The sequence below is a fragment of the Planomonospora sp. ID82291 genome (assembly GCF_015711645.1).
Classification (GTDB): Bacteria; Actinomycetota; Actinomycetes; order Streptosporangiales; family Streptosporangiaceae; genus Planomonospora.
In genome coordinates, this window is record NZ_JABTEX010000004.1 from 741,507 (window position 1) to 794,797 (window position 53,291).

Annotated in this window: 42 protein-coding genes and 2 pseudogenes (1 of these 44 only partly in view); 27 read left to right on the forward strand and 17 right to left on the reverse strand. The window is 73.1% G+C overall.

All coding sequences use genetic code 11. The annotated features are described in order from the left end of the window. Window positions 1-679: the 3' portion of a nitronate monooxygenase family protein gene (locus HS045_RS27755; RefSeq protein ID WP_196454409.1), read on the forward strand. 380 nt of this gene lie to the left of the window's left edge; only the last 679 of its 1,059 coding nucleotides appear in the window; the start codon falls outside the window, past its left edge; the stop codon is at window positions 677-679. 118 nt (window positions 680-797) lie between these two features. On the opposite strand, the gene HS045_RS27760 is transcribed toward HS045_RS27755, so the two are convergent. From HS045_RS27760 to HS045_RS27770, 3 genes are all read right to left on the reverse strand, one after another. Then, the gene (locus HS045_RS27760; protein WP_196454410.1) at window positions 798-1,853 is read right to left on the reverse strand and encodes an acyl-CoA dehydrogenase; all 1,056 of its coding nucleotides are present in this window, start codon (window positions 1,851-1,853) and stop codon (window positions 798-800) included. A gap of 100 nt (window positions 1,854-1,953) precedes the next feature. After that, entirely contained in the window at window positions 1,954-3,087 is a 1,134-nt protein-coding gene (locus HS045_RS27765) for an acyl-CoA dehydrogenase family protein (RefSeq protein ID WP_196454411.1), read from the reverse strand. Then, complete coding sequence (locus HS045_RS27770; protein WP_196454412.1) at window positions 3,077-3,982, reverse strand: enoyl-CoA hydratase; 906 nt, start codon at window positions 3,980-3,982, stop codon at window positions 3,077-3,079. The genes HS045_RS27765 and HS045_RS27770 overlap by 11 nt, the downstream gene beginning before the upstream one ends. Before the next feature lie 48 nt (window positions 3,983-4,030). Here HS045_RS27770 and HS045_RS27775 point away from each other — a divergent pair, with 48 nt between their 5' ends. From HS045_RS27775 to HS045_RS27790, 4 genes are all read left to right on the forward strand, one after another. Next, a complete protein-coding gene (locus tag HS045_RS27775) occupies window positions 4,031-4,849 on the forward strand; it encodes an SDR family oxidoreductase (protein ID WP_196454413.1) in 819 nt (272 codons plus the stop codon). Between the two features lie 14 nt (window positions 4,850-4,863). Beyond that, window positions 4,864-5,481, forward strand: coding sequence for a TetR/AcrR family transcriptional regulator (locus HS045_RS27780; protein WP_196454414.1), 618 nt, complete (start codon window positions 4,864-4,866; stop codon window positions 5,479-5,481). Between the two features lie 16 nt (window positions 5,482-5,497). Continuing rightward, window positions 5,498-6,703: an acetyl-CoA C-acetyltransferase gene (locus HS045_RS27785; protein ID WP_196454512.1), complete on the forward strand. Its 1,206-nt coding sequence runs from the start codon at window positions 5,498-5,500 to the stop codon at window positions 6,701-6,703. Window positions 6,704-6,927: 224 nt separating this feature from the next. Next, complete coding sequence (locus HS045_RS27790) at window positions 6,928-8,592, forward strand: penicillin-binding transpeptidase domain-containing protein (protein ID WP_196454415.1); 1,665 nt, start codon at window positions 6,928-6,930, stop codon at window positions 8,590-8,592. Between the two features lie 86 nt (window positions 8,593-8,678). Here the strand turns inward: HS045_RS27790 and HS045_RS27795 are convergent, their stop codons facing one another. The 4 genes from HS045_RS27795 to HS045_RS27810 all read right to left on the reverse strand — a co-directional run bounded on the left by HS045_RS27795 (window position 8,679) and on the right by HS045_RS27810 (window position 11,188). Beyond that, on the reverse strand, window positions 8,679-9,650 hold the full coding sequence (locus tag HS045_RS27795; protein WP_196454416.1) for an adenylate/guanylate cyclase domain-containing protein: 972 nt from the start codon (window positions 9,648-9,650) through the stop codon (window positions 8,679-8,681). Window positions 9,651-9,846: 196 nt separating this feature from the next. Continuing rightward, window positions 9,847-10,311, reverse strand: coding sequence for a VOC family protein (locus HS045_RS27800; protein WP_196454417.1), 465 nt, complete (start codon window positions 10,309-10,311; stop codon window positions 9,847-9,849). Next, window positions 10,308-10,835: an SRPBCC family protein gene (locus tag HS045_RS27805; protein WP_307827756.1), complete on the reverse strand. Its 528-nt coding sequence runs from the start codon at window positions 10,833-10,835 to the stop codon at window positions 10,308-10,310. Before HS045_RS27805 ends, HS045_RS27800 begins: the two co-directional genes overlap by 4 nt. After that, window positions 10,832-11,188 carry a helix-turn-helix transcriptional regulator gene (locus HS045_RS27810; RefSeq protein ID WP_196454418.1) on the reverse strand — a complete coding sequence of 119 codons (357 nt, stop codon included), beginning with the start codon at window positions 11,186-11,188 and terminating at the stop codon, window positions 10,832-10,834. The genes HS045_RS27805 and HS045_RS27810 overlap by 4 nt, the downstream gene beginning before the upstream one ends. 123 nt (window positions 11,189-11,311) lie before the next feature. Between HS045_RS27810 and HS045_RS27815 the strand changes: the two genes are divergently transcribed. Further along, complete coding sequence (locus HS045_RS27815) at window positions 11,312-11,926, forward strand: phosphoribosylanthranilate isomerase (protein ID WP_196454419.1); 615 nt, start codon at window positions 11,312-11,314, stop codon at window positions 11,924-11,926. Between the two features lie 162 nt (window positions 11,927-12,088). After that, window positions 12,089-13,066, forward strand: coding sequence for a CapA family protein (locus tag HS045_RS27820; protein ID WP_196454420.1), 978 nt, complete (start codon window positions 12,089-12,091; stop codon window positions 13,064-13,066). A gap of 460 nt (window positions 13,067-13,526) precedes the next feature. On the opposite strand, the gene HS045_RS27825 is transcribed toward HS045_RS27820, so the two are convergent. Continuing rightward, entirely contained in the window at window positions 13,527-14,765 is a 1,239-nt protein-coding gene (locus HS045_RS27825; protein ID WP_196454421.1) for a multidrug effflux MFS transporter, read from the reverse strand. 385 nt (window positions 14,766-15,150) lie between these two features. Further along, window positions 15,151-16,497, reverse strand: a complete 1,347-nt coding sequence (locus tag HS045_RS27830; RefSeq protein ID WP_196454422.1) for a carotenoid oxygenase family protein — start codon at window positions 16,495-16,497, stop codon at window positions 15,151-15,153. 304 nt (window positions 16,498-16,801) lie between these two features. Between HS045_RS27830 and HS045_RS27835 the strand changes: the two genes are divergently transcribed. The 3 genes from HS045_RS27835 to HS045_RS27845 all read left to right on the forward strand — a co-directional run bounded on the left by HS045_RS27835 (window position 16,802) and on the right by HS045_RS27845 (window position 19,977). Next, a complete protein-coding gene (locus HS045_RS27835; RefSeq protein ID WP_196454423.1) occupies window positions 16,802-18,151 on the forward strand; it encodes a lanthionine synthetase LanC family protein in 1,350 nt (449 codons plus the stop codon). A gap of 87 nt (window positions 18,152-18,238) precedes the next feature. After that, window positions 18,239-19,519, forward strand: coding sequence for a response regulator (locus HS045_RS27840; protein ID WP_196454424.1), 1,281 nt, complete (start codon window positions 18,239-18,241; stop codon window positions 19,517-19,519). Then, window positions 19,516-19,977, forward strand: a complete 462-nt coding sequence (locus HS045_RS27845; protein ID WP_196454425.1) for an Hpt domain-containing protein — start codon at window positions 19,516-19,518, stop codon at window positions 19,975-19,977. Before HS045_RS27840 ends, HS045_RS27845 begins: the two co-directional genes overlap by 4 nt. Window positions 19,978-20,091: 114 nt before the next feature. On the opposite strand, the gene HS045_RS27850 is transcribed toward HS045_RS27845, so the two are convergent. Further along, the gene (locus tag HS045_RS27850) at window positions 20,092-20,994 is read right to left on the reverse strand and encodes a TauD/TfdA family dioxygenase (RefSeq protein WP_196454426.1); all 903 of its coding nucleotides are present in this window, start codon (window positions 20,992-20,994) and stop codon (window positions 20,092-20,094) included. 390 nt (window positions 20,995-21,384) lie between these two features. On the opposite strand from HS045_RS27850, the gene HS045_RS27855 reads away from it, so the two are divergent. The 5 genes from HS045_RS27855 to HS045_RS27870 are packed head-to-tail and all read left to right on the forward strand — an operon-like array spanning window position 21,385 to window position 24,717. Beyond that, window positions 21,385-22,458 (forward strand): ABC transporter substrate-binding protein, encoded by a 1,074-nt coding sequence (locus HS045_RS27855; protein ID WP_196454427.1) that lies wholly within the window; start codon window positions 21,385-21,387, stop codon window positions 22,456-22,458. A 40-nt stretch (window positions 22,459-22,498) separates the two neighbouring features. Continuing rightward, window positions 22,499-23,290: an ABC transporter ATP-binding protein gene (locus HS045_RS27860; RefSeq protein ID WP_374191419.1), complete on the forward strand. Its 792-nt coding sequence runs from the start codon at window positions 22,499-22,501 to the stop codon at window positions 23,288-23,290. Then, window positions 23,280-23,408, forward strand: coding sequence for a hypothetical protein (locus HS045_RS35625; protein ID WP_255531937.1), 129 nt, complete (start codon window positions 23,280-23,282; stop codon window positions 23,406-23,408). Before HS045_RS27860 ends, HS045_RS35625 begins: the two co-directional genes overlap by 11 nt. Further along, the gene (locus HS045_RS27865) at window positions 23,398-24,279 is read left to right on the forward strand and encodes an ABC transporter permease (protein WP_196454428.1); all 882 of its coding nucleotides are present in this window, start codon (window positions 23,398-23,400) and stop codon (window positions 24,277-24,279) included. The genes HS045_RS35625 and HS045_RS27865 overlap by 11 nt, the downstream gene beginning before the upstream one ends. A gap of 6 nt (window positions 24,280-24,285) precedes the next feature. Next, window positions 24,286-24,717, forward strand: a complete 432-nt coding sequence (locus HS045_RS27870) for an Rrf2 family transcriptional regulator (protein WP_196454429.1) — start codon at window positions 24,286-24,288, stop codon at window positions 24,715-24,717. Window positions 24,718-24,789: 72 nt separating this feature from the next. On the opposite strand, the gene HS045_RS27875 is transcribed toward HS045_RS27870, so the two are convergent. Together HS045_RS27875 and HS045_RS27880 are read right to left on the reverse strand one after the other, a co-directional pair. After that, on the reverse strand, window positions 24,790-26,424 hold the full coding sequence (locus tag HS045_RS27875; RefSeq protein WP_196454430.1) for a phospholipase D family protein: 1,635 nt from the start codon (window positions 26,422-26,424) through the stop codon (window positions 24,790-24,792). Between the two features lie 190 nt (window positions 26,425-26,614). After that, window positions 26,615-27,313 carry a CBS domain-containing protein gene (locus HS045_RS27880; protein WP_196454431.1) on the reverse strand — a complete coding sequence of 233 codons (699 nt, stop codon included), beginning with the start codon at window positions 27,311-27,313 and terminating at the stop codon, window positions 26,615-26,617. Between the two features lie 246 nt (window positions 27,314-27,559). Between HS045_RS27880 and HS045_RS27885 the strand changes: the two genes are divergently transcribed. Continuing rightward, a complete protein-coding gene (locus HS045_RS27885; protein ID WP_196454432.1) occupies window positions 27,560-28,480 on the forward strand; it encodes a universal stress protein in 921 nt (306 codons plus the stop codon). 39 nt (window positions 28,481-28,519) lie between these two features. Next, the gene (locus HS045_RS27890) at window positions 28,520-29,380 is read left to right on the forward strand and encodes a universal stress protein (protein ID WP_196454433.1); all 861 of its coding nucleotides are present in this window, start codon (window positions 28,520-28,522) and stop codon (window positions 29,378-29,380) included. Between the two features lie 46 nt (window positions 29,381-29,426). Here HS045_RS27890 and HS045_RS27895 read toward each other — a convergent pair whose 3' ends face one another. Beyond that, window positions 29,427-30,419, reverse strand: coding sequence for a pirin family protein (locus HS045_RS27895; protein WP_196454434.1), 993 nt, complete (start codon window positions 30,417-30,419; stop codon window positions 29,427-29,429). A gap of 282 nt (window positions 30,420-30,701) precedes the next feature. On the opposite strand from HS045_RS27895, the gene HS045_RS27900 reads away from it, so the two are divergent. From HS045_RS27900 to HS045_RS27925, 6 genes and pseudogenes are all read left to right on the forward strand, one after another. Further along, complete coding sequence (locus tag HS045_RS27900; RefSeq protein WP_196454435.1) at window positions 30,702-31,724, forward strand: ROK family protein; 1,023 nt, start codon at window positions 30,702-30,704, stop codon at window positions 31,722-31,724. Continuing rightward, a complete protein-coding gene (gene manA, locus HS045_RS27905; RefSeq protein WP_196454436.1) occupies window positions 31,715-32,869 on the forward strand; it encodes a mannose-6-phosphate isomerase, class I in 1,155 nt (384 codons plus the stop codon). Before HS045_RS27900 ends, manA begins: the two co-directional genes overlap by 10 nt. A gap of 147 nt (window positions 32,870-33,016) precedes the next feature. Then, the gene (locus HS045_RS27910; RefSeq protein ID WP_196454437.1) at window positions 33,017-33,436 is read left to right on the forward strand and encodes a YciI family protein; all 420 of its coding nucleotides are present in this window, start codon (window positions 33,017-33,019) and stop codon (window positions 33,434-33,436) included. Then, window positions 33,433-34,737, forward strand: a complete 1,305-nt coding sequence (locus HS045_RS27915) for an RNA polymerase sigma factor (RefSeq protein WP_196454438.1) — start codon at window positions 33,433-33,435, stop codon at window positions 34,735-34,737. Before HS045_RS27910 ends, HS045_RS27915 begins: the two co-directional genes overlap by 4 nt. 150 nt (window positions 34,738-34,887) lie before the next feature. Then, entirely contained in the window at window positions 34,888-35,910 is a 1,023-nt protein-coding gene (locus tag HS045_RS27920; RefSeq protein ID WP_196454439.1) for an AraC family transcriptional regulator, read from the forward strand. 73 nt (window positions 35,911-35,983) lie between these two features. Further along, window positions 35,984-36,984: pseudogene (locus HS045_RS27925) on the forward strand (IS5 family transposase). Between the two features lie 47 nt (window positions 36,985-37,031). Here HS045_RS27925 and HS045_RS27930 read toward each other — a convergent pair. Further along, window positions 37,032-37,295, reverse strand: coding sequence for an ATP-binding protein (locus HS045_RS27930; RefSeq protein ID WP_196454440.1), 264 nt, complete (start codon window positions 37,293-37,295; stop codon window positions 37,032-37,034). Window positions 37,296-37,413: 118 nt separating this feature from the next. Between HS045_RS27930 and HS045_RS27935 the strand changes: the two genes are divergently transcribed. Further along, on the forward strand, window positions 37,414-39,066 hold the full coding sequence (locus tag HS045_RS27935) for an IS4 family transposase (protein WP_196454441.1): 1,653 nt from the start codon (window positions 37,414-37,416) through the stop codon (window positions 39,064-39,066). 388 nt (window positions 39,067-39,454) lie between these two features. Here the strand turns inward: HS045_RS27935 and HS045_RS27945 are convergent, their stop codons facing one another. The 3 genes and pseudogenes from HS045_RS27945 to HS045_RS35630 form a co-directional block, all read right to left on the reverse strand. Beyond that, window positions 39,455-39,946 (reverse strand): Imm26 family immunity protein, encoded by a 492-nt coding sequence (locus HS045_RS27945; RefSeq protein WP_196454442.1) that lies wholly within the window; start codon window positions 39,944-39,946, stop codon window positions 39,455-39,457. Next, window positions 39,943-43,476, reverse strand: coding sequence for an RHS repeat-associated core domain-containing protein (locus tag HS045_RS27950; protein WP_255531956.1), 3,534 nt, complete (start codon window positions 43,474-43,476; stop codon window positions 39,943-39,945). Before HS045_RS27950 ends, HS045_RS27945 begins: the two co-directional genes overlap by 4 nt. Before the next feature lie 126 nt (window positions 43,477-43,602). Next, a pseudogene (locus tag HS045_RS35630) lies at window positions 43,603-44,085 on the reverse strand (LamG-like jellyroll fold domain-containing protein); the annotation flags it as partial. A gap of 127 nt (window positions 44,086-44,212) precedes the next feature. On the opposite strand from HS045_RS35630, the gene HS045_RS27955 reads away from it, so the two are divergent. The 3 genes from HS045_RS27955 to HS045_RS27965 all read left to right on the forward strand — a co-directional run. After that, entirely contained in the window at window positions 44,213-45,130 is a 918-nt protein-coding gene (locus HS045_RS27955) for a helix-turn-helix transcriptional regulator (RefSeq protein ID WP_196454444.1), read from the forward strand. 10 nt (window positions 45,131-45,140) lie between these two features. Then, a complete protein-coding gene (locus HS045_RS27960; protein WP_196454445.1) occupies window positions 45,141-45,290 on the forward strand; it encodes a hypothetical protein in 150 nt (49 codons plus the stop codon). 531 nt (window positions 45,291-45,821) lie between these two features. Then, a partial coding sequence (locus HS045_RS27965) for a LamG-like jellyroll fold domain-containing protein (RefSeq protein WP_196454446.1) occupies window positions 45,822-53,291 on the forward strand: 7,470 nt, incomplete at its 3' end.

Consider the following 53,291-nt stretch of genomic DNA (forward strand, 5'->3'; position numbering starts at 1 on the left):
CGCGGAGAAGGTCGCCGCTTGGGGGGCCGACGCGGTGCTCGTCCAGGGCGGCGAGGGCGGCGGCCACACCGGGCCGGTCGCCACCACGCTGCTGCTGCCGCAGATCGTCGACGCCGTCGGCATCCCGGTGATCGCCGCCGGAGGCTTCTTCGACGGCCGGGGCCTGGCCGCCGCGCTGGCGTACGGCGCGGCGGGCGTGGCCATGGGCACCCGGTTCCTGCTCACCTCCGACAGCCCGGTCCCCGACGCCGTCAAACGGCTCTACCTGGCCGCGTCGGAGACCGTGGTCACCCGCCAGGTGGACGGCCTGCCGCACCGGGTGCTGCGCACGCCGCTGGTGGACGGGCTGGAGGACGCGGGCCGGCTGACCGGCCTGCTCCGCGCGGTGCGCAACGCCGCCCGCTTCCGGAAGGTCTCCGGCATGTCCTGGGCGGCGATGGTCCGCGACGGCCTGGCCATGAAACGCGGCAGGGAGCTGACCTGGTCCCAGGTGCTGATGGCGGCCAACACCCCCATGCTGCTCAGGGCGGCCATGGTCGACGGCCGCCCCGACCTCGGCGTGCTGGCCTCCGGCCAGGTGGTGGCGCTCATCGACGACCTGCCCTCCTGCGAGGAGCTGATCGACGCCGTCGTCACCCGGGCCGCCGACACCCTGCGCGGCCTGTCCCGCCTCGGCTGACCCGCAACGCCGTGCGTCGTCGCGCAACGCCGTGCCACGCCGCCCGTCCGGTGCCCGTCCGGTGCCCGTCCGGTGCCGGTCCGGTGCCGGTCCGGTGCCCGTCCGGCGGCGGTGACGGTCAGGATTCCGCCAGGCAGGACATCACGCGGGCGCGGTGGTCGGCGGGGGAGCCCCAGGCGGTGCGCAGGGCGCGGGCCCGGCGGATCCAGAGGCCGAGGTCGTACTCGTCGGTGTAGGCGATCGCGCCGTGCACCTGCAGGGCGGTGCGGGCCGCCGCGTAGGCGGCCTCCGAGGCCGCCGCCTTCGCGGCCGACACGTCGCGCGGGAGGTCCGGCGAGCCGTACGCCAGCGCCGCGCCGTGCACCAGCGGCCGGGCGTACTCCAGGGCCACCAGGACGTCGGCCAGGCGGTGCTTGACCGCCTGGAAGGAGCCGATCGGCCGCCCGAACTGGTGCCGGGCCGCGGCGTACGCCACGGTGGCCTCCAGCAGGCGGCGGCCCAGCCCGACGAGCTGGGCGGCGCAGGCGAGCGCGCCCACGTCGCCGGCGGCCCGCGCCGCCGCGCGCACCGCCGGACCGCGGGCCAGGACGGTTCCCACTCGGACCGGGAAGAGCCGCCGTCCCGGGTCCAGCGAGGACCGCGCCGCTCCGGGGACGGTCTCGCACAGCCGGTCGCCGTCCACCAGCCAGACCGCGTCGGCGAGGTCGGCGTCCAGCGCGTACGGCACGGCCGGGGGCAGGACCAGGGAGACGGCGGCCGTGCCCTCGGCGATGCGCGGCAGCCACTCCGCGGCGAGCCCGCCTGCTCCGGCCGCTCCGGCCGTCCCGGATTCATCGCCGGCCCGCCCGGCCCCGCCGGACCCGGAGAACCCACCGAGCCGGGTGAGCAGCTCGGCGGCGGCGGCGGTCTCGGCCAGCGGGCCCGGTACGGCGTGCCGCCCCAGCTCGTGGAAGGCGGTCACCAGCTCCACCGGGAGCGGCCCTGCCCCGCCCGCGGCCTCCGGCACCGCCGGTGCGAAGACCCCGGCTCCGGCGAGCGCGCGCCACAGGGACCGGACCGGTTCCGGCTCCCCGGCGGCCCGGGAGCGGATCACGCCCGGCGTCCCGGCCCCGTCCAGCAGCCTGTGCAGGGTCTCACCGAACAACCGCTGCTCGGCGTCGAGGATGAACTTCACCGTCGTCTCCCGGTCCTGTCGCGTCCGCCGCCCGCCCGGGCCGTCCTCCGGCCCCGGGTCGTTCCCCGGTCTCCGGCGCGCCGCCGCGCTCCGGCCGTCCTCACCGGTCCGCCCGGGGCAGGCCGAGCACGCGCTCGGCGATGACGTCGCGCTGGATCTCGTTGGTCCCGGCGTAGATCGGCCCGGCCAGGGAGAAGACGTAGCCCTCCAGCCACTCGCCCGCCAGTTCGCCGTCCGGGCCCAGCAGGTCGAGCGCGGTCTCGTGCAGGGCCAGGTCCAGCTCCGACCAGAAGACCTTGTTGAGGCTGGATCCGGCCCCCGCGCCGGCGCCGTCGGCGCGGGAGATCGTCTCGAAGCCCTTCAGCCGGTAGGCGCGGGCCCTGATCCAGGCGTCGGCCACCCGGTCGCGCAGCGCGGTGTCGGCGGGGTCGGCGCGCTCGCGCCAGAGCGCGACCAGCCGGTCGGCGGCGGCCGTGAACCGGCCGGGGCTGCGCAGGGTGAGCCCGCGCTCGTCGCCGGTGGTGGCCATCGCCACCCGCCAGCCCTCGCCCGGCGCGCCGATCACGTCGGCGTCGGGCACGAACACGTCGTCGAAGAAGAGCTCGGCGAAGGCGGGCTTGCCGTCCAGGCGGCCGATCGGGCGGCGGGTGAGTCCCTCGGCGTCCAGGGAGAACATCAGGTAGGTCAGGCCCCGGTGCCGCCCGGCCCGCGGATCGGAGCGGAACGGGCCGAACCCCCGGTCGGCGAAGGCCGCGCGCGAGCTCCACGTCTTCTGGCCGTTCAGCCGCCAGCCGCCGTCCACCCGGGTCGCGGTGGCGCGCAGCGAGGCCAGGTCGCTGCCCGCCTCCGGCTCGGACCAGGCCTGGGCCCAGACGACCGCGCCGGAGGCCATCGGCGGCAGGATCCGTTCCCGCTGCTCGGGGGTGCCGTGCGCGAAGAGCGTCGGGGCGAGCAGGTTGACGCCGTTCTGACCGACCCGGCCGGGCGCCCCGGCGGCGTGGTACTCCTCCTCGAAGACCAGCCACTCCAGCGGGCTCGCGTCCCGCCCGCCGTACCGGGCGGGCCAGGAGACGACCGACAGGCGCGCGTCGTACAGCTCGCGCTCCCAGGCGCGGTGGGCGGCGAAGCCCTCCGCGGTCTCCAGCGAGGGCAGGGGGACGGCGGGCACGTGGGCGCGGAGCCAGTCGCGCACCTCGGCGCGGAACGGCTCCGCGGACGAGAGGTCAAGATCCATCGGTGGCGGCCTCCGTGCTCCCCGAGCCGGATCCGCCGTCGTCCTCCGCGCCTCCGGGGGCGGCTCCGGCGGCGGCCTTCATGCTCCGGGGGTCCATGCCGGCCAGGGCGTCGGCCGAGGTCTCGGCGTTGTGCGCGTGGGCGAGGTGGTGCAGGCCGAAGACCGCGTCCATCCCGGCGTGCATGCCCTGGGCGTCCTCCGCCTGGTTGACGGCCTTCTTGGTGAGCGCGAGACCGAGCCGCGGCATCGCCGCGATCCGCTCGGCCAGGGCGAACGTCTGCGCCCGGAGCTCCTCGCGGGGCACGACCCGGTTGACCGCGCCCACCTCGTACGCGCGCCGGGCGCTCATCCGGTCGCCGGTGTAGAGGAGCTCCCTGGCGATCCGCGGCGGCATCATCCAGGGGTGGGCGAAGTACTCCACGCCGGGGACGCCCATGCGGACCACGGGGTCGGCGAAGAACGCGTCGTCGGAGGCGACGATCAGGTCGCAGACCCAGGCGAGCATGAGCCCGCCCGCGACGCACGCGCCCTGCACCATGGCGATCATCGGTTTGGGGAGCTCCCGCCAGCGGCGGCACATGCCGAGGTAGACCTCGGACTCGCGGGCGAAGCGGCTCTCGGCGCCCTGTTTGCCGACGTGGTCCCACCACAGGCCGGCCCGGCGCTCGAAGGAGACGTGCGCGTCGCGGCCGGGGGTGCCGATGTCGTGCCCGGCGGAGAAGTGGGGGCCCTCCCCGGCCAGCACGACCACCTTGACCCCGTCGTCGGCGGCGGCCCGGTAGAAGGCCTCGTCGAGGGCGTAGGTCATCGCGGAGTTCTGCGCGTTGCGGTACTCCGGGCGGTTCATGGTGACCACCGCCACGGGCCCGCGCCGCTCGTAGCGGACCACGGTCATCGGGGACCCTCGCATTCTTTCTAACAACTGTTTGGTAGAGTAAATCATGTGAAGCCCGACGAGGAGAGGGGCCCGCAGCCGCCGGGGTCCTCGGCGCCGCCGTACGTTCCGGGGCACGGCCTGCTGCGCGGCCGGGTCGCGGTGGTGACCGCCGCCGCCGGCACCGGCATCGGCGGCGCCTGCGCCCGCCGCCTGCTGGAGGAGGGCGCCCGGGTCGCGGTGAGCGACGCCCACGAGCGGCGGCTGGCCGCGGCCCTGGCCGCGCTGGAGGAGGAGTTCGGCGCCGGGGCGGTGACCGCCGTGCCGTGCGACGTGACCTCCGAGGAGCAGGTCCGCTCCCTGTTCGCGACCGCCGAGGAGCGCCTGGGGCCGGTGGACGTGCTGGTCAACAACGCCGGGCTCGGCGGCACGGCCCGGCTCGTCGAGATGACCGACGAGCAGTGGAGCCGCGTGCTCGACGTGACGCTGACCGGGACCATGCGCTGCACCCGCGCCGCCCTGGCGCTCATGCAGCCGCGGGGGCGCGGCGTGATCGTGAACAACGCCTCGGTGGTCGGCTGGCGGGCGCAGGAGGGCCAGTGCCACTACGCGGCGGCCAAGGCCGGGGTCATGGCGCTGACCCGGTGCGCGGCCGTCGAGGCGGCGCCGTACGGCGTGCGGGTCAACGCGGTGGCGCCCTCGCTGGCCATGCACGCGAACCTGGCCAAGGTGACCACCGAGGAGCTGCTGGCCGAGCTCACCGCCGCGGAGGCGCTCGGGCGCGCGGCGCAGCCCTGGGAGGTCGCCAACGTTATCGTCTTCCTCGCGAGCGACTACTCCTCCTACCTGACCGGAGAGGTCGTCTCCGTCTCCAGTCAGCACCCCTGAGAGGTCCGTCTCCCATGAGCCCACGACGCCGAGACTCCGAGAGCACCGCCACCGCCCGCGCCGGGCGGCGGGCCGAGCTGCTCGCCACGGCCGCGGAGGTGTTCGCGTCCCGGGGGTACTCCGCCACCACGGTCCGCGAGGTGGCGGACGCGGCGGGCATCCTCGGCGGCAGCCTCTACTACCACTTCGACTCCAAGGAGTCGATGGTCGACGAGATCCTCTCGACGTTCCTCACCGACCTGTGGGCGTCCTACGACCGCATCACCGCCGCGGGGCTGGGCGCGCGCGAGACCTTCCACGCGCTGATCGCCGAGTCGTTCCGGATGATCGACCTGTACCGCCCGGCGGTCATGATCTACCAGAACGAGTCCCGGCACCTGGCGGCGAACCCGCGCTTCGGCTACCTGCTCGACTCCATGCGGCGCTTCCGCGAGATGTGGCTCTCGGTGCTGGACCGGGGCGTCCTGGACGGGGAGTTCCGCGCCGACCTCGACACCGGCCTGATCTACCGCTTCATCCGTGACACCGTCTGGGTGGCCGCGAGCTGGTACCGGAGCGACGGCGCGCTGAGCGCGGACGAGATCGCCCGGCAGTACATCGTGATGGTCCTGGAAGGGATCCTGGAGACCTGAGGAGTGCACCGTGGCCATCCGACCGGCCCCCCGAACGAGTCCCCGAACGAGTCCCCCGGCGGCCCCCCGGACGGCGGAGGCGTACATCGTCGAAGCGGTCCGCACCCCCGTGGGGCGGCGCGGCGGCGGCCTGTCCGGCGTGCACCCCGCCGACCTGGGCGCGCACGTGCTGAGCGCGCTGGTGGAGCGCTCCGGGGTCGACCCGGCCGCGGTGGAGGACGTGGTCTTCGGGTGCGTGGACACGGTCGGCCCGCAGGCCGGGGACATCGCCCGCACCTGCTGGCTGGCGGCCGGGCTGCCCGAGGAGGTGCCCGGCGTCACCGTCGACCGGCAGTGCGGCTCCTCGCAGCAGGCGGTGCACTTCGCCGCGCAGGCCGTGCTCTCCGGCACCGCCGACCTGGTGGTCGCCGGGGGAGTGCAGAGCATGTCGCAGGTCCCCATCGGCCACGCGATGACCGCCGGGCAGGCGCTCGGCTTCGCCACGCCCTTCGCCGGGTCGGCGGGCTGGCGGGCCCGGTACGGCGAGCAGGAGGTCTCCCAGTTCCGCGGCGCCGAGATGATCGCCGCGCACTGGGACCTGTCCCGCGAGGAGATGGAGGCCTTCGCCTGCGAGTCGCACCGGCGGGCGGTCCGCGCGGTCGACACGGGGTGCTTCACCCGGGAGATCGCGCCGCTGGCGGGCGTCGAGCACGACGAGGGGCCGCGCCGCGACACCTCGCCGGAGAAGATGGCCGGGCTGCGCCCCCTGGTGGAGGGCGGCCGGCTGACCGCGGCGCTGGCCTCGCAGATCTCCGACGGCGCCGCGGCCCTGCTGATCGCCTCGGCGGAGGCGGTGCGCGTCCACGGGCTGCGCCCCCGCGCCCGCGTCCACCACCTCTCCGCGCGCGGCGAGGACCCGATCCGGATGCTCTCGGCGCCGATCCCCGCCACGGCGTACGCGCTGAAGAAGGCGGGCATGGCGATCGGCGACATCGACGTGGTGGAGATCAACGAGGCGTTCGCCCCGGTCGTGCTGGCCTGGCTCAAGGAGACGGGCGCCGACCCGGCGCGGGTCAACCCGAACGGCGGCGCGATCGCGCTCGGCCACCCGCTCGGCGCCACCGGCGCCCGGCTGATGACCACGCTCCTGCACGAACTGGAGCGCACCGGCGGCCGGTACGGCCTGCAGACCATGTGCGAGGGCGGCGGCCAGGCCAACGTCACCGTCATCGAGCGTCTGTGAGGACGCGCCGGACCGGCGGCCCGCAGTGACAGCACGGCTGCGCGGGCGGACGCGGCCGAGGCCGTCCCGGTGGGGCCGGCCCCGACGCCGGGAGCGCCGCCGGAGCCGGGCCGTGGCCGTACCGGGGGCATGGGAAAGGGGCCGATCCCCGGACGGCATGGTTTCTGGCCACCCGCCGCTCTACGATCTTCTTCCTGGGCGCATATCAATGGAGAACGGGAAGAATGGACGCGATGCGGGACCGGCGGTTCCTGGCACTGATCGCCGTGGCGATCGCGATCACCCTGTTCGGCCTGTACGCGCTGGTGGCCGGAGCGGACGGCGGGGACGGCGGGGACACAGCCGAGCGGGCCCGGCCCGGCCCGGCGCGCACCCGGGTCATGGAGCTGTCGCCCGTCCCGGACGCCGAGCCCGAGCCCGCTCCGTCCACCGTTCCCCCGGCCGTGCCGTCCGCGCTTCCCCCGACGCCTCCGACGCCCGCACCCGCGCCGCCGGACGGGCCCGGACCGGTCGCGGCGCGGTACTTCGACGCCTGGCGGGCCGGTGACCTGACCGCCATGGCGGGCCTGGTCGCCGGCCCGCCCGCCGACTTCGCCGAACGGCACCGCAGGTTCGGCGCCGAACTGCGCGTCACGTCGATCTCCCTGGTCCCCGGCCCGCCGTCCGTCGGCGGGGAGGCCGCCGAGGTCCCCTTCACCGGGGCGCGGGAGGTCGAGGGACTGGGCCGGTGGGAGTTCGCGTCGGTCCTGCGGCTGGCGCGGCGGGACGGCTCCTGGAGGGTGCTCTGGTCCCCGGAGACCCTGCACCCCGCGCTCGGCGGCGGCGGGACCCTGCGCCGCAGGGAGACCCCGGTGGCCCGGCCCGCCACGCTCACCCGCGAGGGGCTGCCGTTCCCCCGCGACAGCAGGGCCGGCGACCACTACACCGGACTGGACGGCACCGGGACCGACGTGGAACTGGTGGCGGAGCCCTCCGGCCGGGTGCTGCTGGCCGCCCGCGCCCCCGAGGTGCCGGGCACGCGGACCACGATCTCCCTGGCCGTGCAGGCCGCCGCCGCCCGCGCGCTGGACGGCGTCGGGCAGCCCGCCGCGATCGTGGCCGTGGACGTCCCGACCGGCCAGGTGCGCGCGGTGGCGGACACGCTGGGCGTCAAGGGGGCGTTCGAGGGGCTCTACCCGCCCGGTTCGACGTTCAAGACGGTGACCGCCGCCGCGCTGCTGCGCACCGGCCTGACCCCGGACTCCCCGGTCCCCTGCCCGGGGGCCTACACCATCCCCGGCGGCCGGGGCTTCGGCAACGACGGCGGCGCCGACCACGGCACCGTTCCCCTGTCCACCGCCTTCGCGCTGTCCTGCAACACCACCTTCGCCCAGCAGGCCCACGAGCGGCTCCGCGACGGCCGGCTCCGCGCCGAGGCCGCCGACCGGTTCGGCTTCCGCGAGAAGCCGGGCGCGAGCACCTGCCGCATCCGGGACGCCGTCACCGCCGACGACCTCGGGGCCGACGCCATCGGCCAGAATTCGGTGCTGGCCAGCCCGCTGTGCATGGCCGAGGTCGCCGCCGCGATCGCGAGCGGGACCTGGCGGCCCGCGATCACCGCCGAGCAGCCGCCCGCCGGCGCGCCCGCCCCGGTGCCGCTGGACGAGGGCGTGGCCGCCGGCCTGCGGGCGATGATGGGCGCCGTGGTCACCCGGGGCACGGCGGCCCAGGCGGGGCTGCCTCCGGACACCGCGGGCAAGACCGGCACCGCGGAGGTCACCGGAGAACGCTCCCACGCCTGGTTCATCGGCTACCGGGGCGACCTGGCCTTCGCGGTGCTCGTCCGGAACGGGGGGAGCGGCGCGGCCGTCGCCGCCCCCGTCGCCGCCCGCTTCCTCCGGGCGCTCTGAGGCCCGCTTCCTCCGGGCGCTTCGCGACCCGCTTCCTCCGGGCGCTCCGAGGGCCGGTCCGGATCCGGGCCACCGGCCGGACGCGATCAGCGGGCCGGGGGGCGAAGGCCGGGCCGGCCCCGGGAGACGATGTACGGGACCAGCTCGCCCATCCCCCGCACGGTCAGCGGGCTCACCGGACGGAGCTCGAAGGAGGCGTCGCCCTCCAGCTCCTCCGCCACCGTGGGTCCGGCGAGCACGGCGTCGGCGGGGGCGAGCGCGGTGAGCCTGCTGGCCAGGTTGACCGTGGTGCCGAACACGTCGCCCATGCGGCCGATCACCTGGCCGACGGCCAGCCCCACCCGCAGGGCGGGCATGCCCCTGGTCCGGGCGTGCGCCTCCACGAGCCGCAGGGCGATCTCGGCCGCCGCGGCGGCGGTGTCGGCGACGAACAGGACCGAGTCGCCGAGCGTCTTGACCACCCGGCCCTCCGAGGAGGTGACGACGTCGGCCGACCGGTTCTCGAAGCGCTCGACGAGACGGGCCAGCTCCGTCTCGGTGATCTGGCGGCTCAGCCGGGTGAACCCGACCAGGTCGGCGAAGCCCACGGCCAGCCGTACGGTGCTCGTCTCCTGGTCCACGACGCGGCCCGCGGCGGCGGCCAGCTGCCGCCGCCAGGCGTAGACCAGCAGCTGCTCCAGGTCCGGCACCACCCGGTCGGCGCGCGTCCGCCAGGCGGACGCGCGCTCGCCGAGCGGGACCCCGGCCTGGTCGAGGACCTCGGCGCCGAGCACGGCCTGCGACTCGGCCAGCCGGGCGGTGGCCCGGCCCAGCGACCGGGTCACCAGGAGCGCGTGCTCCTCGTCGTAGGTGCCGTCGCGGACCAGGCCGACCAGTGTCCGGAGCGCCTCCACGTCGGAGTCGGTGAACTCCACCGCGTCGTCCGGGACGTTGGCGAAACCGAAGGCGCGCCAGAACCGCCGCGCGCGGTACATCGGCACGCCGGCCATCGCGGCCACCTGATGGCTGGTGTAGCGGCGGTGCTGCCGGAGGAACGCGCCCGCCAGTTCGTCCGTCAACGGATGGATCCTCGACCGTGGTCAACCGTGCTCGTCCTGGCCCCGTGAGGGGAATCGCAACATACATCCTGCATGCTGCCAGATGCCAGGACCGGCGGTGTCGGCCGGCGGCACCGGGCCGGCACGGGGCGGGCACGGGGCGGGCACGGCCGTCCGCAGGCGGCGCCCCGTCCGCCGGGTCGCCGCCCCGGGGGGCTCAGACGCGCCAGGGCATGTACTGGAGCGTCCAGGTGTTGCCGTCCGGATCGGCGAAGTGGGCGTAGAGGACGCCGCCGAGGTCCTCGACCGGGCCCACGTCCGCGCCGCGCTCCAGGAGCGTCGCGCGGGCCTGCTCGATGTCGCTCACCACCAGGTGCAGGCCGCGCAACGTGCCGGCGGGCATGTCGAGGGACGGGACGCCCTCGGCCAGGGTGATCGAGCAGGCCGAGCCCGGTGGGGTGAGCTGGACGATCCGGACCCCGTCGGCGGGCCGCACGTCGACGTCCACCTGGAAGCCGAGGCGGTCGGCGTAGAAGGCCTTGGCCCGGTCGATGTCCGAGACGGGCACCGGGACGAGTTCGAGGAGGAACGCGCCGGGCAGGACGGGGGGCGCGGCGGGGTCGGCCGGGACGTCGGCCGCATCGGCCGGGATCTCGGTCCGGGTGGTCTGGGTGTCGGTCATCGCGGTTCGCCTTCCGGGGTCTTCGAGGCCGTCGAGGCCGTCGTGTCGAGCAGCTCGGCGAGGCGGTCGTACGCCTCTCCCGCGCCGCGTTCCATGGGGGTGCGGAGCACGCTGTCGCGGATCTCCCGCGAGGGGTAGCGCACCGTGGCGGTCATCGTGGTCCGGCCGTCCCGTTCGGCGAAGAGGGTCGTGACGAGGGCCTCGCCCGCCTCCCAGCCGTCGTGGACCTCGCTCTGGACCAACCGGCCGGGCGCGTCGATCTCGTGGAACACCCCGCCCTGGCCCAGCTCGGCGCCGCCCGGCCCGCGCGACACGAAGCGCCAGGCGCCGCCCGGACGCAGGTCGACCTCGCAGACGACGAGGTGCCAGCCGCGCGCGCCGTGCCATCGGCGGAGCAGCTCGGGCCGGGTGAACGCGTCGAAGACGAGCCGGCGGGGGGCGGCGAAGGCGCGGGTGAGGACGAGTTCGGTGCCGCCCGGCGCCCGCACCGTCAGCCCGCCGGCCGGGTCCTGGGGCGACGTCACGGGTTCTCCCGTCCGGAGGGGGGCGGCCCGCCGGGCCCGAGCTCGGCGAGCAGGTCGTCGAGCCTCCGGTAGCTCTCCTCCCAGTAGGAGCGGTAGTCCGCCAGCCAGTCCATGGCCTCCTTGAGCGGGCCGGCCTCCAGCCGGCGGGGCCTGCGCTGCGCGTCGCGCCCGCGGGAGACCAGCCCGGCGCGCTCCAGCACCCGCAGGTGCTTGGAGACGCCCGGCTGGCTCATCGCGAACGGGGCGGCCAGTTCGGCCACCGTGGCCTCGCCCTCCATCAACCGGGAGAGGATCGCCCGCCGGGTCGGGTCGGCCAGCGCGGCGAACGTCGCGTCGAGAACGTCGGCGGTCATCTTGATTACCTTTCGGCTATATAACCGAATGGTTTTTTACCGTGTCGGGGCCGGGCCTGTCAAGGACCGCGGATCGGCGGCTCCCGGCACGAGGGACGGCGGACAGGCCGTAGGGTGCACAGCGTGTACGTGAAGATCTGCGGGCTGCGCGAGCCCGGGCATGTGGCGGCCGCCGTCGAGGCGGGCGCGGACGCGATCGGTTTCGTCCTCACCCGGAGCCCCCGGCGGACCGCCCCGGAGCGGGCGCGCGAGCTGGCCGCGGCGGTCCCCCCGCACGTGCTGACCGTGGCGGTGTTCGCCGGGGAGGCTCCGGAGGAGGTGCGCGCGGCGGCGCTGGAGGCCGGGGTGCGCGCCGTCCAGCTGCACGGCGACCACCCGCACGGGGACTTCACCGCGCTGAAGGACCTCGGCCTCACGCTGGTCCGCGCGGGCGCGGCGGGCGCGGACCTGCGCTGCGGCGCCTTCGACGAGGACCTGCTGATCGTCGACGCGCCCAGGCCGGGCTCGGGCGAGCCGTGGGACTGGGCGGCGGTGCGCGGGCGCCCGCGGGGCCGCTGGATGCTGGCCGGGGGCCTCGACCCGTCGAACGTGGCCCGCGCGATCGCCGAGGCCCGGCCGTGGGGGGTCGACGTGTCGAGCGGGGTGGAGACCGCACCCGGCGTCAAGGACGCCGGGCTCATCCGGGAGTTCGTCGCCGCCGCCCGGCAGGCCGCGCCCGGCGGAGCGGAGACGGCGTAGCGGCCGCCCGCCCCGGGGGCGGCTCGGATCGCCGGGGCCCGTCCGGAGACCGGGGAACCGGCGCCTCCCCGCGCCCCCCGCACCGCCGGAGAGGCGCGGGGGAGGGGCATCGTCCCGGCGGGAGCGGGTAGGGGCGCAGGGAGCCCTCGACCGGGAGGGGCCATGACCTCCGCGACCGCCACCCTCGCTCTGGCGGGGGACACCATGCTCGGGCGCGGCGTCGGCGAACTGCTGGCCGGGTCCGCCGAGCCCGCCGACCACCTGTCCGGTGAGATCCGCGCGCACCTCGCCGGAGCCGACCTCGTCGTGCTCAACCTGGAGTGCTGCGTCTCCGCGCGGGGCGAGCCCTGGGGTGCGCCGGGCAAGCCGTTCCACTTCCGGGCCCCGCCGCGGGCCGCCGGGCTGCTCGCCGGGCTCGGGGTCGGCTGCGTCACGCTGGCCAACAACCACGCGCTGGACTACGGGCGCACCGCGCTGCTGGACACCCTCGGCCACCTGGGCCGGGCCGGGATCCGGACGGTGGGGGCCGGGACGACGGAGGAGGAGGCCAGGGCGGGCGCGGTCCTGGCGGCGGGCGGCCTGCGGATCGGCGTCCTCGGCGTCACCGACCACCCGGACGACTTCGCCGCGGGCCCGGACGCCCCCGGGGTCGCCTACGCCGACCTGCCGCGCGGCGTCCCGTCCTGGCTGACCGGCCGGATCGGCGCGCTGCGCGAGGAGGCCGACCTCGTGCTGGTCACCCCGCACTGGGGGCCCAACATGACCACGGCGCCCCTGCCGTACGTGCGCGCGGCGGCCGGGGCGCTGGTGGCCGCGGGGGCGGACCTGGTCGCGGGCCACTCGGCGCACCTGTTCCACGGTGTCGCCCCGCCCGTCCTGTACGACCTCGGCGACTTCGTCGACGACTACCGCGTCGACCCCGGCCTCCGCAACGACCTGGGCCTGCTCTTCCTGGTCGCCCTGGACCGGCGGGGGCCGGTACGGCTGCGCGCGGTGCCGCTCCGGCTGGAGTACGGCCGCACCGGCCCGGCGCGCGGCGGCGACCGGGAGTGGATCGGGGACCGGTTCGCCGCCGCCTGCGCGGCCCTGGGCTCCGAGGCCCGGGAGGAGGACGGCCTGCTCGTCGTGGACCTGCGCTGAGCGGCCCCGCGCCGGCCCGCCGTATCCTCGCGGCAGGTGACGTCGCGAACGCGCCCGTCCCCGCCCCGCGGGACGGTGCCCGCCACCCGGAGGACACGATCCCGGCGAAGCGCGCGCCCGCTGGCGGCTGCTGCACCGGCTGGGACCGGTGCTGGTGGCGGCGTTCGCCAAAGATCGAGCGGAGGGGAGCGGCGCCGGGCGCGGCGACCCGCGGTCCTATTCGAGCGGCACCTGGACGTCCTGCCGGGCGGGGGCGGGCGGCTGGTCGCCTTCCTCGGCTCGACCGTCGGCAACCTGCCCCCGGCGGAGCGCCGGTCGTTCTACGGGGGACCGCGCTCGGTCCTGGAACCGGACTTCGCGGCGGCGGCGGCGGTGACCGGCTCCCGCCGGAGGGTCCGGATGAGGTCCGGGTGCACGGCGCCGCCGCAGGGACCCGGTGCACGGCGCCGATCGCGCGGGATCAGTCCTTTCCGCGCAGGAACACGGCCGCCGACAGGCATCCGGCCAGGCTCAGGGCCGCGACGGCGACGGCGAGCGGTGTCAGGGTGCCGGTGCCGAAGGCGCCCACCGCCGGGCCGACGATCCCTCCCACGCTCCACTGGGCCAGGCCGAAGACGGACGAGGCGCTGCCCGCTCGGGAGGCGGGCTGGCTGGACATGGCGATGGTCAGCGCCATGGGGTAGACCATCCCGCTTCCCGAGGTCAGCAGGAACAGGGCGGCCGTCACGACGGGCAGCCCGAGGCCGGCGAGGGCCGCGACGAGCAGCAGCGCTCCGGCCGCGCCGGACAGGGCCAGCCCGGCCGCGAGCAGGCGGCGCATCGGGACGCGCCCGGCGAGCCGGCCGGCCAGCTGGCCGGAGGCGATCATCCCGGCGGAGTTCACGCCGAACAGCAGGCTGAAGCCCTGCGGGGAGAGCGCGTGGACGTCCTGCAGGACGAAGGAGGCGTTGGAGACGTAGCCGAACATCGCGCCACTGGCGAGAGCCGCGGTGAGGGTGGGGACGAGGAACGCCCGGTGCCGGAGGACCCGGACGAGCGGCCGCAGGACGGCGCGGGGGGCGGCCCCGCTCCGCAGCGCCGGCGGGTGGGTCTCGGGCAGGGCGAGCAGCGCGGTGAGCCAGAGCAGGCCGCCGGCCGCCGCCAGGACCCCGAACAGGCCCGGCCACGGCGTGATCCGCAGCAGCTCCGCCCCGAGCAGCGGGGCCAGCAGCGGGACCAGGCCGGTCACCAGCATCAGCATGCTGAAGAACCGGGCCGCCTCGATGCCCCCGTACAGGTCGCGGACCACGGCCTTGGTCAGGGCGACCCCGGTGGCGGCGGTCAGCCCCTGCAGGAGGCGGAGTACGACGAGGACCTCGACGGACGGGGCCGCCGCGCACAGCGCGGACACCGCGCAGAAGGCCGCGAACCCGACCAGCATCGGGCGCCTGCGGCCGTGGGCGTCGCTGAGCGGCCCGACGACCACCTGCCCGGCCCCGAGCCCCACCATGAACGCGGTGAGCGAGAGCTGGGCCGCCGACGCGCTCACGCCCAGGTCGGCGGCGAGCCGGGGGAGCGCGGGCAGGTAGAGGTCGATGGCGAGCGGGCCGACCGAGGTCAGCGCGCCGAGCAGGACGAACATCGCGGTGCGCCCGTGCGGGAGCACGGCGGCCGGTGCGGGCCCGAGCGCGGCGGACCCCGGGGCCTCCCCGCCCGTCATGGGAGCCGCGGGGGGAAGACGCTGGTGTGCAGGTTCATGTTCTCTTTCCGGATCGGTGGCCTCGGTGGCCGCGGGCCCCGAAGATCTCCCGTCACGTGCGGACGGCCCGGATCATATTCCATGTAAAACCAGTAGGTAAAATTGACTTACTGTCCGGCGGGACGTAGCGTCGGGGGTGCGATCCAGGGGGCGGCGCCCGGACCGGTCCGGCCGGTTCGCCGTCCGCTGAGCGGTGCGCCGACCGGCCGGGATCGCGTCCCCCGGCCGGTCGGCCCGCACCTCGGGGCCGACCGGTGCGGACGCGCATCCGGCCGCTGCTGTCCGTGAGGTCGGCGGGATCGCTCACCGGGACGGGGGCGAGCACCGGGTCCGGTTTCCCCGATGCTCAGACCGGGATCCAGTTGCCGTGGAAGCCCGCGGGGATGCGCACCGGGACGTGCACCTCGGCGAGCGGGGGCGCGGACAGGTCGGCGGCGTCCAGGACGGCCAGGTAGCTCGTACCGGCGCCGCGGTCGTGGGCGAACGTCATCAGGAAGCCCTCGTTCTCGCCGGTCCCGGCTCGGGGCACGAAGACGGCCTCGCCGCAGGTGTGGCCGGGAGGGAGGCGGTGCACCGCCCGTCCGCCGCCGGTGAGGTCGTAGGCGTAGATCTCCGACCGCTCAGGCTCGGCGTCCAGGGAGAAGCTCGTCGTGTAGCCGTAACGGTGGGGCAGCCCGAGCGCCGAGTCGGCGATGCGGGGGTATTCGCTGGGCGCGTCGTCGAGCGGTTCCTCGGCGACCGCGCCCGACCTCAGGTCCAGCGTCCAGCGGTACACGACCGGGAGCCCGCCCTCCAGGTCGTCGGTACCGCCGCGCCACAGCGTGGGGACGCGGGTGCCGGTGACGGTGATCGTGTCGCCCTGCGGGTCCTCGAAGGCGTTCATGGTGTGCCACACGTAGCACGGGGCGACGTCGAACCAGCGTACGGGCGCGTCGTCGCCGGCCGTACGCGCCAGCACGCCGAACCGGGCGCGGTGCGCGTCGTCCCAGCGCCACGGGGGCCCGCCCGCCGCGGCCTGGGCGCGGTCGAAGACGACCGGCAGGTCCATGAAGACCACGTGGTCGCGGGTGATCGCGAAGTCGTGCATCATCGTCGCGCGCGGCACGTCCACGACCCGCCTCTGCACCACCTCGCCGCCGGCCGAGGCGCGGTAGCAGGTCAGGTACGGCGGACGCAGCTGATAGCCGAAGAAGAGCAGCTCACCCGTGATCGGGCAGGTCTTCGGGTGCGCGGTCATCGGGGTTCGCAGGGCTCCGTCGAAGGTGTGCGCTCCGATCGTGGCGAGGTCCGGCGTCACCTCGTAGGGGAAGCCGCCCTCTTCCAGGGCGAACAGCCGGCCCGCGTGCGCGATCAGATGGGTGTTGGCCGTGGTCACCCGGTAGTCGATCCGGCCCGTCTCCTGGTCGAAGGCGAGGGCGAAGCGGGACTGGCCGGGGTGCTCGTACAGCGGCGTGCGCACGTACCGGTTGCGATACCAGCGCGCCCTGCCGCCCTCCAGCGCGATGGTGTGGATCATTCCGTCGCCCGCGAAGGAGTGCGGCGACCAGCCGGTACGCGGGTTGGGCCCGTTGCGGAAGAACTGCCCGTTCAGCTCTGCCGGGATCTCGCCGACGACCTTGGACGGCTGCAGGGTCACCTCCTCGGCGACCGGCGCGTTGTCGCCCGCCAGGTGCAGCGGCACGGTTTCGGACATGCTGGGGCTCCTATCGGCATGGGTGGGGACGCCGACAACCGTGCACGAAAAAATCCGCGGACGACAGTCTTGTTCTTCCCGCCCGCCTCAGCCGCCGGCCGGAGCTCCAGGTGAGAGCCGCTCGGAAAACCCTCGGTGGAGCCGCTGCGAGAACGTGGGGAGGCCCTCAGGCGAGAGGAGGCGGGGCGAGGGCGGGGCGCCGCGGACTCGCCGCGCGGGCCCCGGGCGGAGGGCGGCGAACGGCGCCCCGTGGGCCCTTCGCGATTACCGTATTTTCCTACCAAATGTGTGGGATAATCTGGTCATGAGCCTGGACCAGGCCCGCTCGTCGAGCGCGCGCGCCGAGACCCCGCTGACCGCCGCCATCATGGCCGGACGATGGATCCGCTCGGCGGCCGTCGACGACGAACGGGGGCGGCACTGGAAGGCCAATCCGGACCCGCGCGGCCGGTCGGCGCTGGCGGCCGAGCCCGCCTCGCTCTACGCGGGGGCGGCGGGCATCACGCTGTTCTTCCTGGAGCTCGCCGCCGCGACGGGCCACGAGGCCTATCTGGAGGACGCCCGGGCCGGCGCCCGCTACCTGGCCGCCACCTGGCGGGACCAGACGGACCTGTCCCTCTACCACGGCCTGACCGGTACGGCGTTCGCCCTCGCCGAGGCGGGGTGGGCGACGGGTGAGGGGGAGTTCGAGGAGGCGGCGCGGGCCGCGGCCGACCGGATCGCGCGGAGCGCGCGGCGGCTGGACGACGGCCTCGGCTGGTCGAGGGACCCGGCGCAGCGCGGTGACGGCGGGATCGTGCTCGGCCTGCTGCACGCCGCGGGAATCCTCGGCGTCCCCGCCTACGAGGAGGTCGCCGTGGAGGCCGGCCGGCGCATCGCCCGCCTGGTGGTGCCGGGCCACCGCTTCGGCGACTGCCCCGACCTGCCGACCGACGCCGTCACCCCCGGCTTCCTCTCCGGCACCGCCGGAACCGCCTTCCTGCTGGCCCGCCTGTACGGCGTGACGGGCGACGGGCGGTTCCTGGAGGCCGCCCGCCGAGGGGCGGACTTCGTCCGCACGGTCAGCGTGGTGACCGGCGGGTGCGCCGCCGTCCCGCATCACGTGCCGCAGGGCAGGAACCTGCACTACCTGGGCTTCTGCTCGGGGTCGGCGGGGGTGGCGCGGATGTTCTGCGAACTCCACCGGGTGACCGGCGACCGCGGCGACCTGGACTGGGCCGAGCGGCTGGCCCGGGGCGTCATGCGCAGCGGGATCCCGCGCCGCCGGACGGACGGCTACTGGAACACCGCCTGCCAGTGCTGCGGCACCGCCGGTCTGGTGGAGCTGTTCACCGGGCTGTGGGCGGTGACCGGCGACGAGCGGTACCTGGAGTTCGCCCGCACGCTCGCCGAGGACCTGATCGCCCGCGCCACCGGGCACGACGACCGGGGCTACCGGTGGTACCAGGCCTACCGGAGGCTCCGGCCGGGAGAGGTCACGGCGGACACCGGCTACATGGCGGGCGCCGCGGGCGTCGGCGCCGCGCTGCTCCACCTGGACGCCGCCGGGCTGGCCGGAGGGCCGCGCCGGGTGGTGCTGCTGCCGGACAACCCCTTCCCGGCGATCCCGGTGCCGGCCGCCGCGCTGCGCCGCGCCGCGGAGGAGAACGGCTGAGCGGTTCGAGCGGGGCTCCCGGCCGGTTGTGCTCAGCAGGGCTCCGGCGGTGCCGATCGGACGGGTGCGATGAGGAACAGGATCGATATGCCGAACGAGTCGAACGAGCTGTGGCGCCGGTCGTCGGTGTTCACCGCCGAAACACCCTCCGTCCTGCTGGTGGACGACGAGCCGGCCGTGCTGGAGACGCTCGTCCACCAGCTCGGCCACGACTACCGCGTGGTGACCGCGCCCGACGGCCGCGCCGCCCTGGCGGCCCTCGCCGAGCACGGTCCCTTCGCGGTCGTGGTCAGCGACATGCGCATGCCGCACATCGACGGCATCGAGCTGCTCGGGCAGGTGCGCCTGCGCTACCCGGACGTCACCCGCGTCCTGCACACGGCCCAGGGCGACCTGCCCTCCGCCGTCTCGGCGATCAACGACGGGCAGGTCTTCCGCTTCCTGTGCAAGCCGTGCCCCACCAGGGAGCTGCGCGGCACCGTCCGCGACGCGGTGGAGCGGCACCGCCTGGTCTCGGCCGAGCAGGAGATCCTCGACAAGACGCTCCGTACGAGCCTGCAGGCGCTCTTCGGCTGCCTGGAGCTGGCCAGCCCCCAGGCGTTCGCCCGCGCGGGACGCATCCGGGACCTGGTGGGCGCGCTCTGCGGGGAACTCGGGCTGGACGACGTCTGGGAGATCGAGGTGGCCGCCATGGCCTCCCAGCTCGGTGCGGTCACGGTGCCGCCGAGCGTGCTGGAGAAGCTGGACCGGGGACAGCCGCTGCCGGACGACGAGCAGAAGATGATCACCGCCATGCCGGACATCGCGGCGCGGCTGCTGGAGGACGTGCCGATGCTCGAGACCGTCGTGGAGATCGTCCGCGGGATCCGCCCGGTCCGCGGCCCCGGGCGGGGCGTCGGCCGGGGTGCCGGGGAGCGGCAGTCGGATCCGATCGTGGAGGCCGCCGTCGGCGTGCTGCGCGCGGCGATCGAGTTCGAGGGGTTCGCCGGCCGGGGCGTGGGGGCGGACAAGGCCGTCGCCGCGCTGGAGCGGCAGGGAGGCCACGACGACGCGGTGCTGGCCGCCCTGCGGCGGGTCCGGGGGATCGCGCAGGCCCGGGAGTCCGTGCGCGCCTTCCGCATCGGCGAACTGGAGGTCGGCATGCGGATCGCCGAGGACGTCGTCGCGGTCAACGGCCCGGTGCTCATCGGCCGCGGCGTCCGCGTCACGGAGCTGCTCCTGGAGCGCCTGACCAACTACAAGCACATCGTGCAGCTGGTGGAGCCCGTCTGGGTGGCCGTGCCCGACGCGCCGGAGGCGGACGCGTCCGGGGCGGGCCTGGCGGAGGCGGGCCTGGCGGGGGTGGATCTGTCGGGGGTGGCGGCGTGAACCCGCCCGCTCCGGTCCCCGGGACGGACCGGTCCGCCCCGGACGCGGCGCTCCCCGGAAGGGCCGCGGTCACCGCGGAGGCCGGGCTGGACGTCCGCGTCCGCATCGCCGACCTGATGGAGGACGACTCCGAGGAGGAGATCGAGTTCGTCGAGCGGATCGTCGTCTCGTTCCTGAAGCGGGCCCCGGCCGCGCTGGACCGTCTGGCCGGGGCGATCGCCGCGGCGGACGCCGAGGAGGCCGCCCGGCAGGCGCACGCGCTGAAGGGGTCGGCCGCCAACCTCGGGGTGAGCGCCGTGGCCGGCCTCTGCGCCGAGGCCGAACACCTCGCGGAGGCCGCCCGCCTGGGCGAACTGGGCGGCCACCCCGCCCGGCTGGAGCAGGCGCTCGCCGAGGCGGGCGCGCACCTCACCGGGGCGCTCGCCCGGCTGCGGGCCGGGCGACCGCTCCTGCCCTGAGACGCCGTCGCCCCCCGAGACGCCGTCGCCCCCGGGGCCTCCTCGCCCCCTGTCGCGGGGGCCGGCGTCCGGGTGCGCCCGGACGCCGGCCCCCGCGCGCTCCCGCCGGGACCGTCAGGCGGCGACCGGGGAGTAGGCGGCGGCGTCACCGGCGAGCACGGTGCTCGGCCGGCCGTCCACGCCCACCGGGACGTCCCCGGCGACGGTGACCCGGTGCAGGCGGCGGGGCCGGTCGCCGAAGTCGTGCACGACCCGGTGCTGGGTGGCGCGGTTGTCCCACACCGCCACGTCGCCGGGGGCCCACCGCCAGCGCACGGTGTTCTCGACCTGGGTCACCTGCTCCTGGACGAGCCGGATCAGCGAGGCCGAGGTCTCGGACGACAGGCCCACCAGGCGCTTGGCGAAGTCGCCCAGCAGGATCGAGCGCTCGCCCGTCTCCGGGTGCACGCGGACCACCGGGTGCTCGGTCTCGAAGACGGTGGAGGCGAACACCTCGGCGTACTCCCGGGCCCGCTCGGGGTCGTCGGCGAAGGCCACCCGGGCGTAGTCGAACTGGTTGGTGTGCACCGCGCGCAGCCGGTCGAGCAGCTCGCGCAGCTCGGCGGGGAGGTGCTCGTAGGCCGTGACCGTGTTGGCCCAGAGCGTGTCCCCGCCCGCCTCCGGCACCTGTACGGCGCGCAGCACCGAGGCGAGCGGGGGGCGGTCGACGAAGGTGACGTCGGTGTGCCAGCGGTCGACCTTCTGCCCGCCGCGGTAGTCGAGGTCGAGGATGTGGGCGCTGCCGCCGAGCGAGGGGACGGTCGGGTGCGCGGTGGTCGGCTCGCCGAGCAGGCTCGCGAAGGCCACCTGGCCCTGCTCGTCGAGGTGCTCCTGGCCGCGGAAGAAGACCGCCTTGTGGGTGAGCAGCGCCAGGCGGATCTCGGCCACGACGTCGGCGGGCAGGTCGCCGCCGAGCCGTACGCCGGTGATCTCGGCGCCTATGCGGCCCGCGACAGGGGTGACGGTGAGGGATGACATGGGTTGCTTCCTTCCGAAGGGTGATGGGCGGGGAGACGGAAGGGCGGACAGAGGGCGCTGGCCACGCGGCAGAAGTCCACGTGACCGCGGGTGGTCAGCAGAACCGTGGTCGTCACGGTCACACCGTAGGCTCGCCCTCCGGAGATTGTCAATCTAACCAGTAGGAAATTAGGGTAATGCGGTGTCCGCGACCCCGGGTGTCCGTCGCCCGGGACGGCCGACCGTGCCGGGTGCGGGGCGCATCGCCGGCCGACGCGCCGGCCGACGCGCCGGCCGACGCGCCGGGCGCGGCCGTTCGGGGACGGATCCGGGATCCGGCTTGACGTGGAAGGCCTGGGGCCCTATAAACACACTAAGTCTACTAAATAAGTGGGAAATAGGGAGAACTTCATGAACGCTCGCAGGGCCCGCGGAGTGGCGGCAGCTCTGGCCGCACTGGCGCTCACCACCGTGGCGGCGGCCTGCGGGAACGCCGAGCCCGCCGAAACGACCGCCGCCTCCGCTGGCGGCGGGGGCGGGCCGGCCGAGGTCAGGCTCGGCTATTTCCCGAACATCACGCACGCCACCGCCCTGGTCGGGGTGGAGAAGGGGCTGTACGCCAAGCACCTCGGCTCCGGCACGGCGCTCAAGACCAGCACCTTCAACGCCGGTCCCGCCGCGATCGAGGCGGTCTTCTCCGGTGCGGTCGACGCCACCTACGTCGGCCCCAACCCGGCCATCAACGCCTGGGCCAAGTCCAAGGGCAAGGCCATCAAGATCGTCGCCGGGGCGGCCTCGGGCGGCGTCTTCCTCGTGGTCAAGCCGGGCATCGAGAGCGTCGAGGACCTCAAGGGCAAGAAGATCGCCACTCCGCAGCTCGGCAACACCCAGGACGTGGCGCTGCGCCACTGGCTCGACTCCAAGGGCGTCGCGACCGACACCAAGGGCGGCGGCGAGGTCTCGATCGTGCCGCAGGAGAACTCCCAGACCATCCAGACCTTCGCCACCGGCGACATCGACGGCGCCTGGGTGCCCGAGCCGTTCGCCAGCCGCCTCATCACCGAGAGCGGCGGCAAGGTGCTGGTCGACGAGCGCGACCTGTGGCCGGGCAAGGAGTTCGTGATCACCCACCTGATCGTCCGCCAGGAGTTCGCCCAGCAGCACCCCGACACCGTCAGGAAGCTCGTCGAGGCGCACGTGGAGGCCAACGAGCTCATCGCCTCCGACCCGGCCGACGCGGCGAAGACCGCCAACGCCGCGCTGGAGAAGCTGGCCGGCAAGCCGCTCAAGCCCGAGGTGCTCGACGCCGCCTTCAAGAACATCACCTTCACCAACGACCCGATCGCCTCGTCCCTGGTGGGCAGCGCCGACCACGCCGTCAAGGTCGGGCTGCTCGACCCGGTGGACCTCACCGGCATCTACGACCTGAAGATCCTCAACGAGGTCCTCGCCGCCAAGGGCCGGCCGCAGATCTCCGCCAAGTGAGGCCCCCGGCGCGAGCCCGCCGGGGCAAGAGGAGGAACACGTGACCGCTCCGCTCACGGAGCAGGCCGCCGGTCGGGCGGAGGGCCGCGGGCCCGCCGTCCGGCTGGAGGCCGTCTCCAAGATGTACGGCCAGGGCCGGACCGGCCTGCTGGCCCTCGACGAGGTCTCCCTGGACGTCGCCGCCGGCGAGTTCGTCTGCCTGCTCGGCGCCTCCGGCTGCGGCAAGAGCACCCTGCTGTCCCTGGTCGCCGGGCTCGACCGGCCCACCGCCGGGCGGATCGAGGCCGACGGGAGCCGGGTGGCGATGATGTTCCAGGAGCCGGCGCTCTTCCCCTGGCTGACCGTCTCGGCCAACATCGAGATGGCGCTGCGGGCCAAGGGCGTGACCCGGCGGGAGCGCCGGGAGCGCGCCGCGGAGTTCCTGGAGACCGTGCACCTGGGCGGGTTCGGCGCCAAGCGCCCGCACGAGCTCTCCGGCGGCATGCGCCAGCGCGTCGCGCTGGCCCGCGCGCTCGCCCAGGACGCCGACGTGCTGCTGATGGACGAGCCGTTCGGCGCGCTCGACGCGATGACCCGCGACCTGCTCCACGACGAGCTGGAGCGCATCTGGCGCGAGCGCGGCCTGTCGGTCCTGTTCGTCACGCACAACGTCCGCGAGGCCGTACGGCTCGGCGACCGGGTGGTCCTGCTGAGCAGCCGCCCGGGCCGCGTCGTCGAGGACTTCCCGGTGACGCTGGAGCGGCCCCGCCGCACCGACTCCGCCGAGGTGGCCGAGCAGGCGGGCCGGATCACCGACCGGCTGCGCGAGGAGGTCATGCGCCATGGCCGCTGACCCCGTCCTCGCCGTCCTCGCCGTCCTCGCGGTCCTCGCCGTCCTCGCGGTCCTCGCCGTCCCGACTCCTCCCGCCGCCGGCGGGGCACCCTGGAAGGTGGCCCGACATGACCGTTGACGCCGACGTCCGGCGCGGCGACGCCCACGCCCGGCAGCTCGCCGGGCTCGACGCGCTGGAGCTGACCACCCGGCAGCGCCGGGGACCGGCCTCCCGGCTCTGGTCCGGGACCTGGCCGATCGCCTCCGCCGTCACCCTCGTCCTGGTGGCCTGGCAGCTGGTCGTGCTGGCCGGCTGGTGGCCCGAGTACGTCTTCGCCGGTCCCGCCACGACCCTCGGCGTGCTCGCCGAGCGCCTCGGCGAAGCGGAGTTCTACACGGCCGTGACCGTCACCATGCGGCGCGCGGTCACCGGGTTCGCGCTGGCGATCGCGGTCGGCCTCGTGGTCGGAGCGCTCGTCTCGCGCATCCGCCCGCTGCGCAGGGCCGTCGGCTCGCTGATCACCGGCCTGCAGACCATGCCGTCGATCGCCTGGTTCCCCCTGGCGATCCTGCTGTTCGGCCTGACCGAGAGCGCCATCATGTTCGTCGTCGTGCTCGGCGCCGCGCCGTCCATCGCCAACGGGCTCATCGCCGGCGTCGACTACACCCCGCCGATCCTGCTGCGCGCCGGGCACATGCTCGGCCTGCGGCGGCTCCGGCTCTACCGGCACGTGATCCTGCCCGCCTCCCTGCCGTCGTTCCTGGCCGGGCTGAAGCAGGGCTGGGCGTTCGCCTGGCGCTCCCTGATGGCCGGCGAGCTGCTGGTGATCATCGCCAACCAGCCGTCCCTCGGCGAGCAGCTGCACTTCGCCCGCGAACTGGCCGACTCGCCGGGCCTGCTCGCGACGATGATCGTGATCCTGGTGATCGGCATCGTGGTGGACATGCTGTTCGGGGCCGCCGACAACGCCCTGCGCCGCCGGTGGGGCCTGCACCAGACCGTCGGCTGAGCCGCCATGCGGACCTCAGCCCGAACGCAGTACGCCCTGCGCGCGGTGGCCGAGCTGGCCGCCGCGCCGCCCGGCCCCGTGCCCGCCGAGCGGATCGCCGAGGCCCAGAGCATCCCGCGCAGGTTCCTGGACAACATCCTGCTCCAGCTCAGGAGGGGCGGGCTGCTGCACAGCCGGCGCGGCTCCGACGGCGGCTACTGGCTGACCCGGCCGGCCGAGGAGATCACCCTGGCCGACGTCGTCACGATCGTGGAGGGCGTCCCGGAGGGTGGCGACCACGGCGGCTACCCGGGGGTGGCCGGGCCCTTGGCCGATGTGTGGAGCGTGCTGCGCGACCATGAGGAGCGGCTGCTCACCGAGATCACCCTGGCCGACATCACCAGGGGCACGGTGCCGGGCGTCCTCCCGCCGGCCGTCGGAAGATCCGTCGGGAGATAGGGACGGGGCCGGGCGCGGCGCCCGCGGGAGGAGGCCCGCTGGAGGCCCGGTGGAGGTCGCCCGGTGCAAGTCTCAGTAGGCGCCGGAGCGGCGCATGGCGCGCGGGCGGCCGTCGGGGTCGCACAGCACGCGGTACAGCGGCGTCACCAGGGCGGCGGTCCACGGCGGCAGGGGACCGGGCGCGTGCAGGCGCAACCGCCCCGGCGGGCGCGGCCCGCGGCGGCCTCCGGCGTGCCAGCGTTCGAGGGCGGCGGCCGCGGCGGCGTAGGCGTCGAAGAATGCGCGCGGGTCCAGCAGGTCGTCGTCGGCCCCGCCGGCGCCGTCCCCGCGGCCGGCCCCGTCCCCGCCGTCGCGGTCCAGGTGCTCCCGTGCGAGGGCCAGCCGCAGCTCCCGGGGGAGGCGGCGCGCCCCGTCGCCGTGCCCGCCGGGGTCGTGCGGCTCCCGCGGGTCCCGCGTCCCGTCCAGGATCGCGCAGGTCAGCTCGGAGTCGTAGGTCCAGGAGCGGCGGTTGAAGTTGTCCGAGCCGATGGTCATCCAGGTGTCGTCGAGGATGCAGACCTTGGCGTGCACGTAGACCGGCGTGCCCTGGTGGTTCTCGACCCCGTAGACCGCCACGCGGTCCCCGCCGGCCTCCTTGAGCACCGACAGGGCCTGCTGCCGTCCGAGGACCTGCGGGGTCCCGGAGAGCAGGCCGTCCTGGTCGGGGTGGAGCGGCAGGACGCCGATCATCAGCAGCTCCGGGTGGGCCCGGAGCGCCTCGGCGAAGGACTCGGCGATCTGCGGCGACCAGAGGTACTGGTCCTCGATGTAGATCAGGGACCGGGCGCGGCGCAGCGCCTTGAGGTACCCGCGGGCGACGCTGTGCTCCCCCTCCGGCGCGAAGGCGTAGCGGGACCGGCGCTGCGGGTAGGTGCGCAGCAGCTGCACGGCGTGCGGTCCGCACGCGGGCGGGTCCGGGGTCTGCGGCGGCAGCGGGTCGGCGTGCGTGTCGTCGTGGCGGAGCAGGTCGGCCAGGCGGTGCACGGGGTTGCGGGTCAGCGGCTTGGGGTCGGTCCACCGCTCCCGGAAGACCGCCTCCACGTCGCCCACGACCGGGCCCTGGAGCGCGACCTGCACGTCGTGCCAGGGCGGCCGGGGGCCGTACGCCTTCGCCATCGGGGCGGCCTGCGGGTCGCCGCCGTGCGCGGCGTCGTCGCGGCGGGTCCGGCACAGGTCGATCCCGCCGACGTAGGCGATGTCGCGCCGGGGGTCGTCGCGGTGCCGCAGCACCACGAGCTTCTGGTGGTGCGAGCCGCCGGGCGGGACCCGCATGTCGCGCAGGTACTCCCCGCCCGCCGCCTCGATCACCTCTCCCAGGTGGCGGTTCTCCTCCGAGCTGAAGCGGAGCCGGTCCCAGTGGGAGCGCCAGAGCAGGCCCTTGACGACGACGCCGCGCCGGGCGGCGTCCGCGAACACCCCGGCCACCTCGGTGCCGGGGCCGTCCAGCCGTTCGTCGGGGTCCCCGCGCCAGTCGGTGAAGAGCAGCAGGTCGCCCTCGCGCAGCTCCCGGACGCGGGCGAGCAGGTCGGCGAAGTACGCGGCGCCGTGCACGAGGGGCCGGACCGCGTTACCGGTGGACCAGGCGGCGCCGTCGCCGTGCCGGGAGTCGATCACGGTGGCCGGGTTGCCGCGCTCGGCGGCGCTGAGGAACCAGTCGTGGACGTGCACAGGCGCGAACTACCCCTTTCTTCCCGTTCAACGCATGACCGCCCCGCCGCAGGCCGGGAGCCGGAGCGGTAGCCGCCGCCGGAGCGGTGCCCGCCGCTGGAGCGGTGCCCGCCGCTGGAGCGGTGCCCGCCGCCGCGCAGGCCGGGCCCGCCGGCGGGCCCGGTGGCTTCGGGTGCGGGTGCGGGTGCGGTCAGAGGCTCTTCCACCGGGGCGTGTCGTCGGTGTCCCACTCCAGCCGGTCGACCACGTCGACCACCCCGTGCACCCGCTGGACCAGCCGGGTCACGAGATGGGCGTCGCTGCGGAGCCGCATGCGCCCGGTCAGGGTGACGATCCCGCGGTCGACGGTGGCGGTCGCGTCGTTCGGACCGGACCACAGGGGCCGCTGCAGGATGTCCCGGTTCACCTCCTCGGCGATCTCGGCGTCGTCCCGGACGAAGACCCTCAGCAGGTCCTGGCGGCTGACGATGCCCTCCAGCCGCCCCTCGGCGTCCACGACCGGCAGGCGCTTGACCCCGTGCTCGTCCATGAGCCGCATCGCGGAGACGATCGAGGCCTGCGAGCGGATCGTGACCGCCGGGGCGGTCATCAGCTCGGCCGCGGTGTCCCCGACGGCCTTGCGCCGGCTGTCCTCCCGGCCGCCGAGCCGGTGCCGGAGCCGGACGCGCAGCGGCGGCTGGTACCCCTCCCGGTAGTACTGCTCCTTGAACTCCTCCTTGCGGAGCAGGTCGGCCTCGGAGACGACGCCGAGGACGTGGCCCTCGCCGTCCACGACCGGGACCGCGCTCACCTCGTGGTTGATCAGCACCTCGGCCACGTCCTTGAACGGCGTGCAGCCGTTGACGGACGTCACATCGGTGGTCATCACATCCTGGACCTTGACGTGCATCCTTCCGCCTCCTCACGGATCCGTCCCGGTCACGGAGCCGTCCCGCGCGGCGGGAGGGCCGTACGACCGGTTCCCCTGGAACCTTCCCGATATCCCCCGCATCTTCATTCCACCGCGGGGGAGGTTCCGAAGCCAGAGGACCGAAGTCCTCGCCCACGAGGCCCATCGCCCACTGCGGCCCGTACCGCGACGGAGTCGAATGGGGGTGGACCCCCCGAGGAGGACGAGATGACATCGCATGCGGACATGACCCCGAACACGGACCCGGCGGCGCACGCGGACGCGGCGGCGCACACGGGCGCGGCGGCGCACGTGGTGGTCGGCACGGACGGCTCACCGGCCTCGACGGCCGCGGTCGCCTGGGCCGCCGAGGACGCCGCGCGGCGCGGATGCGCCCTGCGGATCGTCCACGTGTGCGAACCCTGGGCCCTGGACATCCCGCTGGACACGCCGCCCGGCTTCCGCGACTCGGTCGGCGAGCACTGCCGCGAGGTCGTCGAGGTGGCGCAGGACGTGGCCCGCGGCGTCGCGCCGGGGATCGAGGTGAGCACCGTGCTGGCGTCCGGCCGGGTGGCCGAGGCGCTGCGGCGCGAGGCCGCGGGCGCCGAGCAGATCGTGGTCGGCAGCCGGGGCCTCGGCGGGTTCGCCGGCCTGGTGCTGGGCTCGGTCTCGCTCGCGGTGGCCGGGCACGTGGCGGTGCCCGTCGTGGTGGCCAGGAACGTGCCGGAGGAGACCAAGGGCCGGATCGTGGTGGGGTTCGACGGCTCCGAGCACTCGGCCGCCGCCCTGGCGTACGCCTTCGCCGAGGCCGTACGGCGCGGCGCGGCCCTGCACGCGGTGCACAGCTGGCACATGCCCGTCCTGGGATCGGGCGCCACCGTCTACCCGCCGCTCGTCGAGGACCTGTCCATCGCCGAGCGGCAGGTCGCCGAGGAGACGCTCCTGCCCTGGCTGGAGAAGTACCCGCAGGTGGAGGTGGACCGGACGGTGGTCTGCGGCCACCCGGTCCTGACCCTCTGCGACGCCTCGCAGGACGCCGACCTCATCGTCGTCGGATCGCGGGGCCTGGGCACGTTCGGCTCGGCCGTCCTGGGCTCGATCAGCCACGGAGTGCTGCACCACGCCCACTGCCCCGTCGCGGTGGTGCGCGCCCAGGGGGGAGTGTGACGTCCTAGGGTGTGATGGATCAAGGAGAAGGAGGACGTCGTGATCCTGGTGGGAGTCGACGGCTCGAAGGCCGGTCTGGACGCGGTGGGCTGGGCGGTGCGGGAGGCCGGGCTGCGGGGGACCGGGCTGCGCGTCGTGCACGTCATGCCGGAGTGGGCGTTCGGGATGCCCGAGGACGTCCCCCACGCCGACGTGGGCCGGTGGATGCGCGACGGCGCCGCCGAGACGCTGACGCAGGCGGTGGAGCGGGCCCGCCAGGAGGGCCGGCCCGTCGAGGTGGAGTCCCGGCTGCTGCCCGGCGACCCGCGGCTCGGCCTGATCGAGGCCGCGCGGGAGGCCGAGCTCCTGGTGGTCGGCAGCCACGGCCTGGGCGGTTTCCGGGGGATGCTGCTCGGCTCCGTCGCGCTGGGCGTGGCCGGGCACACCCCCTGCCCGGTGGCCGTGGTGCGCGCGCTCCCGGCGGCTCCGGGCGGGCGCGTGCTGGTCGGCGTCGACGGTTCTCCCGGCGGCGGTGACGCCCTCGACCTCGCCTTCGCCGAGGCGTCCCTTCGGGGTGCGGAACTGCACGCGGTCCACGCCTGGAGCGGGCCCGTCATCGAGGGCTCGCCCCGGCTGCTCGCGTCCGCCGAGGAGGCGGAGGGGGACGAGCGCCGCGTCCTGGCCGAGGCCCTGGCCGGCCGGCGCGAACGCCACCCGGAGGTCGAGGTCGTCGCGCAGGCGGTGCACGGGCATCCGGTGGAGGTGCTGAAGGAGGCCTCGGCCGACGCGGATCTGCTGGTCGTGGGATCGCGCGGGCGCGGCGACCTGAGCGGGCTGCTGCTGGGCTCGGTGAGCCATTCGCTGCTGCACCACGCCGCCTGCCCGCTGGTCATCGTCCCGCCGCGGCGCGAGCGCGGCTGACGGCCGGCGGGGCCGGAGATCCCCCGGGGGACGACCCCGGGGGATCTCAGGCGTCCCCGGCCGGAGGCTGGAGGATCCGGCCGTGCCGGTCGCGGGCCTTGAGCCGCACGGTCGGCATCCCGGGCGCGGGCAGCGGCTCGGCCGCGCAGCCGGTCACCGCGCCGAAGCGGCGGCCGGACATCCAGTCGTCCCGGGCCTGCGCGATCTCCTCGTGGGAGCGGCCGACGAAGTTCCACCACATCACCAGCGGCTCGTCGAACGGCTCACCGCCGAGCACGAACAGCCGCGCCGGGCCCTCGGCGTCGACGGCGACCTCGGCGCGGCCCTGCCCGAGGTACAGCAGGGCTCCCGGAGCCAGGTCCACCCCGGCCACCCGGGCGGCGCCGGACATGACCAGGACGGCGGTCTCGAACGCGGGATCGAGCGGCAGGGCCCGGCGCCCGCCGGCGGCCAGCAGCACCTCGGCCCCCAGCAGCGGGCTGTGCACCCGCGCAGGGGAGCGTGCGGAGGCGAGCTCGCCGACCACGACGGTGACGGTCCCGTCCCCGCCCTCCCCGTCGGCCAGCACCGGCAGGGCGGGGTGGTGCTCGAAGCGCGGCTCGCCGTGCCGGGCGTGCTCGGGCAGCGCCACCCACAGCTGCAGCCCGTGCATGCCCGGCGGGTGATCGGGCGGCGACTGCTCCGAATGGGCGATGCCGTGCCCGGAGGTCATCAGGTTCAGCCGCCCCGGCGTGATCGTCTGGTCGCTGCCCAGGCTGTCGCGGTGCACGATCTCGCCCTCGACGAGCCAGGTGACGGTCTGCAGGCCGGTGTGCGGGTGCGGCGGCACCTGCATGCCGGGCCGGCCGGTGACGTCCTGGGGGCCGAAGTGGTCGGCGAAGCACCAGGCGCCGACCATCCGGCGCGGCCGTTGCGGCAGCAGGCGGCGCACCGTGGTGTAGCGGCCCAGCGGCACGTCGTGGCCGGGCAGCAGCACGCTGCCGGGCTCGGCCGTCTCGGCGACGGCGCAGCCGTACACGGTCCGGTCGGGTTCGCTCATGGGGTGACTGTATGCCGTCCTCCGGCCGGCCGGTCGGCCGTGTCGCGGTAGGGGCCGCCGACTTTCCTGAACCGGTTATTCTCCTGCCCGCCAGTCGGTTCGCTGACGAACCCCTTCTCTGCTGGGGCAGAGCGGATCATTCCCGGCGTCACCTCATTGACATCGTTGTCATATGGATCGTAGATTCTCTGTGCTTATCCGGTTAATCACCTCGCGCATGATCTCGGAGGACACAGTGAGCAAGCGCCTGCCCGCCGCGGGCCCGGCCTCCGGGGCCGGGCCGTGACCGTCCTGGCCGTGGACATCGGCGGCACCAAGTTCGCCGCCGCCGCGGTGTCCGCCGACGGCACGGTGGTGACGCGCGCCGAGGTCCCCCTCAAGGACCGGGCCCGCCCGGAGGAGGCGCTGCTGGAGGTGGTCGGCCGCGTCACCGACCGGGTGCCCGCCGCCCGGCTGGAGGGCGTCGGCGTCGGCTCGGCCGGCCCGCTCGACCCGCGGGCCGGCACCGTCAGCCCGGTCAACATCCCGGCCTGGCGGGACTTCCCGCTGCTGGAGGTCCTCGGCCGGCTGGTCCCCGGCCGCCCCGTACGGCTGGCGGGCGACGGCCAGTGCATGGCGCTGGGGGAGTGGTGGCGAGGGCTGCCGGAGGAGGAGCCGGCCCGGGCGGTGCTCGGCATGGTCGTCTCCACCGGCGTGGGCGGCGGCTTCGTCTTCGACGGCGTCCCCTACCTCGGCCCGACCGGCAACGCCGGGCACATCGGCCACATCACCGCCGACCCGGACGGCGGGCCGTGCCCGTGCGGGGCCGCCGGCTGCGTGGAGACCGTCGCCAGCGGACCGAGCATGGTGCGCTGGGCCCGGGCGAACGGCTGGACCGGCGACGACGCCCGGCTCCTGGCCGCCGACGCGTGCGCCGGGGGCGCCGTCGCCGGGCTGGCGTTCCGACGGGCCGCCGACGCGCTGGCCACCGCGATCCTGACCGCCGCGGCCCTGGTCGACCTCGACCGCGTCGTCATCGGGGGAGGCGTGGCCGCCGCCGGACCGGTCCTGCTGGACCCCCTCCGGCAGGCCGTCGCCCGCAACGCCGGACTCGGCTTCCTGCACCGCCTGCGGGTGGAGGCCACCTCCCTGGGCCGTGACGCCGGCCTGCTCGGCGCCGCCGCCCTGGTCCTGTCCCCGTCCCGCCCCGGGACCCGCCCGGCGCCCGGCGGGGCTCAGGCGCGCGGACCGGAGAACGGGGCTCAGGCCCGCGGGACGGAGAGCGGCGCTCCGGTCCGTGAACCGAGGAGCACCGCATGCACCTGATGACCAACCCCGTCAAGGACTACGCCTGGGGATCGCGCACCGACATCGCGGGCCTCACCGGACGGCCCGTGCCCGCCCCCGGCCCGGAGGCGGAGATGTGGCTCGGCGCGCATCCCGCCGGTCCGTCGCTGCTGTCCGGAGACGGGCGCTCGCTGGCCGACGCCATCGCCGCCGACCCCCTCGGGCACCTGGGCGAGGACACGCTCGCCCGGTTCGGGGCGCGCCTGCCGTACCTGATGAAGCTCATCGCGGTCGCCCGGCCCCTCTCGCTGCAGGTGCACCCCTCCGCGGAGCAGGCGGCCGACGGCCACGCCCGGGGCGTCTACGGCGACCCCTGGCCCAAGCCGGAGCTGGTGTGCGCGCTCACGCCGTTCACCGCGCTGGCCGGGTTCCGCCCTCCGGAGCAGGCCGCGATGCTCGTCGACCGGCTGGGCGTGCCCGCGCTGGCGGAGACCGCGGCGCTGCTGCGGCGGGGCGCCCCGCTCGACGCCCTGCGCGCCCTGCTGGAAGGCGACCGCGCCACCGGGCGGATCGTCTGGGCGGCCTCCTCGGTGCACCATCCCGACTACGCGCTGGTGGTCCGGCTGGCCCGGCAGTACCCCGGCGACCCCGCCTGCCTGGCCCCGCTGCTGCTGCGGCGGCACGAACTCGCCCCCGGGCAGGCGCTCTTCCTGGGCGCGGGCGTGCTCCACTGCTACCTCACGGGGTTCGGGGTCGAGATCATGGGCAGCTCCGACAACGTCATGCGGGCCGGGCTCACCCCCAAGCCGCTCGACGTCCCCGAACTGCTGCGCGTCACCGACCCGGCCGCCGCCCCCCTGCCGGTGGCGGCCCGCGACGGCCTGTACGCCACGCCGTCCCCGGAGTTCCGGCTCCGGCGGCTGACCGGGACGGGGGAGCACCGGCTGGCGGGCGGGACGCCCCGCATCCTGCTGTGCACCGAGGGCACGGCGGAGGCCGGTCCCCTCCGGCTGGCGGCGGGGGAGTCCGCCTTCGTCCCGGCCGCCGGGGGAAGCGTCACCGTGACCACCGCGGGCACCGTGTTCTGCGCGGAGCCGGGAGCGGGACCGGACGCGGGAGCGGGACCGGACGCGGGAGCGGGACCGGACGCGGGAGCGGGACCGCGAGCCGCCGGGCCGTCCTGAGGACGCGCGGGGCGGGTCAGGCCGGGGACGGCGGGAACGGATGAAGATAATCGGGCCGTTCCCGCTCGGCGTGTCGATCCGCGGCCGTCCCGTTCGACCCAGGAGTGAGGGGGTCGAGAGGCGGTCCCGCAGTCAAGGAGGTCGGAGATGGCGAAGTACATGCTGATCCTGCGAGGCACCGACGAGTCCGTCGCGGAGATGACGGAGATGCCCTTCGAGCAGATGCTGGAGACCATGGGCCGCTTCAACGACGAGCTGATCCGGGCCGGCGTGCTCGTCGCCGCCGAGGGCCTGGAGGATCCGGCCCAGGGCGTGGTGGTCGACTTCAGCGGCGAGACGCCGGTGGTCACCGACGGCCCCTACGGCGAGACGAAGGAACTGTTCGGTGGCTTCTACATCATCGACGTGGCCTCGAAGGAGGAGGCGGTCGAGTGGGCCCGGCGGATCCCGGCGATCACCGGCTCCAAGTGCGAGATCCGACGCGTGCCGGGCATCGACGAGTTCCCGCAGGACAACGAGTGGATCGCCAGGGAGCGGGCGTGGCGCGAGCGGACCGGTCAGCTGTGAGCTCCGCGGCCGGCGGCCCGCCGTGCACCGAGTCGGCGCGGCGGGCCGTCGAGGCCGTCTGGCGGATCGAGTCCGCCCGGATCGTCGGCGCGCTGGCCCGCTACACCGGCGACTTCGCGCTCGCCGAGGACGTCGCCCAGGAGGCGGTGGCGGAGGCGCTCGTGACCTGGTCGCGCGCGGGCGCGCCGGAGAGCCCGGTGGGCTGGCTGCTGGCGACCGCGCGCCGGCGCGCCGTCGACGCCTTCCGCCGCCGGTCGGCACTCGACGAGCGCTACGCCGCGCTGGCCGGCCGGCTCGCCGAGGGGGAGGCGAGCTCCGGCGCGGCGGCCCCGCCGGACCGGCCGGACGACCCGCCGTGGGACCCCGACCGGATCGACGACGACGTCCTGGCGCTGATGTTCACGGCCTGCCACCCGGTGCTCGCACCCGAGGCGCGGGTGGCCCTGACCCTGCGCGTGGTCGGCGGTCTGTCGAGCGAGGAGATCGCCCGGGGGTTCCTCGTGCCCGTGCCGACCGTCCAGGCGCGGATCACGCGGGCGAAGAAGACGATCGCCGCGGCGAAGGTGCCGTTCGAGCTGCCGCCGGCCGGGGAGCGGCGCGAGCGGCTCGGCGGCGTGTTGAGCGTGCTGTACGTGATCTTCACGGAGGGGTCGACGGCGACCAGCGGTGACCGCCTGCTGCGCTCCGATCTCGCCTACGAGGCGGTCCGGCTGGCCCGGACGCTGGTCGCGCTGCTGCCCGACGAACCGGAGACGCACGGCCTGCTCGCCCTGTTCGAGCTGACGGCCGCGCGCTTCCCCGCCCGCGTCGGGCCCGGCGGCGAGGCGGTGCTCCTGGAGGACCAGGACCGGCGGCTGTGGGACCGGTCGGCGATCCGCCGGGGCCTGGCCGCGCTCGGCCGCGCCTCGGCCGCCGGACGCGGCCTGGGGCCGTACGGGCTGCAGGCGGCGATCGCCGCCTGCCACGCGTCGGCGACCTCGGTGCCGGAGACCGACTGGGAGCGCATCGTGCTCCTGTACGAGGCGCTCGGCCGGGTGGCCCCCTCACCCGTCGTCGAGCTCAACCGGGCCGTCGCCGTCGCGATGGCGGACGGGCCGGACCGGGCGCTGTCCATGGTGGACGAGCTGGCCGTCTCCGGCCGCCTGGCCGGATCGCACCTGCTGCCGGGCGTGCGGGGCGAGCTGCTGGCCCGTCTCGGCCGGGTCGCCGAGGCGCGGGCGGAGCTGGAGCTCGCCGCCCGGCTGTGCCGCAACGTCCGCGAACGGTCGGTGCTGCTGCGCAGGGCGGCCGCGCTGACCTGAGCGGGGCCCCGGGCCCCGGGCCGGGGCGCGGGCCGGAAGTCTGCGTATTTGTACGTGGTCGGCGGGGCCTGCGCCTGCGACCCTCGTGCGCGGCGGCCGCACCCGATCGCGCGCCGCCGTACACGAGGGTGACCCGGGGCGGGAGCGTCGATGGGCGAGGCACAGGAGCGGGTCCCGCTCGCGGACAGGGCGGTGTTCGGCACCGCGGACCTCGACGAGGCCCGCGAGCAGGTGGCCCGGGTGTTCTGCCCGCACCGGCTGGAGCTGACCGGCCGGGCCTCGCCGCTGGCCGCCCGGCTCAACTCCGCGCAGCCGGGCTCCGTCCGGGTGAACTACCTCGACTACGGCGCGGACGTGCGCATCGAGCCCGGAGCGCTGGAGTCCTTCTTCCTGGTGCAGATCCCGCTCGCCGGGCGCAGCCTGATCCGGTGCGGCGGGCAGGAGATCGTCTCGACGCCCGGACTGGCCTCGCTGCCCTCGCCGACGGAGCATCTGGACATGCGCTGGGCGGCGGGCTGCCCGCAGCTGATCGTCAAGTTCGACCGGCCCGCCGTCGAGGAGGCGCTGGAGCGCATGCTCGGCCGGCGGCCCGACCGGCCCGTGGTCTTCGATCTGGGCGTGGACATGACGGCGGGCTGGGCGCGGGGCTGGCGGTCGATGGTCGACCTGCTCGTCGCGGCGGCGGAGTGCGACGACGGGCTCGCCGCGCAGCCGCTCGCGATCGCCCATCTGGAGGGCGCCCTGCTCACCTCGCTGCTCACCATGCAGCCGTCGAACCACCGGGACCTGCTGAACGAGCCGCGGCCCGCGGCCGTGCCCAAGGTGGTGCGCCGGGCCATGGAGTTCATCGAGGGCCACGCCCACGAGCCGCTGACGACCGGCGACGTCGCGCGCGCCGTGGCGGTCAGCGGCCGCTCGCTCCAGGAGGGGTTCCGCCGCCACCTCGGGCTGACCCCGATGACCTACCTCAGGGACGTGCGGCTGAGCCGCGTCCACGACGAGCTGGCGGCCGGCGACCCCGCCCGGTGCACCGTGACGGGGGTGGCCGCGCGCTGGGGCTTCCTGCACCAGGGGCGCTTCGCCGCCGCCTACCGCGCCCGGTACGGCCAGGCTCCGTCGCAGACGCTGCGCGGCGGCTTCGGCGGGGGCCGCGATGACGTCCTGACGCTTTAGGGCGCGTATCGGGTTGTGATCAATTGCGGGGATTCGTCCTCATATCGAGGTCTGATCCGGTATACCGCCGGACGTGACACGCGCGCAACCGACGGACGAGGAGTGGGAGTTCATCGGGCCGTACCTGCCGATCCGCAGGTATGGCCCGTACCCCGAGCGGCTGCGGCAGCGGTTCGAGGGCGTGATCTGGCGGTTTCGGACGGGTGGGCAGTGGCGGGAGATGCCGAAGGAGTTCGGCGCCTGGCCGACCGTCCACAACCGCTTCCGGCAGTGGAGGGACGCGGGCGTCTTCGAAGCGCTGCTGGAAGGCCTGATCGCGGAAGCCGCCGCACGCGGCGAGGTGGACCTGTCCCTGGTCAGTGTGGACTCCACCACCGCCCGGGCGCACCACGACGCCGCTGGGATGCACCTCGACCCAGATGTCATCGCCGCGCTGGAGAAGGCGGCCGAACAGGACAGGGCCCGGCAAAAGGGGGCGACCGGGAAGGACGACAAGAGCAGAACGTCGGAAACGATCCCGAAGCGGAAAAGCGGCGACGTATCCGGCGGCGGCGGAAGCTCCGGCTGAAAGCCGCCCTGCTCGGACGGTCCAGGGGCGGGCAGACCAGCAAGGTCCATCTGGCCGCCGGCCGCAGATGCCGCCCGCTGGCGTTCGTCGTGACCGCGGGGCAGGCCGCCGACAGCCCGCAGTTCATCCCGGTGCTGAAGAAAGTACGCGTCCGGGTGCCCGTCGGCCGTCCCCGCACCCGGCCCGGCGCGGTCGCTGGAGACAAGGCCTACTCCTCCCGCGGAAATCGCACTTACCTGCGGAAACGCCGCATCAAGGTGGTCATCCCGGAGAAGAGGGGCCAGGTCGCCAATCGGAAGAAGACGGGCAGCAGAGGCGGTCGGCCCGTCGGCCGCGACGCCGACCTGTACAAGGAGCGGAACACCGTCGAGCGGTTGATCAACAAGCTGAAGGCCTGGCGAGGCATCGCCACCCGCTACGACAAGACCCCTGCGAGCTACCTCGCCGGCCTCCACCTTCGCGCCGCGATGATCCGGGTCAAAGACCTCGCCCGGACCACCTCTTGATCACAACCAAATACACGCCCTAACGCCGTTGGCCGTTCGGTTGCTGCTCAAGGGCCGCGGACCATGTCGTCCAGCGTGGTGAAGTAGATGGTGAAGCCGGCGCGGCAGGCGGCGACCGCCAGCGCCACGGCGATGTGGGTCTTGCCGACTCCGGGCGGGCCGAGCAGGGCAGCGTTGGCCTTGGCCTTGGCCTCGACGAAGGCGAGTGTGGCCAGGTCACGGACCCGGCGCGGGTCGAGTTCGGGCTGGTAGGAGAAGTCGTATCCGTCGATGGTCTTGTGGTGCGGCATCTTGAGTGGGGGTTCCCCCAAGGCCGGGTAGTTAAGGCGCTCGTGGCGCTGTCAAGCACGTAAGTTCCTGGGACATGGGAACGGAGATCCAGTAGACAGGTGATCTTCCACAACCATCCGTCGAAGGACTGGATCTCCGTTGATCACCGAGTCTGCCAGGACCGTTACCCTCAGCGCTACCGACACAGGCCACTCACCCCGCCCCGCGACCGATGCGGTATTCGCTCCCGGACACCTGGGCGAGTTAACCACCCTCGCGCCCTTCGAACTCGTCGATGCCATCCTTGACGAGACGCGCACCGTGCAGCGGCGCCTGCGCGAGCTGCCCTCGTGTGTCGGGGTCTACTTCCTGCTGGCGATGTGCCTGTTCCCCGAGGTCGGCTACCAGCTGGTCTGGCGGAAGATGACCGCAGGACTGACCGGCCTCGCGGTGGCGATGCCCACCGCCAAAGCCCTGCGCGACCTGCGCCGCAGGGTCGGTAGCGCGCCGATGCGCCGCCTGTTCGAGGTACTGCGCGGGCCGCTGGCCCAGCCCAGAACTCCGGGAGTGAGGTTCGGGCCCTACCGCACGGTCTCCTTCGACGGCTGCAGCTCCCTGAAAGCTCCCGACACCGATCGCAACCGGGCCTGGCTCGGTTCCGCCGGCCACGGCGGCTACCCCTTGGTAGAGCTGATGACGCTGGTGGAGACCGGAACCCGCGCCCTGATCGGTGCGATCTTCGGTCCCACCAGCCAGGGCGAGACCGGTTACGCCCGGCGCCTGCTGCACCTGCTTCGGCCGGACATGCTGGTGCTGTGGGACAAGGGCTTCGACGGCAACGACTTCCTCGCCCAGGTGACCGCCACCGGCGCACAGGTGCTGGGCCGCGTGCGCAGCAACCGGAGCACCCCGGTCCTGCTGCACCTGCGCCACGGCAGCTACCTGACAATGATCGGCACGGTCAAAGTGCGGATCATCGACGCGCAGATCGCTGTGACCTGCGCTGACGGAACCGCCTTCACTGGCTCCTACCGGCTGGCCACCACCTTGACCGACGCCCGCCGCTACCCGGCCGCCACCCTGACCGGCCTCTACCACCAGCGGTGGGAGCACGAATCGGCGTACTACGCGTTGCGCCACACCCTCATGAACGGGCGTATCCTGCGCTCCGGCGACCCCGCCGGACTCGAGCAGGAGATGTGGTCGGTCCTCACGCTCTACCAACTGCTGCGCATGGCGATGGTCGACGCCGCCGAGTCCCGGCCCGGCACCGACCCGGACCGCTGCGCCTTCACCATCGCCCTGCACAGCGCCCGTGACCAGGTGGTCCAAGCCGCCGGCGTGACCGGTGACGCCGCCGTGCCGGTCGGAGTCATTGCACGTGCCGTCCTGTCCGGGCTCCTTCCGGCCCGCCGCCCACGGGTAAGCACCCGCAAGGTCAAATCTCCTATCTCCCGCTACAACGAACGGCTCGACGACGGCAGGCCGGACCGCAGCCGTGTCGTCACCGCCCTGGCCATCACCGTCCTGCACCCTCCCCCCGACCTGCCTGCTGCTTCCCGAGACGAGCGGCCCATCGCCCGGGTCGACCGTCGCAGACAGCACGAGGTCCTCGCCCTGCTCCATCAAGAGCCCGGCCGGCCCTGGCGGGCTCGCGACATCGCCCGCCATCTCGGCGATGTCACCTTGAACACCATGTATCGGCAGCTGTCCCGATGGGCTGACAACCAACTCATCCGCAAGATCGGACCTGGTGTCTATGTCGCCGGGCCGGTCTCCCCAGCGCTCTTGCCGACAGCCCAGAAACCTTAACTACCCGGCCTTGGGGGAACCCCCGCCTGGACCCGGCTCCTGGGACTGCACGACGATGCGGGGCTTGCCCGAGCAGAGCCGCAGACCCTGCGTTACTGCCTGTGGCACCTGCCCGCACGGCTGATCTCCCATGCCCGACGACGAACCCTGAAGATCAGCTCCACCTGGCCCTGGAAGAACGCCTTCCTGACCTGCTGGCAGCGCCTGAGCGCCTTGCCGGCGCCCACTTGACCGGCATGAACGCATCCCATCGATCCCGAGAGGAGTAACCCCGGTCCCATCGCGGCCGTGGAACCGCCGTCCGCCCGAGCGTATCGGGCAGGCCGCTGTGCCACCCGCCCGCAGCGAACGGGACGATCAGGCGGAAACCTCCACCAGCCGAAACTGATCAGGAGGGACGTCCACCCCGTGAGTCATCGAGGTTAAGCATCTCATCGAAGACATGCATCCATGGTCCTTTTTTGTTGATTGCCCGCGCAGCCGCCTCTGCTATAGGGGGAGAATATGATTTGGGACTTCGCAGTTTATCGGATTCCATAAGAGTTACAGGCCCAATAATTTTCCCAAATGCATCCTGTATGCATTCGCCTTGCCCTTCAACTGAAACTCTAAATTTAGGAATGATTAAATCTGAAGGGCTTGGAAGATTTCCTACGATCTTCCATTTTCCATTCCTAATGAATGTATCCATGGTCTCAAATATGAGAGTTGGAGTGTTTGGGTTAATCTTATCCAAGAATGGCTCCGTTAAGTCTGACGCGATATTATGAAATATGGACAGAATAATATTGTGCTGCAGTTTTCTTGCTACCTGTCCAAAGGTAAAATATTCCTCTTCGATCAATATGGCTAGAATGTCCCCTTCTCTGTATCTAATCAACAAACATCACCTCCTGCATTCTTGTACCTTTTGTCGTTCATTTGTCGCCTGTCGTTAGATAGGGCGCTTCCGGGATCCTTCCGGGATCCTCCGCCAGCCCTGATCCAGCTTTCCTCAAGCACATCCAGGTCAACACCAGGTTTGGCGCGCCCTAAGACCTCAAAGGTAAAGAGTGAATTCGGATGCTTCTTAGCGTGCTCTTTCTGTCGCTTTTGGTAGCGTTCCGGGCTCTTCGCTTGACCAACGTACTCCTCTCCTGTGATGAGATCGGTGCGTAGATACACAATGCCGTCAGGGCCAGGTGAAGGAGGGGCATTGTGAGCCAGAATGGCCTGGCTTCCGGCGAGCACATGGTAGGTGTGCGGTCCGTCGACCGTCAGGTTGTGGACACGCTGGCCGGTCGTCCATGTCTTGATCGCGGTGATCTGTACATGGGTGCCGGCCGAGGTGCGCAGCCACATGCCGGGCTGCAGTTGTCCTGCGGGTACCCATTCGCGGAGCACGGGTACCCAGAAGGGGTGGTTGTCGGTGGCGATGAGGTCGTTGCCGTCGTCGTGGGCGCCCATGGTGATCTGGACGAGGGTCTTGGTGCCTTCGCTCTCGATCAGTGCGGTGACGGTTCTTGGACCTGTTTGGCCGGTTTCGGGGTCGGTGGCGATCACTTGGTCGCCGACCTCGACGTCCTCGATCGGCTTTCGTGTCCCATCGGCCATCAGCACCAGGGTGCCGGGGACGAAACTGCTGCGCTTGCATGCCTTACCGGCGTCGCCTGCCTTGTCGATCAGCTTGCCGATCTTGCCGATCTTGCCGATCGGGACGACACCGGCGCCAGCCATGATGCAGTCCCACAGGGACGGGTTGGTCACGCAGTTGACCGCGTCACCGATGGTGAGATCGCAGATGAGGATATCGGCGCAGATTTCACCAATACTTGACGGAGGGGGGTCGTCTCCGCCGGGTTTCTCGGGGCAGCTGTCGGGATCTATCGCGTAACAGGTGATCCCGCCGCCACCGCCGCCGCCACCGCCGCCACCGCTGCTGACGGGGCCGCCGATCGGGGTTCCTACGTGACCGGTGTAGCTACCGTTACACGGTCCGGTCTGACACTGACGGTCGATTTCTTCCTGTGACGGGCCCGGGTCCTCAGTGACGCTGATGGGGTCGTTAATGAACGATGGGCTTTTGGGATCGAAACCGGGAACGTAAGGCTTTGACTTCGGCGGCTTCGGCGCCGGGTTATCCGTTGGATTCGGTCTTCTGTAGTTGTTGCTATTCCGGCATGGGTTAGGTGTGGGAGCGCCGCCGGTCGGTGCTTTATGGGTGGTCCGGGTTGCGCTGCCAGGAGGGGTTTTAGGCTTTGTAGGTTTCTTTGGGCAGCTAGGATCCTGCGGAGTTTCACAGGGAGGATTCCCCTTGGGGAAATATTTAACGGGATCAGGGGGGCAAGTTACGGCTTTGCCGTTAGCGTTCCTGCAAGTATCATCCTGTACATGTTCCATGCAGTCCGGATGCCACCAGTCCGACGCGAAAATGCCACACCAACCTGGCGGTGGCGCATGTCCGCTGGGATCTGTGTGAATGAGTGGGCTGCCGTTGCCGTAGGTGTAGCGGTTGCCTTGGATTGACGGGCTGGGCTCCAGGGTCCAGTCGTCGCGGGAGGCGAAGCCGCCGGTGCCGGGCTGGTACCAGCGGGCGTGCATGTTGACCTTGCCGGTGTCCGGGTCGGTGTACTCGCCCTGATATCCCAGGGAGCGCTTGGTTCCGGAAGAGTGGGTGACCTTGCCGAACGGATCGTAGGCACTCGAGTCGACCACGGCGGTGCCGGAGAAGGTGGCGACCACGTCGCCGTGCCGGTCGCTCATCACGCCGAGGGCGGGGTCGGTGCCTTCTTTCAGGCTGAGCAGGCCGCCGAAGGGGTCGCGGCCGTAGGTGGCGTGCACGGTGCCGGCGCCGTCGGTGACGGCGGCGATGTCGTTGCTGAGGCCGGAGTAGACGAACCGCTGCTGGGCGTCGGCCTTGACCCGGGAGGTCATCCGGCCCAGGGCGTCGTAGCCGTAGCTGGTCTCGCCGTCGGTGATGAGCTGGTCGAAGGCGTTGAAGACGAGGTTCTTCGTGGTCCCGTTGGTGGTCTCGGTCGCCAGCGTGCCGCGGGGGGTGTAGGTGTAGTCGGTGCCCGCGCCGGAGGTCAACCGGTTGCGCTCGTCGTAGACGAACGTCTCGGTCCCGGCTTTGGTGCGGTTGCCGGCGTCGTCCCAGGCGTAGTCGACGGTCTTGCCGTCGGGGCCGGTCCAGGAGGTCAGGCGTCCGGCGTGGTCGTAGCCGTAGGCGTGGGTGCCGGCGCCGGCGGTGCCGGAGGTGGTCTTGGTGGTGAGGTTGTCGTCCTTGTCCCACCCGTAGCCGATCTTCGATAGCTCGGTGCCGCCGCTGTTCTTCAGGGTGTGGGAGGTGAGCCGGTCGACGGCGTCGTAGCCGTAGGACTGGCTGGTGGCGACAGAACCGGTCGAGGTGAGGCTGGTGAGCCGGTCGGCCTTGTCGTAGCCGTAGGCGAACGTGCTGCCGGTCACCGGGTCGGTGGCGGTCTTCAGGCGGCTGCCGTCGTCCCAGGTGTAGGCGGCGGTACCGGTCGGATCGACGCGCTGGATGGGGTTGCCGAGGGCGTCGTAGGCGTAGGCGGCGACCTGGGTGCCGGCCTTGGTCAGCTTGGTCAGCAGGCCGCGGTCGTTGTATTCGAGGCCGTAGTCGCCGATCGCGGTGGGCCGGTCGGTCGTGTCGTAGGTAACGGTGCGTTCGGGGGTGTCGACGGCGGCGCCGGTGCCGGTCTGCTTGACCATGCGGTTGAGGTGGTCGAAGGTGCGGTCGATGCGCACGCCGCCGGGCTGCAGGGTGGTGGTGGTGTTGCCGGCCGCGTCGTAGAGGTTGGTCCAGGTGCGGTCGGCGGCGTCCGGGTGGGCGGTGGTGGCGGGTTCGGTGACGGATTCGACCAGGCCGAGGCTGTTGTAGGTGGTCCAGGTGGCGTTGCCGCGGCCGTCGGTCAAACGGGTGCGGGCGCCGGTGGCGTCGTAGCCGAACGTGGTGGTGATCGACTTGTCGGTCGTGACCGGTTCGATCAGCTTCGTCGCCCGTCCGAGGGCGTCGAATTCGCGCCGGGTGGTGTGGCCTTCGCCGGAGGTGCGGCTGATCGGGTTGCCCGCCGGGTCGTAGCCGAAGCCGATCGTGCGCACGACCGCGCCGGAGGCGTCCAGGTCTTTTGCGGTGGTCTGACGGCCGGCCAGGTCGTAGGCGGCTTCGGTGGCGTTGCCCAGTGCGTCGGTCACCTTCGCCGGGCGGCCCAGTGCGTCGTAGGCGAAGGTGGATTTGTTGCGGTTGGGGTCGGTGACCTCGATGAGCTGTCCGGCGGCGTTGACCGTGTAGTCGGTGGTCTTGCTGCCGGGTGCGACGGTCTTGGTGAGGTTGCCCGCGGTGTCGTAGGTGTAGGCGGTGGTCAGGGCGGCGGTGGTGGGTTTGCGCTCGATCTGCGTCTGGGTGATCATCCGGCCCAGGTCGTCGTAGGTCGCCGTGGTGCGCCCGCCGGTCGGGTCGGCGGCGGCCAGTCGCTCGCCGAGCAGGTCGTATTCGGAGATCCAGGTGCCGCCCGGTCCGGACGGGCCGGGATCGGTGATGCGTACCGGGTTGCCGAGGGCGTCGTAGTCGGTGGAGGTGACGAAGCCGCGCGGGTCGGTGACCGTGGTGATGCGGCCGGCCGCGTCGTAGGCGAGGGTGGTCTTCGACTCGACCGGCGCGGTCTGGGCCGGGGCGCTCGCCGCGGCGGCCGGGGCGGCGGTGGCCAGGGCGCGGACCTGCTCACCGGTCAGGGCCTTGGCGTAGGCGCGGACCTCGTCCAGGGTGCCGCGGAAGGAGTGCTGGTAGGCGCCGGCGAGCTTGCTGCGGCCGATCAGGAATCCGCCGCCGGCGTTCCAGGTGCTGGTGTAGTCGCCCTCGGCGACGAGTTCCCCGTCCTCGTACAGGCGGAGTTTGCGAGCCTGCGCGTCGTAGACGCCGGTCAGGTGCGTCCAGGTGTTGAGCTTGGCGGTCCGGGAGGAGATGGCCTTGGTGTCGGTCGAGCCGGTGGTGTCGCTGGTGTAGGCGACCATCCGCCATTTCTTGTCCCCGGAGGAGTACTCTCCACACCCGGGCGGCCGCCGTTCAGGGGCGCTCCTTCCGCCGGACCCGGCTTCCTGGTAACGGCGGGGCCACCTTCACCGCCGGCGTCCGCGGGATAATCGTCCGATGGACGATCTCGCGGGTTTCCTGCGCACCCGCCGCTCCCGGGTCGACCCGGCCGGAGCAGGCATCCCGGTCGACGGCCGCCGCCGGGTCCAGGGGCTGCGCCGCGAAGAGGTCGCGCACCTGTCCGGGGTGAGCGTCGACTACTACATCCGCCTGGAGCAGGGCCGCGCCACGCAGCCCTCGGAGCAGGTGCTCGACGCGCTCGCGCGGGTCCTCGGGCTCGACGACACCGAACGCGGGCACCTGTACCGGCTGGCCCGGCAGCGGCGCCGGAAGGCGAAGTCGCCCACCGGGCGGCTGCGCCCGGAACCGCTGCGGGTCCTGGGACTGATCACCGACGCGCCCGCGCTCATCGTCGACCACCGCCTCGACGCCGCCGCCGGCAACCGCCTCGCCGAGCTGCTGTACGGCCGCCCCGTCAAAGGCCTGAACACGGCCCGGCACATCTTCCTGGAGGAGGCCGAGCGCGGCCTGTACGCCGACTGGGAGCAGTGCACCCTCGACGTGGTCGGGCACCTGCGCCTGGCGGCCGGCAAGTATCCCGAGGATCCGCGGCTGGCCTCGTTGATAGGGGAGCTGGCGATGGGCAGCGAGCGCTTCCGGCGCCTGTGGGCCCGCGCGGACGTGCGCGCGCGGACGCACGGGCGCAAGGCGTACCGGCATCCCCTGGTCGGGGAACTGGAACTGCATCAGGAGAACTTCACGCTGCCGGATGGATCAGGCATGGAGCTGCTGGTGCTCTCGGCGGCCCCCGGCAGCCCTTCCGCGGACGCCCTGCGGCTCCTGGCCGGCCTGGACGCCGGCGGCGAGGTGTTGCCTGAGGGTGAGGCGGTATCGGGCATCGCCGAGGGGGGCGCGGGCCGGGTCGACGACGGGGGCAGGAGCAATCGTCAATACCCGTGGATCAAGACCTTCTAGGCTGCCGCGGATGAGGGCCGCTCGCCGGGCGGGGGAACTGCCCCAGCGCCGGGACGACGTCGTCGGAGGACAGGCCGTGCAGGTACAGCAGCGGCAGAACCTCGGCTGCCTCCCCAGCCGACGTTGGCGCGTCGCCCGTGTGGCTGAGGTGGTCGAGTAGGCGCGGCCGTTCAGGGCCCAGGGCCGCGGCATCGGGTGGATCGCCGCCAAGACCGGCGTTCCTGAGACCTCCCTGCACCCTGCCCGGCTCTCACGCCGGCCTGCTGCGGCCTGTCGGCCGGGAACTGGCTTGCCGGGTTGCCCCGTCTTCGCCGGCGGCCTGCCTCGAACGGGAAAGATGATCTTTCCGATTTGACCACTTTCCGTTCTTTATCTGCTACTTATGTGGATCTTGCATACGAACGCGGTGAATGTGTAGCTTGTGATCGTTTGCTTGCTGATCACTCTGAACCGCTGATCCCGGCCTCCGCCGGAGGGACCGACGGGGTGGGGTAGCGACGGCGCAGGCCGTCGCGCTGGCTGGTTCGGAGGGTGACGGCGTATGCGTCGCAGTCTGTCGTGGTCGCGTTCGGCTGCCCGCAGGGCTTACGTGACGGCGGCACTCGCCGTGGTGATAGCCCCGGGCTTGCTGACACTGCAGGCCACCCCCGTGACCGCTGCCATCCAACCGGCCGCAGCCAACCCCGGCAGCTTGACGCTTCCCGTCCAGCTGAGCGGTTCGGCGGCCGGTCTGCCGTCCCTGGTGCCGACCAAGGCCACCACGGCGTCGGCGGTGCTGCCGGCACCAGCCCTGACCGCGCCTCGGATCACGGGCGCGCTGCAAGTGGAGAAACGCTCCTTTTCAGTCACACGACAGAGCGCGTCCGTAGCAGGCCTGCAGCAGGTACAGCGGGAGGGCACCGTCGCACGGTCGGCGGCGACCGTGTGGTGCGATGACTACCCGTTCTGGGATTCCACCAAGCGCTACAGCTACGGCGACATGGTCCGCTGGGGCTCAGAGCTGTGGAAGGTGACGGGCTTCAACAGCCAGGTCGGCTCGCCGCCCGACTGGGACCGCTCCTGGACCAGCCAGGGCGCGTGCTCGTTCCACCAGTCCCCATCGGTGAGCCTCATTCTTCCGGCCGACGACATGCTGCTGGAGACGCGCACCCCGATGCTGGAGGCCTACGGCACCAGCAACGACTCCTACACCATCCCGGTCACCTACAGCTTCACCATCTGTGACACCGAGGCGATGAGCGGGAGCGGCTGCACCTCCTCGGGGACGAGCGCCAGCAGGTTCTGGAAGGTCCCGGCCGGAAAGCTGGCCTGGAGCAAGCAGTACTGGTGGGCGGTGACCGTCACCGATACCGGCAACGGCATGAAGACGACGTCGGCCAAGCGTTCCCTGACCACCGGGGTGCGCCAGCCGGTGATCGGCTCGCAGCTGGCCTCCGGTGGTGTGGGCGGCCAGGAAGTCAACCCGCTGGTGGGCAACTACACCACCGCCGCCACCGACCTGTCGGTCGCGGCTGCGGGCCCACCCCTGTCGGTGACGCGTTCCTACAACAGCATGGACGCCCGTACCGACGGGATCTTCGGCGCGGGCTGGTCGACCCGCTGGGACATGCGGCTCGTGCGTGAGGTGCGCGGGGACCTGGTCACCGCGCTGATCACCTACCCGGACGGACGCCGGGTGCGGTTCGCCGCCAACGGCGACGGCAGCTTCCAGCCGCCGCCGGGCATGTACGCCACCCTCGCCGAACAGACCGGCGGCGGCTGGCGGCTGATGGACAAATCCGCCACCTCGTACCTCTTCGATGCGCTGGGCCGGGTCACGAAGATCACCGACGCGCACGGCCGTGCCCAGGACCTCGTCTACAACACCGACGGCAAGCTGGAGAAGGTGACCGCGACCGGGGGCCGGTCGCTGACGTTCACCTGGAACGGCGCGCACGTGGCCAGCGTGTCCAGCGACCCGGTCGACGGCAAGGCCATCACCTGGACCTACCACTACGAGGGCGACCGGCTGACCGGCGTGTGCGCGCCGGTCACCGCCCCCAACTGCACCCGGTACGCCTACGACAGCGGCTCGCAGTACCGCGGCCTCGTCCAGGACGCCGAACCGTACGGGTACTGGCGGCTGGGTGAAGCGTCCGGCTCGGTCGCAGCCGATCTCGGCTCCGGTGCCGGTCCCGCCTCTTACGAGGGCCGCAGCACGGGCGACAACGTCGCCTACGGCAAGCCCGGCGCGCTGGCCGCCAGCCCCGACACCGCGGTGGAGCTGACCGGCTCGGTGGTGAACCTGCCGGATTATGCGCTGGCGAACCTGGGCGAGCACGCCTCGGTGGAGCTGTGGTTCAAGACCGCCGCCTCCGGCACGCTGCTGGCGGCCTCGGTAAGCGCCGGCGGTCTGCGCGACAAGCCGATGCTGTATGTCGGTACCGACGGCAAGCTGTACGGCTCCTACGGAGCGTCCGCCACGCCGATGGCCTCGGCAGCCGCGGTCACCGACAACGCCTGGCACCACGTGACCCTGACCATCGCCGGACAGGCGCAGGCGTTGTACTTGGACGGCAAGCAGATCGGCACGCTGAGCCAGAAAGTCGACACCTGGCGCCCGTACGCCGAGGTCGGCCACGGCCTGATCACCCGCGGTTCGGCACCGGGCCTGCCGACCGGCACCGGCACCCAGGAGTTCGGTTTCCGCGGCCAACTCGACGAGCTCGCGATCTACGGCAAGCCGCTCACGGCCGCCGAAGTCGGCTCCCACTACGCCGCGCGGGCCGAGGCGCCGCACAAGATGACGACGGTCACCCTGCCCTCCGGCCGGGTGAACACGACCGTCGCCTACGACTCCGGCACCGAGCGCGTCACCGCCTACACCGACGCCCACGGCGGCACCTGGAAACTCGCCGCGCCGCAGTATGACGCGGAGACGGGCAAGTCGACGGTGACGGTCACCGACCCCGACACCGGCACCCTGACCTTCGTGCACGACGCCTGGCGCGGGGACCGGCTGGTGGCGCAGACCGACCAGCTCGGCAAGACCACCGCATTCGACTACGACACCGCCGGCTTCCTGGCCAAGACCACCGACCGCAACGGCAACACCATCAAGCAGGTCAACGACGCGCGCGGCAACGTCACCGCGATCACCACCTGCCGCACCTCCGGTAGCTGCCAGACCCGCAGACAGTCGTTCCACCTCAACAAAGACGATCCGTTCGACCCCCGCAACGACCGGGTGACCGCCAGCCGGGACGCGCGCTCGTCCAGCGCGACCGACAACACCTACGCCACCACCTTCGACTACACCGCCAAGGGCGATACGGCGAAGGTGACCAGTTCGGCGACGCCGGACTTCCCCGACGGCCGCTCGGCGACCGCAACCTACACCGACGGCAGCGAGCCCGCCGTCGGCGGCGGAACCACGCCGGCCGGTCTGGTGAAGTCGAGCAAGAACCCCAAGGGCCAGGAGAGCACCTACCGCTACACCGCGGCCGGGGACCTGGCCGAGGAGACCACCCGATCCGGCCTGAAGATCACCTACGAGTGGGACGCGCTGGGCCGGCTGCTGGCCCGTACCGAGGTCTCGGCCGCCCACCCGGACGGGGTGACCGCTCGGGTCACCTACGACGGTGCGGGCCGGATACTGACCGGCACCGCACCCGGGGTGAAGAACGAGATCACTGGAAAGACCCACACCGTCCGCACGGTCCACGCCTACGACGCCGACGGCAACCAGACGAGCGAGACGGTCACCGACCTGACCGGCGGCGATGCCGAGCGCACCACCAGCTACACCTACGACGCCCGCGGCCGCGTCGAGACGGTCACCGGCCCCGACGGAGCCGTGTCCCGCACCACCTGGAACCACACCGGCGCCCAGACCAGCGTCACCGACCCGCTGGGCACCGTCACCGCCATGGCCTACACCAAGCGCGGCGAGCTGGCCTCGCGCACGCTGAAGAACTGGACCGGCAGTCCCGTCAACCCGCAAGCACCCAAGGACGTGGTGCTGGAGTCCTTCGCCTACGACCCCGAGGGCCGCCTGGCCACCCGGGCCGACGCGATGGGCCGCACCACCGCCTACACCTACTTCGGCGACAACCTGCCCTCCCAGGTCATCGCCAAGAGCGCCCGGCTCAACGGCTCGACCACGCCCGCCGACGTGGTGCTGCAGGCCAGCACCTACGACGCGGCCGGTAACCTGACCAAGCAGGTCACCGGCGGCGGCAAGACCACCGTCGCATCCGTCTACGACGCGGCCGGCCGCCTGACCTCGACCACGCTGGATCCCGGCGGCCTGGCGCGCACCACCACCTACGCCTACGACGCGGCCGGCAACGTGGTCAAGAAGACCTCCACCGGCGCGGGCGGCGGCCCGGCCGCAACGGTCGCATACGGCTACGACACCGCCGACCGAATGGTCCGCCAAAGCGTCGGCAACGGCGATACCGACCTGGTCTCCACCTGGCGCTACGACGAGCGGGGGCTGCTGGTCAAGCAGACCGACCCGCGAGGCAACGCCTCCGGCGCGGACGCCGAAGCGTTCACCACGGCGATCCGCTACGACGCGCTGGGCCGGCTGGTGGAGGCCACCGCGCCGAAGGTGGCGATCGAGGAGAACGGCTCGGCCGCCGACGGCCGGCCGACCACGAAGTACGGCTACAACAGCATGGGCCTGGCCACGCAGGTCGTCGACGCTGAAGACCGGCTGACCACCTCGGTCTTCGACAAGGCCGGGCGGCTGACCACCACGATCCGCGGCGGCGCCACCGCGACCGATCCGCCCGGCCCGGGCGTCCCGGCCGGGTACTGGGCGATGGACGAGGGCTCCGGTACCACGCTGGCCGACGGCTCCGGAGGCAACCGCACCGCCACCGCCACCGGTGCGATCACCTGGGGCGAGGGTAAGCACGGCAAGGCCGTCACCTTCGGCCCCGGCACGCACGCGCTCACCGCCGCTCCGGTGCTGCGCACCGATGAGAGCTACACGGTCTCGGCGTGGGCCTACCTGACCGCGGACGAGCACTCGGCCGTCATCAGCCAGGACGGGGCGGTCAACAGCGGCTTCAAGCTGCAGTACTCCCCCGGCGACAAGAAATGGCGGATGGTCGCCTACACCGCCGACACCGCCGGCTCCACCGACACCAAGGCCATCTCCTCCCGGGCGGCCAAGCTCAACACCTGGACGCACCTGACCGGCGTCTACGACGCCGCCGCCCGCAAGATCCGCCTGTACGAGGACGGCGAACTCGTCGCCGAGAACGACTACACCAGCACCTGGAACGCCGGCGGCGGCCTGCTGATCGGCCGCAGCAAGCTCAGCGGCGCCTACCAGCACTCCTTCCGGGGCACCCTGGACGAGGTCCGCGCCTACGCCAAGGCCCTGACGGCTGAGGAGGTCCGCGCCCTGGCCACGGGCACCCCGGCCGCCGCCCCGGCCGCCGCGGCGAGCGACCCGGCCACCGCGCCGGCCGAGTCGAAGACCACCCTCGCCTACGATGCGGCCGGCCGCATCACCAAGATCACCGACCCGCGCGGTTATGCCACCACGGTCGAATACGACGCCCTGGGCAATCCGGTGCGCAGCACCCTGCCGGGCGCTTCCGGACCGGCAGGGGTGTCGATCGCCGAGTACGACATGCTCGGTGAGCAGCTCGCGACGGTCGACCCGACCGGCGCGCGCACCGAGGCGACCTACGACGATCTGGGCCGGGCCATCACCCGCACGCAGATCGAGCGCAAACCCACCACGACCGCGCTGACCACCACCCTCGTCTACGACACCGCGGGCAACCTGATCAAGGTGGTCGCGCCCGGCAACAAGACCACCGACTACACGGTCAACGCCGCAGGGCAGGTCACCGCAGTCACCGACCCCAACGACAACACCTCCACCACCGCCTACGACGGCCTCGGCCGGGCGATCAAGAGCACCGACGCCCTGGGCAACGCGGTCGAGGCCGTCTACGACGCGGCCGGCCGGCAGACCGCGGCCAAGGATCTGGACGCCTCCGGGAACGTGGTGCGCACGTTCGGGTTCGGCTACGACGCGGTCGGCAATCCGGTCCGCACCACCTCCGCCGAAGGGCACGATACCCGCCGCGAGTTCGACGCCCTCGGACGTTTGACGAAGCTGATCGAGCCGGTCGCGGCCGACAAGGCGATCACCACGACGTTCGGCTACGACGCGGCCGGCGCCCGGACCCGGCTGACCGACGGGCGCGGCCACGCCACCTGGACCGCCTACAACGGCCTCGGCCTGGTCGCATCCGTCACCGAACCGGCCACCACCGCTCACCCGGACGCCGGCGACCGCACCTGGACCCACACCTATGACGCGGCCGGCAACCCCGTCTCCACCCTGCTGCCCGGCGGGGTGCGCATCGACCGCGTCTTCGACCCCTTCGGGCAGGTGACCAAGCAGACCGGCGCCGGCGCCGCCGTCGCCCCCCCCGAACGGAACCTCACCTACGATGCGGCGGGTCGGCCGACCGCGATCGGCGACTACGGCCTGGAGTACAACGACCGCGGACTGCTGGTCAGGGTCACCAAGGCCGGCAGCCAGGTCGCCGCCTACGCCTACGACGCCCTGGGCAACCCGACCCAGCGCGTGGACGGCACCGGCACCGCGGCGTTCACCTGGGACGACGGCAGCCGCCTGAAGACCGCCACCGACCCGGTGACCGGCCGCACCCTGACCTACGGCTACGACAAGGCCGACCGGCTCACCAGCCAGAGCGCCGCGGGCCCGGCCACCGTCCAGAGCTACGGCTACGACGCCCTGGACCGGCTGACCTCGCACACGCTGACCGGCAGCGGCGGCACCGAGCTGTCGAAGATCGCCTACGGGTGGGACAAGGACGACAACCTCACCACCAAGACCACCTCCGGCACCGCCGCAGCCGGCGCCAACACCTACGGCTACGACCACGCCGGGCGCCTGACCTCCTGGACCGCCCCCGATGGCAAGACCGTCGACTACGGCTGGGACGAGGCGGGCAACCGCACCAAGGCCGACGACAAGACGTTCGCCTACGACGAGCGTAACCGGCTGACCTCCGGCGCCGGCATCGACTACACCTACACCCCCCGCGGCACCGTGGCGAGTGAGACCACCGGCGGGAAGACGAAGAACCTGGTCTTCGACGCGTTCGACCGCATGATTTCCGACGGCGAGGCCACCTACGGCTACGACGCCCTGGATCGGATGACGTCGCGCACCAAGGGCGCCGACCAGCAGAAGTTCACCTACTCCGGCCTCAGCAACGACCTCGCCACCGTCACCGACGGCACCGGCGCCGTCCGGGCCAAGTACGGCCGCGACCCGTTCGGCGACCTGGTCAGCCTGTCCGAAGGCGGTGATCCCGCGCTGGGGGTGATGAGCGACCTGCACGGCGACGTGGTGGCGACCTTCTCCGGGACCGCGCTCGCCGACTCGGTGGCCTACGACCCGTTCGGGCAGGTCATCCAGCGCACCGGCATCAAGCGGTCGGTTGGCTATCAGGGTGAGTACACCGATCCCGACAGCGGCAAGGTCAACATGCACGCCCGCTGGTACCAGCCGGGCACCGGCGGCTTCGCCTCCCGCGACAGCGCCACGCTGGCACCGGACCCGTCCGTGCAGGCCAACCGCTACACCTACGGCAACGCCGGCCCGCTGACCAACATCGACCCCAGCGGCCACGAGGCGATCCAGACCGGCGGCACCACCAGCGCCGGAGGCAGCGGCGGAAGCGGTTGGTCCTCCGGCGGCAACGTCATCGACTTCAGCGCCTACTACGACCGGCAGCGCATCGGCTGGGACACGCCCATCGTCCCGTGCAGCGGCCAGGGATGCCTGTATACCTGGCACCAGCCCGGCGGTGACCCGGTGTTCACCGGCACCAGCGATGAAGAGCGCGCGTGGTGGGAGGAGCGCTACGGGGACTTAGCGTGGGCGCCCCAGTTCAAAGACGCGGATGCCAAGAAGTGGAACCTGCTGCCCAACGGCAGGCCCCGGCCGAAAGGCATCAGCGAAGACGAGTTCTGGGGCGCATCAGAGGAAACCCGCCAAAAGTTCCTGGTGATGTACAACGTGAAGCAGATGTACAGCGCCGACGTGACCGACGCGGATATCACCGCCTACTGGCGCAAGATCAACCCCCCGCAGTACCACCTCCCCGCAGGAGGT

Coding starts and splice junctions, on each gene's coding strand:
- HS045_RS27955 (WP_196454444.1), top strand. CDS start 44,213: ATGGACGATCTCGCGGGTTTCCTGCGCACCCGCCGCTCCCGGGTCGAC.
- HS045_RS27865 (WP_196454428.1), top strand. CDS start 23,398: ATGACCGTTGACGCCGACGTCCGGCGCGGCGACGCCCACGCCCGGCAG.
- HS045_RS27780 (WP_196454414.1), top strand. CDS start 4,864: ATGAGCCCACGACGCCGAGACTCCGAGAGCACCGCCACCGCCCGCGCC.
- HS045_RS27800 (WP_196454417.1), bottom strand. CDS start 10,311: ATGACCGACACCCAGACCACCCGGACCGAGATCCCGGCCGATGCGGCC.
- HS045_RS27850 (WP_196454426.1), bottom strand. CDS start 20,994: ATGTCATCCCTCACCGTCACCCCTGTCGCGGGCCGCATAGGCGCCGAG.
- HS045_RS27835 (WP_196454423.1), top strand. CDS start 16,802: ATGAGCCTGGACCAGGCCCGCTCGTCGAGCGCGCGCGCCGAGACCCCG.
- HS045_RS27765 (WP_196454411.1), bottom strand. CDS start 3,087: ATGGATCTTGACCTCTCGTCCGCGGAGCCGTTCCGCGCCGAGGTGCGC.
- HS045_RS27880 (WP_196454431.1), bottom strand. CDS start 27,313: ATGCACGTCAAGGTCCAGGATGTGATGACCACCGATGTGACGTCCGTC.
- HS045_RS27950 (WP_255531956.1), bottom strand. CDS start 43,476: ATGATCACCCAGACGCAGATCGAGCGCAAACCCACCACCGCCGCCCTG.
- HS045_RS27895 (WP_196454434.1), bottom strand. CDS start 30,419: ATGAGCGAACCCGACCGGACCGTGTACGGCTGCGCCGTCGCCGAGACG.
- HS045_RS27825 (WP_196454421.1), bottom strand. CDS start 14,765: ATGACGGGCGGGGAGGCCCCGGGGTCCGCCGCGCTCGGGCCCGCACCG.
- HS045_RS27920 (WP_196454439.1), top strand. CDS start 34,888: ATGGGCGAGGCACAGGAGCGGGTCCCGCTCGCGGACAGGGCGGTGTTC.
- manA (WP_196454436.1), top strand. CDS start 31,715: ATGCACCTGATGACCAACCCCGTCAAGGACTACGCCTGGGGATCGCGC.
- HS045_RS27885 (WP_196454432.1), top strand. CDS start 27,560: ATGACCCCGAACACGGACCCGGCGGCGCACGCGGACGCGGCGGCGCAC.
- HS045_RS27870 (WP_196454429.1), top strand. CDS start 24,286: ATGCGGACCTCAGCCCGAACGCAGTACGCCCTGCGCGCGGTGGCCGAG.
- HS045_RS27770 (WP_196454412.1), bottom strand. CDS start 3,982: ATGACCGTGGTCCGCTACGAGCGGCGCGGGCCCGTGGCGGTGGTCACC.
- HS045_RS27840 (WP_196454424.1), top strand. CDS start 18,239: ATGCCGAACGAGTCGAACGAGCTGTGGCGCCGGTCGTCGGTGTTCACC.
- HS045_RS27790 (WP_196454415.1), top strand. CDS start 6,928: ATGGACGCGATGCGGGACCGGCGGTTCCTGGCACTGATCGCCGTGGCG.
- HS045_RS27910 (WP_196454437.1), top strand. CDS start 33,017: ATGGCGAAGTACATGCTGATCCTGCGAGGCACCGACGAGTCCGTCGCG.
- HS045_RS35625 (WP_255531937.1), top strand. CDS start 23,280: ATGGCCGCTGACCCCGTCCTCGCCGTCCTCGCCGTCCTCGCGGTCCTC.
- HS045_RS27830 (WP_196454422.1), bottom strand. CDS start 16,497: ATGTCCGAAACCGTGCCGCTGCACCTGGCGGGCGACAACGCGCCGGTC.
- HS045_RS27820 (WP_196454420.1), top strand. CDS start 12,089: ATGACCTCCGCGACCGCCACCCTCGCTCTGGCGGGGGACACCATGCTC.
- HS045_RS27855 (WP_196454427.1), top strand. CDS start 21,385: ATGAACGCTCGCAGGGCCCGCGGAGTGGCGGCAGCTCTGGCCGCACTG.
- HS045_RS27810 (WP_196454418.1), bottom strand. CDS start 11,188: ATGACCGCCGACGTTCTCGACGCGACGTTCGCCGCGCTGGCCGACCCG.
- HS045_RS27960 (WP_196454445.1), top strand. CDS start 45,141: ATGAGGGCCGCTCGCCGGGCGGGGGAACTGCCCCAGCGCCGGGACGAC.